The organism is Flavihumibacter stibioxidans (assembly GCF_014332695.1).
Classification (GTDB): domain Bacteria; phylum Bacteroidota; class Bacteroidia; order Chitinophagales; family Chitinophagaceae; genus Flavihumibacter; species Flavihumibacter stibioxidans.
This window is the reverse complement of the sequence record NZ_MBUA01000031.1, coordinates 1-57671: the sequence shown is the minus strand read 5'-3', so window position 1 is coordinate 57671 and position 57671 is coordinate 1. Positions and strand designations below refer to the sequence as shown.

At 46.8% G+C, this 57671-nt stretch carries 58 protein-coding genes (1 of these 58 running past the window's edge); 22 read left to right on the top strand and 36 right to left on the bottom strand.

Annotated features, from left to right (window positions below; genetic code table 11):
• The 7 genes from cysM to BC349_RS19245 all read left to right on the top strand — a co-directional run.
• A protein-coding gene (gene cysM / locus BC349_RS19275; protein WP_187258432.1) for a cysteine synthase CysM crosses the window boundary here: on the top strand, window positions 1-219 show its 3' portion. Its footprint begins 678 nt before the window's first position; the window shows 219 of its 897 coding nt (coding positions 679-897); its start codon lies off the left edge, out of view; the stop codon is at window positions 217-219.
• 19 nt (window positions 220-238) lie between these two features.
• Window positions 239-1030 (top strand): DUF2452 domain-containing protein, encoded by a 792-nt coding sequence (locus tag BC349_RS19270; protein WP_187258431.1) that lies wholly within the window; start codon window positions 239-241, stop codon window positions 1028-1030.
• 34 nt (window positions 1031-1064) lie between these two features.
• Window positions 1065-1463: an SET domain-containing protein gene (locus BC349_RS19265; protein ID WP_187258430.1), complete on the top strand. Its 399-nt coding sequence runs from the start codon at window positions 1065-1067 to the stop codon at window positions 1461-1463.
• 153 nt (window positions 1464-1616) lie between these two features.
• Window positions 1617-2588 carry a PhoH family protein gene (locus tag BC349_RS19260; protein WP_187258429.1) on the top strand — a complete coding sequence of 324 codons (972 nt, stop codon included), beginning with the start codon at window positions 1617-1619 and terminating at the stop codon, window positions 2586-2588.
• A gap of 68 nt (window positions 2589-2656) precedes the next feature.
• Window positions 2657-3064 (top strand): hypothetical protein, encoded by a 408-nt coding sequence (locus BC349_RS19255; protein WP_187258428.1) that lies wholly within the window; start codon window positions 2657-2659, stop codon window positions 3062-3064.
• 16 nt (window positions 3065-3080) lie between these two features.
• Window positions 3081-3623 carry an inorganic diphosphatase gene (locus BC349_RS19250; protein ID WP_187258427.1) on the top strand — a complete coding sequence of 181 codons (543 nt, stop codon included), beginning with the start codon at window positions 3081-3083 and terminating at the stop codon, window positions 3621-3623.
• Window positions 3624-4043, top strand: coding sequence for a TSUP family transporter (locus tag BC349_RS19245; RefSeq protein ID WP_187258426.1), 420 nt, complete (start codon window positions 3624-3626; stop codon window positions 4041-4043).
• On the opposite strand, the gene BC349_RS19240 is transcribed toward BC349_RS19245, so the two are convergent.
• Window positions 4040-4804: a C40 family peptidase gene (locus tag BC349_RS19240; RefSeq protein ID WP_187258425.1), complete on the bottom strand. Its 765-nt coding sequence runs from the start codon at window positions 4802-4804 to the stop codon at window positions 4040-4042. The genes BC349_RS19245 and BC349_RS19240 overlap by 4 nt on opposite strands.
• A 61-nt stretch (window positions 4805-4865) precedes the next feature.
• Between BC349_RS19240 and BC349_RS19235 the strand changes: the two genes are divergently transcribed.
• Together BC349_RS19235 and BC349_RS19230 are read left to right on the top strand one after the other, a co-directional pair.
• Window positions 4866-5447 (top strand): RNA polymerase sigma factor, encoded by a 582-nt coding sequence (locus tag BC349_RS19235; RefSeq protein ID WP_187258424.1) that lies wholly within the window; start codon window positions 4866-4868, stop codon window positions 5445-5447.
• A complete protein-coding gene (locus BC349_RS19230) occupies window positions 5444-5806 on the top strand; it encodes an anti-sigma factor (RefSeq protein WP_187258423.1) in 363 nt (120 codons plus the stop codon). The genes BC349_RS19235 and BC349_RS19230 overlap by 4 nt, the downstream gene beginning before the upstream one ends.
• Here the strand turns inward: BC349_RS19230 and BC349_RS19225 are convergent, their stop codons facing one another.
• The 10 genes from BC349_RS19225 to clpB form a co-directional block, all read right to left on the bottom strand.
• On the bottom strand, window positions 5807-6286 hold the full coding sequence (locus tag BC349_RS19225; protein WP_187258422.1) for a nucleoside deaminase: 480 nt from the start codon (window positions 6284-6286) through the stop codon (window positions 5807-5809).
• Between the two features lie 5 nt (window positions 6287-6291).
• Window positions 6292-7350 carry a hypothetical protein gene (locus BC349_RS19220; RefSeq protein ID WP_187258421.1) on the bottom strand — a complete coding sequence of 353 codons (1059 nt, stop codon included), beginning with the start codon at window positions 7348-7350 and terminating at the stop codon, window positions 6292-6294.
• Window positions 7351-7493: 143 nt separating this feature from the next.
• Window positions 7494-7856, bottom strand: a complete 363-nt coding sequence (locus tag BC349_RS19215; protein ID WP_187258420.1) for a hypothetical protein — start codon at window positions 7854-7856, stop codon at window positions 7494-7496.
• An 81-nt stretch (window positions 7857-7937) separates the two neighbouring features.
• Window positions 7938-8294, bottom strand: a complete 357-nt coding sequence (queD, locus tag BC349_RS19210) for a 6-carboxytetrahydropterin synthase QueD (protein ID WP_187258419.1) — start codon at window positions 8292-8294, stop codon at window positions 7938-7940.
• A 55-nt stretch (window positions 8295-8349) separates the two neighbouring features.
• A complete protein-coding gene (locus BC349_RS19205; RefSeq protein WP_187258418.1) occupies window positions 8350-9042 on the bottom strand; it encodes a hypothetical protein in 693 nt (230 codons plus the stop codon).
• 47 nt (window positions 9043-9089) lie between these two features.
• Window positions 9090-9638, bottom strand: coding sequence for a DsbA family protein (locus tag BC349_RS19200; RefSeq protein WP_187258417.1), 549 nt, complete (start codon window positions 9636-9638; stop codon window positions 9090-9092).
• A 58-nt stretch (window positions 9639-9696) separates the two neighbouring features.
• Window positions 9697-9855 (bottom strand): YdeI/OmpD-associated family protein, encoded by a 159-nt coding sequence (locus tag BC349_RS20080; protein WP_246457076.1) that lies wholly within the window; start codon window positions 9853-9855, stop codon window positions 9697-9699.
• Window positions 9783-10079 carry a DUF1905 domain-containing protein gene (locus BC349_RS19195; RefSeq protein WP_246457071.1) on the bottom strand — a complete coding sequence of 99 codons (297 nt, stop codon included), beginning with the start codon at window positions 10077-10079 and terminating at the stop codon, window positions 9783-9785. The genes BC349_RS20080 and BC349_RS19195 overlap by 73 nt, the downstream gene beginning before the upstream one ends.
• A gap of 23 nt (window positions 10080-10102) precedes the next feature.
• Window positions 10103-10864, bottom strand: coding sequence for an SOS response-associated peptidase (locus BC349_RS19190; RefSeq protein ID WP_187258416.1), 762 nt, complete (start codon window positions 10862-10864; stop codon window positions 10103-10105).
• 12 nt (window positions 10865-10876) lie between these two features.
• Entirely contained in the window at window positions 10877-13477 is a 2601-nt protein-coding gene (gene clpB / locus BC349_RS19185) for an ATP-dependent chaperone ClpB (RefSeq protein ID WP_187258415.1), read from the bottom strand.
• Between the two features lie 208 nt (window positions 13478-13685).
• Between clpB and BC349_RS19180 the strand changes: the two genes are divergently transcribed.
• Complete coding sequence (locus BC349_RS19180; protein WP_187258414.1) at window positions 13686-14735, top strand: serine hydrolase domain-containing protein; 1050 nt, start codon at window positions 13686-13688, stop codon at window positions 14733-14735.
• A 2-nt stretch (window positions 14736-14737) separates the two neighbouring features.
• Here the strand turns inward: BC349_RS19180 and BC349_RS19175 are convergent, their stop codons facing one another.
• Window positions 14738-16645, bottom strand: a complete 1908-nt coding sequence (locus tag BC349_RS19175; protein ID WP_187258413.1) for a DUF3857 domain-containing transglutaminase family protein — start codon at window positions 16643-16645, stop codon at window positions 14738-14740.
• Complete coding sequence (locus BC349_RS19170; protein ID WP_187258412.1) at window positions 16642-18666, bottom strand: transglutaminase domain-containing protein; 2025 nt, start codon at window positions 18664-18666, stop codon at window positions 16642-16644. Before BC349_RS19170 ends, BC349_RS19175 begins: the two co-directional genes overlap by 4 nt.
• Window positions 18667-18701: 35 nt before the next feature.
• Between BC349_RS19170 and queG the strand changes: the two genes are divergently transcribed.
• Complete coding sequence (queG, locus tag BC349_RS19165) at window positions 18702-19649, top strand: tRNA epoxyqueuosine(34) reductase QueG (RefSeq protein WP_222840234.1); 948 nt, start codon at window positions 18702-18704, stop codon at window positions 19647-19649.
• Here queG and BC349_RS19160 read toward each other — a convergent pair.
• The 8 genes from BC349_RS19160 to sppA form a co-directional block, all read right to left on the bottom strand.
• The gene (locus tag BC349_RS19160) at window positions 19646-20167 is read right to left on the bottom strand and encodes a hypothetical protein (protein WP_187258411.1); all 522 of its coding nucleotides are present in this window, start codon (window positions 20165-20167) and stop codon (window positions 19646-19648) included. The two genes, queG and BC349_RS19160, sit on opposite strands and share 4 nt — an antisense overlap.
• Window positions 20168-20169: 2 nt before the next feature.
• Window positions 20170-21414: an LVIVD repeat-containing protein gene (locus BC349_RS19155; RefSeq protein ID WP_187258410.1), complete on the bottom strand. Its 1245-nt coding sequence runs from the start codon at window positions 21412-21414 to the stop codon at window positions 20170-20172.
• Between the two features lie 60 nt (window positions 21415-21474).
• The gene (locus tag BC349_RS19150; RefSeq protein ID WP_187258409.1) at window positions 21475-22944 is read right to left on the bottom strand and encodes an outer membrane beta-barrel protein; all 1470 of its coding nucleotides are present in this window, start codon (window positions 22942-22944) and stop codon (window positions 21475-21477) included.
• The gene (locus tag BC349_RS19145) at window positions 22931-23503 is read right to left on the bottom strand and encodes an RNA polymerase sigma factor (protein ID WP_187258408.1); all 573 of its coding nucleotides are present in this window, start codon (window positions 23501-23503) and stop codon (window positions 22931-22933) included. Before BC349_RS19145 ends, BC349_RS19150 begins: the two co-directional genes overlap by 14 nt.
• A gap of 232 nt (window positions 23504-23735) precedes the next feature.
• Window positions 23736-24227 carry a DUF2911 domain-containing protein gene (locus tag BC349_RS19140; protein WP_187258407.1) on the bottom strand — a complete coding sequence of 164 codons (492 nt, stop codon included), beginning with the start codon at window positions 24225-24227 and terminating at the stop codon, window positions 23736-23738.
• Window positions 24228-24249: 22 nt separating this feature from the next.
• Window positions 24250-24705: an SRPBCC family protein gene (locus BC349_RS19135; RefSeq protein ID WP_187258406.1), complete on the bottom strand. Its 456-nt coding sequence runs from the start codon at window positions 24703-24705 to the stop codon at window positions 24250-24252.
• Window positions 24706-24717: 12 nt separating this feature from the next.
• Window positions 24718-25803 carry an ABC transporter permease gene (locus tag BC349_RS19130; RefSeq protein ID WP_246457069.1) on the bottom strand — a complete coding sequence of 362 codons (1086 nt, stop codon included), beginning with the start codon at window positions 25801-25803 and terminating at the stop codon, window positions 24718-24720.
• 42 nt (window positions 25804-25845) lie between these two features.
• The gene (sppA, locus tag BC349_RS19125; RefSeq protein WP_187258404.1) at window positions 25846-27603 is read right to left on the bottom strand and encodes a signal peptide peptidase SppA; all 1758 of its coding nucleotides are present in this window, start codon (window positions 27601-27603) and stop codon (window positions 25846-25848) included.
• Window positions 27604-27660: 57 nt separating this feature from the next.
• Here sppA and folK point away from each other — a divergent pair, with 57 nt between their 5' ends.
• From folK to BC349_RS19110, 3 genes are read left to right on the top strand one after another with little or no spacing between them, the layout of a single operon-like run.
• Window positions 27661-28146 (top strand): 2-amino-4-hydroxy-6-hydroxymethyldihydropteridine diphosphokinase, encoded by a 486-nt coding sequence (gene folK / locus BC349_RS19120; RefSeq protein ID WP_187258403.1) that lies wholly within the window; start codon window positions 27661-27663, stop codon window positions 28144-28146.
• A complete protein-coding gene (locus tag BC349_RS19115; RefSeq protein ID WP_187258402.1) occupies window positions 28143-28775 on the top strand; it encodes a deoxynucleoside kinase in 633 nt (210 codons plus the stop codon). Before folK ends, BC349_RS19115 begins: the two co-directional genes overlap by 4 nt.
• 9 nt (window positions 28776-28784) lie before the next feature.
• Window positions 28785-30041: an MFS transporter gene (locus BC349_RS19110; protein ID WP_187258401.1), complete on the top strand. Its 1257-nt coding sequence runs from the start codon at window positions 28785-28787 to the stop codon at window positions 30039-30041.
• On the opposite strand, the gene BC349_RS19105 is transcribed toward BC349_RS19110, so the two are convergent.
• Together BC349_RS19105 and BC349_RS19100 are read right to left on the bottom strand one after the other, a co-directional pair.
• Complete coding sequence (locus tag BC349_RS19105; RefSeq protein WP_187258400.1) at window positions 30038-32269, bottom strand: monovalent cation:proton antiporter family protein; 2232 nt, start codon at window positions 32267-32269, stop codon at window positions 30038-30040. The genes BC349_RS19110 and BC349_RS19105 overlap by 4 nt on opposite strands.
• Before the next feature lie 38 nt (window positions 32270-32307).
• Entirely contained in the window at window positions 32308-32778 is a 471-nt protein-coding gene (locus BC349_RS19100; RefSeq protein WP_246457068.1) for a YkgJ family cysteine cluster protein, read from the bottom strand.
• Window positions 32779-32983: 205 nt separating this feature from the next.
• Between BC349_RS19100 and gcvP the strand changes: the two genes are divergently transcribed.
• Window positions 32984-35860, top strand: a complete 2877-nt coding sequence (gcvP, locus tag BC349_RS19095; RefSeq protein ID WP_187258398.1) for an aminomethyl-transferring glycine dehydrogenase — start codon at window positions 32984-32986, stop codon at window positions 35858-35860.
• Window positions 35861-35865: 5 nt separating this feature from the next.
• Here the strand turns inward: gcvP and BC349_RS19090 are convergent, their stop codons facing one another.
• Window positions 35866-36753 carry a polysaccharide deacetylase family protein gene (locus tag BC349_RS19090; protein WP_187258397.1) on the bottom strand — a complete coding sequence of 296 codons (888 nt, stop codon included), beginning with the start codon at window positions 36751-36753 and terminating at the stop codon, window positions 35866-35868.
• A gap of 114 nt (window positions 36754-36867) precedes the next feature.
• Here BC349_RS19090 and BC349_RS19085 point away from each other — a divergent pair, with 114 nt between their 5' ends.
• A complete protein-coding gene (locus tag BC349_RS19085; protein ID WP_187258396.1) occupies window positions 36868-37518 on the top strand; it encodes a J domain-containing protein in 651 nt (216 codons plus the stop codon).
• A 9-nt stretch (window positions 37519-37527) separates the two neighbouring features.
• Window positions 37528-38661, top strand: coding sequence for a lactonase family protein (locus BC349_RS19080; RefSeq protein WP_187258395.1), 1134 nt, complete (start codon window positions 37528-37530; stop codon window positions 38659-38661).
• A 14-nt stretch (window positions 38662-38675) separates the two neighbouring features.
• Here BC349_RS19080 and BC349_RS19075 read toward each other — a convergent pair whose 3' ends face one another.
• Together BC349_RS19075 and BC349_RS19070 are read right to left on the bottom strand one after the other, a co-directional pair.
• Complete coding sequence (locus BC349_RS19075; protein ID WP_187258394.1) at window positions 38676-40076, bottom strand: serine hydrolase domain-containing protein; 1401 nt, start codon at window positions 40074-40076, stop codon at window positions 38676-38678.
• Window positions 40077-40083: 7 nt separating this feature from the next.
• Window positions 40084-41121 carry a DUF4421 domain-containing protein gene (locus tag BC349_RS19070; RefSeq protein ID WP_187258393.1) on the bottom strand — a complete coding sequence of 346 codons (1038 nt, stop codon included), beginning with the start codon at window positions 41119-41121 and terminating at the stop codon, window positions 40084-40086.
• Window positions 41122-41196: 75 nt separating this feature from the next.
• Here BC349_RS19070 and BC349_RS19065 point away from each other — a divergent pair, with 75 nt between their 5' ends.
• A complete protein-coding gene (locus BC349_RS19065) occupies window positions 41197-43092 on the top strand; it encodes an ABC-F family ATP-binding cassette domain-containing protein (RefSeq protein ID WP_187258392.1) in 1896 nt (631 codons plus the stop codon).
• Here BC349_RS19065 and BC349_RS19060 read toward each other — a convergent pair whose 3' ends face one another.
• Window positions 43093-44313 carry an MFS transporter gene (locus BC349_RS19060; RefSeq protein WP_187258391.1) on the bottom strand — a complete coding sequence of 407 codons (1221 nt, stop codon included), beginning with the start codon at window positions 44311-44313 and terminating at the stop codon, window positions 43093-43095.
• A 61-nt stretch (window positions 44314-44374) separates the two neighbouring features.
• Entirely contained in the window at window positions 44375-45121 is a 747-nt protein-coding gene (locus tag BC349_RS19055; protein WP_187258390.1) for a DUF4197 domain-containing protein, read from the bottom strand.
• Window positions 45122-45247: 126 nt separating this feature from the next.
• Here BC349_RS19055 and bamJ point away from each other — a divergent pair, with 126 nt between their 5' ends.
• Window positions 45248-45973 (top strand): BamJ family beta-barrel-assembly machinery protein, encoded by a 726-nt coding sequence (gene bamJ, locus BC349_RS19050; RefSeq protein WP_187258389.1) that lies wholly within the window; start codon window positions 45248-45250, stop codon window positions 45971-45973.
• Window positions 45974-46024: 51 nt separating this feature from the next.
• Here bamJ and BC349_RS19045 read toward each other — a convergent pair whose 3' ends face one another.
• From BC349_RS19045 to BC349_RS19030, 4 genes are all read right to left on the bottom strand, one after another.
• On the bottom strand, window positions 46025-46405 hold the full coding sequence (locus BC349_RS19045) for a PKD domain-containing protein (RefSeq protein WP_187258388.1): 381 nt from the start codon (window positions 46403-46405) through the stop codon (window positions 46025-46027).
• 63 nt (window positions 46406-46468) lie between these two features.
• Window positions 46469-47479, bottom strand: a complete 1011-nt coding sequence (locus BC349_RS19040) for a potassium channel family protein (protein ID WP_187258387.1) — start codon at window positions 47477-47479, stop codon at window positions 46469-46471.
• Window positions 47480-47489: 10 nt separating this feature from the next.
• Complete coding sequence (glgP, locus tag BC349_RS19035) at window positions 47490-49151, bottom strand: alpha-glucan family phosphorylase (RefSeq protein ID WP_187258386.1); 1662 nt, start codon at window positions 49149-49151, stop codon at window positions 47490-47492.
• Between the two features lie 69 nt (window positions 49152-49220).
• Window positions 49221-50192: a hypothetical protein gene (locus BC349_RS19030; protein ID WP_187258385.1), complete on the bottom strand. Its 972-nt coding sequence runs from the start codon at window positions 50190-50192 to the stop codon at window positions 49221-49223.
• Window positions 50193-50296: 104 nt separating this feature from the next.
• Here BC349_RS19030 and BC349_RS19025 point away from each other — a divergent pair, with 104 nt between their 5' ends.
• Window positions 50297-50971, top strand: coding sequence for a metal-dependent transcriptional regulator (locus tag BC349_RS19025; RefSeq protein ID WP_187258384.1), 675 nt, complete (start codon window positions 50297-50299; stop codon window positions 50969-50971).
• Window positions 50949-52832 (top strand): Nramp family divalent metal transporter, encoded by a 1884-nt coding sequence (locus tag BC349_RS19020; RefSeq protein ID WP_187258383.1) that lies wholly within the window; start codon window positions 50949-50951, stop codon window positions 52830-52832. Before BC349_RS19025 ends, BC349_RS19020 begins: the two co-directional genes overlap by 23 nt.
• 18 nt (window positions 52833-52850) lie before the next feature.
• Here the strand turns inward: BC349_RS19020 and BC349_RS19015 are convergent, their stop codons facing one another.
• Together BC349_RS19015 and BC349_RS19010 are read right to left on the bottom strand one after the other, a co-directional pair.
• The gene (locus BC349_RS19015; protein ID WP_187258382.1) at window positions 52851-53459 is read right to left on the bottom strand and encodes a Crp/Fnr family transcriptional regulator; all 609 of its coding nucleotides are present in this window, start codon (window positions 53457-53459) and stop codon (window positions 52851-52853) included.
• Window positions 53460-53464: 5 nt separating this feature from the next.
• On the bottom strand, window positions 53465-53965 hold the full coding sequence (locus BC349_RS19010; RefSeq protein ID WP_187258381.1) for a Crp/Fnr family transcriptional regulator: 501 nt from the start codon (window positions 53963-53965) through the stop codon (window positions 53465-53467).
• A 200-nt stretch (window positions 53966-54165) separates the two neighbouring features.
• On the opposite strand from BC349_RS19010, the gene BC349_RS19005 reads away from it, so the two are divergent.
• Window positions 54166-55401 carry an isocitrate dehydrogenase (NADP(+)) gene (locus tag BC349_RS19005; protein ID WP_187258380.1) on the top strand — a complete coding sequence of 412 codons (1236 nt, stop codon included), beginning with the start codon at window positions 54166-54168 and terminating at the stop codon, window positions 55399-55401.
• A gap of 39 nt (window positions 55402-55440) precedes the next feature.
• Here the strand turns inward: BC349_RS19005 and BC349_RS19000 are convergent, their stop codons facing one another.
• A complete protein-coding gene (locus BC349_RS19000; RefSeq protein ID WP_187258379.1) occupies window positions 55441-55701 on the bottom strand; it encodes a hypothetical protein in 261 nt (86 codons plus the stop codon).
• Between the two features lie 22 nt (window positions 55702-55723).
• On the bottom strand, window positions 55724-57671 hold a 1948-nt coding region (locus BC349_RS18995), incomplete at its 5' end, for a beta strand repeat-containing protein (protein ID WP_187258378.1).

Below are 57671 nucleotides of genomic sequence, written 5' to 3'. Positions count from 1 at the left end.
GATCGCATCATGGATGTTGCAGAAAAAGACGCCCGGATAATGGCCAACCGGCTGGCAAGGGAAGAAGCCATTTTTAGTGGGATGAGCAGTGGAGGTGCCGTACATGCAGCGGTGGAATTGTCCCGCGAACTAAACAGCGGTATTATTGTTTGTATTATCTGTGATCGTGGGGACAGGTACCTGTCTTCAGACTTATTTGATAAACAATTAACTGTTTAAGGTCCCTCTTTTCATCCCTATGGTGCAAGCATATAACTTCCTCGCTTCCTGGCAGCTTTTTCCGGAGAAATGTAACTATGAAAAAGGGATGCCGCCCAGGTCGGGCAATTACCGGATCGAAAGCATCAAACAGCAGCAGGAACTGTCTGTCCAGATCAACTGGGTTACGCTCGACAATGAAGCATTCTTTTCGCAATATGAAATCAGGCCGGACGGGCAACTACATCCATTTGCAGACAAAATATTTGCCGACAGCATAAAGGGTGAAATCATCAATGCCTCAACTATGGAAATAAGTTTCCTGAAGGAGGACGATGTTATCCTTAAGGTGAAGAAGGAGATACTCGGAAATGGTTACCTGAAAATCAGCCAGGAAGGAATTGATGCAGAAGGCATTCCCTTCCGCAATATTGATATTTATCACAAACAACTCAGCGTATTACCCTATGCATCTTCTGTGGGCAGTGTAGCGGTTAAACCAACGGAAGAAGGTGTGATCAAACACAAGGCATTGCAGGCGATGGAGGAACAAACCAATATGCACCTTGACCAGATCAGGCAGCAGATTGAATTGCTGGCAAGGCAGGCGCAGGAGATCAGAAAACGAAAGGAACTATCCATGATCATCTACAATGCAAAACTCAATTTCCAACCTGTTATTGGTCACCGGTACTATCTCTACGAGAAGCAGGATGATTCACATATTTTATCAATGGTAAGTCCGAAAGAATGGGGCGGCAACGGACCCTTTAAACAACTAATTGCCGCTGTACAGTTGTTGGCCGACCATACCTGGGTCGAAATCCAATAAGTTCATATCACCACCCATTACCCCTTACTCCGGCATGAATTACAAACTCTCAGTTAAACGCAGCCAGATCGATGGCAAGGGATGCTTCACGCATGAATTCATCGGAGCCCGTAAAAAGATTGGAAACCTGGGTGGTGAAATCATCAGTGTACGGGAAGCACGCAGAAGGGTTAAACAGCAAAAACGGGTGGCAATGGTTGAGTTCGGAGATGGCCGCGCACTGGATGCAGGCATCCGTTCCAATGAATTACGTTTTGTAAACCATTCCTGCCAACCGAATACTTTTATGCGGTGCTGTTATGGAAAAGTGGAATTTTATTCTCTTAGAAATATCAGCAAGGGCGAAGAACTCACCTGTGATTATGGAGAAACACACCATGACGGAAAGCTTGCCTGCAGGTGTGGCGCACCCAATTGCAAAGGCAAATTGTAGGCGGGAAACATTAACAATATCCACAACTTGTGCATAAGTAACTTTGCAACGTATATAGGTGCAGGATTATATTTGATAAGAGCCTATAAGAAGCCGGCGATGCGATGATCGCCTGTCCAGTTGATATTATTGTGAACATTAAATTGCAGCGCATTGACAGAAAAAATCATCAACCTTGAAACCGTTAATCCCATTGAATTTTTTGGTGTAAACAACGGAAAATTAGATATCCTAAAGAAAAAATTCCCCCTCCTGAAAATTCTTTCCAGAGGAACCCAGATCAAATTAAGCGGCGCTCCTGAACAGGTCGATACGGCCAAAGAGAAAATAGACCTGATTGTTCAATACCTGGAGCGGAATGGCCATATGAGTGAAAATTATTTTGAACAGATACTGGGTGGCGATGATGCAGAAACAGTAGATAATTTTGTGGAGCGTAACCCGAACGACATCCTGGTTTTCGGTCCGAATGGAAAAACAGTAAGAGCGAGGACTGCCAATCAAAAAAGAATGGTGGTGGGCGCCGACAAAAATGATATCCTTTTCGCCATTGGACCCGCAGGTACCGGAAAAACCTATACCGCAGTGGCGCTGGCAGTGCGGGCTTTAAAAAACAAGATCGTTAAAAAGATCATCCTTACCCGGCCGGCTGTTGAAGCAGGCGAAAGCCTTGGTTTCCTGCCTGGTGATCTCAAGGAAAAAATCGACCCTTACTTACGCCCATTATATGACGCACTGGATGACATGATCCCGGCCGACAAACTCGGGTATTACATGAGCAACAGGACCATTGAAATTGCCCCCCTCGCCTACATGCGCGGACGCACACTGGACAATGCCTTTATCATTCTTGATGAAGCCCAGAATGCCACTGACCTGCAGCTCAAAATGTTCCTCACGCGGATTGGCGCCAACGCCAAAGCCATCATTACGGGTGACCTGACCCAGGTTGACCTCCCAAAAAATCAAAAGAGCGGGCTGGAAAAAGCCGTCAGGATCCTGAAGAATGTGGATGGCATTTCCCATATCGCCCTCGATGAGGAGGATGTGGTAAGGCACCGCCTGGTAAAAGCCATTATCCGGGCTTATGACCGCGAAAAGGAAAGGGAACAGCAGATACCCTGAGAATTTATTGACCAGAAAGGTACAGGCGCCGGGTATTCCCTGACGCCTTTTTGTTTAAGTTTGCATCCATGAAACTAAACCTGCCTGTCCTTACCAGCCTGAGTGCCATCTTTACCCTCCTTGCCTGCAGCAATGAGAGCGGGTTCAAGCCCGCAGAAGATGCACAGGATGCCGGAAGGGAATTCATCCGGGCATCCCTGGATGGAAATATGAAAAAAGCTGAATTCTATATGCTCCGGGACTCTGTGAACCAGATGATCTTTGACAAATGGAAAACAGATTTCTACAACAAACTTTCTGCTGAAGAAAGGAACAAATATCAGAACGCCAATATTCTTCCACTTAATATTGAAAACCTGAATGACTCAACGGTTAATTACACATACTCCAACACTTATAAAAACAGGGATACCACTACGGTCAGGATCGTTCGACGTAATGGCAGCTGGCTGGTTGACCTGACAGACATTCACTAAACTACAATCCTTATATATGTTAACTGTATCACACCCATGGCATGGCGTTCCAACCGGCGAACATGCTCCACGCATCGTAACTGCCGTTATTGAAATCCCCCAGGGTTCCCGGGCAAAATATGAGATCGATAAGGAAAGCGGATTGCTGAAGCTTGACCGGATCATTTATTCTTCTTTCTATTATCCCTGCAACTATGGCTTTATTCCGAAAACTTATGGTGATGACAAGGATCCGCTTGACATCCTGGTAATCACTTCCCAGCCGGTGCAGGCAATGTGCCTCATGGAAGCGAAAGTGATCGGTGTAATGCGCATGATCGACAGCGGTGACGCAGACGATAAGATCATAGCAGTTGCAGCCAATGACCCAAGCGTTAATTACTATAACAATATTGAAGAGCTGCCCAAGCATTTCTTTGACGAGCTCAGGCACTTCTTTGAAGAATACAAAAAACTGGAGAACAAAACTGTTGTGGTGGAAGAATTCCAGGATAAGGCTACTGCACTGAAGATCATCCAGAACGGAGTTGATTTTTACAAGGAAACATTCCAGAAATAAATGGCGGCCACAGAAATCATCACCATTGTTATCCTGGGAGTTGCGGCAGGTATCCTGAGTGGCCTTGTAGGCATCGGCGGAGGAATCATCCTGGTGCCGGCACTGATCTACTTCCTGCACTATTCCCAGCACCAGGCACAGGGAACATCACTGGGAGTACTCACCCTGCCGGTAGTGGTTCTGGGCTTTTATCAGTATTACAGGTATTGCCAGACAGCCGGCACGCCGATCGACATCAAAGTCATCGGCCTGCTGGCTGCCGGCTTTATACTGGGCGGATTCTTCGGTGGTAAAATAGCGGTCAGGATTGATACGGATACAATGAAAAAGATCTTCGCAGTGATCCTGTTTTACACTGCGTTTAAACTGTTACACTGGGACACCCAGATCATTCGCTGGGCAAAACAGCTCTTCAGTTAAAAATAACGCCTGATCACCCGAAGGTGATGGGTTCTTTTCTTCTGGTCGCGGCTGATAATCCCCTGGTGATCGATATCGTCAATGCGGACTTTCCCGGAAGAGTGAATGATCTCCTGATCGTTCAGCAGGATCCCAACATGGGTGATCCTTCCATCGGGTTCATCAAAAAATGCCAGGTCGCCGCAGCGGGCTTCCTGCAAAAATCCAACAGAATGCCCTTCACCTGCCTGCAGGTAAGCATCCCTTAACAGGTGAATGCCCAACTGGCGGTAAACCATCTGGGCAAACCCGCTGCAATCAATCCCGGCAACTGTTCTGCCTCCCCACAAATAGGAAGTGTTCAGGTATTGCATGGCAACCGGAATAATCAATTCCGCCGGATTTGCCACCGGCCGCACCTGGTGCGTTAATCCATCAAAACACAAACTGAAAGCCCCGGCATGAATCTCTCCATCATACACCGGGGTGCCCATGAAAATATTCATCGGCTGTCCGTTTACGTTAGAAATGCCAAAACTTCCGTTGAAATATCCTTTAATTTCGGGAACAGGTGACGCCAGCGGAGCCAGTTGTATCTTCTGGCACCAGCCCTCATATCCATCATGCAATGACCTTATCTGCAGCCATTCGCCCCTGACTTCATCCAATACCTGTACCTGTTCGCCCAACAGCAACTGGCTCGTCATTTCACTCCGGTGATCAGCGGCTTCCCTTACCGCGCATACTGCCACAATTGGTATATAAATGTTTTCTGTTTCCATTTCAATTACAAATTATGGAAATAAGCTTGATCGGCATCTTACAAAAAAATGATAAATTGACATGGTGAATCCCGACAGGCACAACCATATCAGCGAACAGGAATTACTCAACAGGTTTTACCTCGACAGGAATAAAGAATGGCTTGGCATTCTTCTTCAACGATATACATTACTCTTACTGGGTGTTTGCATGAAATACCTGAAGAATGAAGAAGCTGCGCGGGATGCCGTTCAGCAGATATTCCTGAAAGCCATAACCGAACTGGAAAAATACCCGGTTGAGTATTTTAAGTCCTGGCTATACATGATTGCAAAAAACCATTGCCTCATGCAGTTCCGCGACCGGAACCGGCAACCAATGGAACTAACGGAAAGGCTTATCCTGCGGGAAGATTCCGACCGCCTGCAGGATATCCGGGAAAAGGACCGGCTGCTTGACTGGATGCACGAAGGACTGCAAAGCCTGAATAAGGAGCAGCAGCAATGTGTAACTTTATTCTACCTGGAAAAGAAAAGCTACCACCAGGTTGCTGAATTGACCGGCTTTAACCTGCAACAGGTGAAAAGCTTTATCCAGAATGGAAAACGCAACCTGAAACTGATCATTCAACGAAGGTTGCAACAAAATGAAATTGACAAATGAATAAGGACCTGTTACATATACTGGCCCATAGCAACAAGGATATAGACAACCAGCTGCTAATGGATTATATCAGCGGCAGGTTATCAGATGCCGACCAGCATGCTGTGGAAGAATGGCTGCAGGAAAACGAATTCGCATCTGATGCCCTGGAAGGTTTACAGGAATTTGGCAACAAGGAACAACTAAAAGAATTTGTAGCCCAGCTGAATAAGGATCTGAAATCATTCCTGCAGCAAAAAAGACAGCGCAGGGAGAAAAGACGTTTAAAGGACAGTCCACTCCCCTATATCACCATCATGATCATACTGGCTTTTATGGTTCTTGCCTATATTGTTATTAAACTTCTTGCGAAGAACTGATCAGTACCTAGTCTTATCCTCCTTCATTTTCCATTCCTGGAAAACTTCACCGGCTGCTGGTGTAAGGCAATGTACAAACGGGATTTTCCGGTCGGGGTATTCAAGTTCAAGCTCCTCATAAATAAAGGAATCATCGAAACCGGCATCCGCAGCATCGGAACGATTGGCAGCAAAAAACACGCGGTCAGGCCGCGCCCAGTAAATGGCTCCCATACACATTGGACAGGGTTCACAGGAGGCATAGATTTCACAGCCGGTTAATTGGAAATCATCCAGAATCTGGCAGGCTTCGCGGATGGCTACGATTTCTGCATGCGCGGTCGGATCGTTTTTGGAGAGCACCTTATTGTGGGTGGCCACCAAAACCTCCCCGTCTTTCACAATCACACAACCAAAAGGTCCGCCATGGCCCTGCTCCATGCCAATTCTCGATTGCTCAATGGCAAGTCTCATAAAGCCCGACTGTTTCTCTGTCAACATGCTGCTTACTGGTATTGAATGTAAACGGGCATGGGTTTCACTTTAACCAGTTCCTCTGGTGTCAGCAACCGCGATGGAGTTTCCTTCAGATCGTTTTTATAGAATATTTTAAATCCGGTAAATTCAATGGGTTCCTTGTAAATGAATTGTCTATACGTATTCATTTTTCTTGCAGGAGCACCCCAACCGTCCATATGCATTACAATCTGGACTTCCGGGCGGGTTTTGATTTGCTTATAATTGGTTACCATTGGACGGGTAAAACGATGCACCACCAAAACCTTGGCTGGCAGGTTGTTCTTCTTTACAAGGTCCGCCAGGTATTCAGAAGCATAGTTGATATCAGCGGCATCAAAAGTACCAATCACTTTGCCGGGAGCCTGCCCGCCTTTCATGGAAAACTCGGGGTCAATTCCCAAATGAACATTCGGCATGGCCAGGTATTTTTCCAGCTGGGGTATTTCTTCCTGGAGGGTACTGAGTCCTACCTGTATATCAAGAAACACAATAGCATCAACCTGCTTAGCCATATTCAGCACGGAATCAATCTGGTGGAAAGGCATGCGAAGACGGTATTTCCCTCCCTTACCCGGACTCCCCTGTGCGGTCACAGCAATATAATGGAGGGCCGGCTGAACGGGCAGGTTCGGATCAGCAGCTTCCCAACGTTTAACCTCCTCTTTCAGTTTATCCAGCATTTGGGTTGGAGGCAGTTCCCCGAGGATTCCCATCCGGGTACTATAGAGATTACCATAATAGGCAATGATTCTTTTAAACGGCAGGATGGCACCGGCAACCGGGTAATCCGTTTTTACAGGCCACAAACCGGTTGTATCGCCATTGGTGATATGACTTAATTTCTCATCAAAACCAACGGAATCTGCAAGTGGTGCAGCAGCAGGCGCTGCCGGCCGGGCATTTACCTCACCTGTCTTTCCCGAACTATCGGCCAGTGCCAATTTGCTTTCGGAGGCATTTGCCTTGGAATAAACAGTATCACAGGCAATGGCTGAGAATACCAGCGGAAATGCCAGAAGGCTTGTCAATAGACTATTAGATTTCATAAATTTCATTTAATCACAGGATTGGAACAGAATCCAAATCAACGCAACTATCACTCCAAAAAACGAACTTATTTAAAAAAAGTTGTAAAGGGTGGCTGACATCAAAAAAATAATGTCGGCCACCCTTTAAATTATTTGTGTCATTATGCCTGTGCAGGCGGGTTATCGTCCCCGTCAAATTTATCTTTAATTTTCGCCCACCAGCCACTGGCCTTGCCCTTCAGTTCCTCCCATTTTTCCCTGGCCTCATCGTCCCAGGTATCGATTTCGGCCTTAAGTTCTTCAATCTTTCCGCCGGCCTTGATCTTCAGGTCATGGATCTTTTCATCGCTGAAACCTGTTTTAGCCTGGAATTGTTTCCACAGTTCCTCTGCCTTGTCCTCCACTTTATCCCAGGTTTCCTCAATCTTTTCACCCGCATTTTCCGCAGCCCTGGAAGCAGCATCCTTCAAATCCGCAATCTTATCCCCGGATGGATTCTTCAGGTTTTCTCCATTTGTACTCATAGCATAAATTTTAATGATTAGGTTAATTCTTAGTCATGAAAATTACGCAATTTCTGAGTAGAACCGGTGGTTAAGTTTCTATTAATCCCCGCTGTAAATTACCCCCGAACTGGGTGTTTCATGCAGTTCTACTTTTACCAGAAGTGGCAGGAAGGGCTTGATATTATCCCAGATATACACTGCGATCCTCTCGCAGGTTGGATTGGTAAGTCCTTCAATATTATTCAGGCATTTATGGTCGAGCCTTTCCACCACAGGTTTAACAACCTGCTTGAGTTCGGCAAAATCCATCACCCAACCCAATACCGGATCCAGCGGACCCTCCAGCCAAACTTTGAGTCGATAAGTATGCCCATGCATTTCCTTGCATTTATGTCCCACCGGAACATTTGGCAGAAAATGGGCGGAATCAAACGTAAATTCCTTGAATAACAGCATATTCGGTAAAATAAGAGCGCAAAGTTACTGAATTGCACTGTTTTTTTACCGCGGATTATTTATTCAGCTGATTGGCCATTTCAACCAGGTCTCCTTCCTTCCTGGGATTGAATCCCTTATTGGCACCCATATAGGCAGAGAGTTTATCTGAAAAAACCGGAGCCTGCTCCTGGAGTTCTTTTTTGTTTTTCGGCAACTTAATGATCTTGTTATTGAGTGGATTAAAGAGGTATATCCCCTCCTGGCTTTTGAAAGATTTTTTCACCGTGCCGATGCTGACCATTTCCTCTCCCACTACTTTTTCGAGGTATTTCAATACCTGTATGGACGGACCATCCGCCACCACCTGGTAATAAAACTTTTCGGAAAGATTATCCACTTCGGGGTAACCATTGCGGAATTGAAAGCGTTTCTGCTGACCAGTCACCTGACCAGTAAAAACGACCTCCTTTACCGGATCGCCGAAGTCCAGTACCTGGTTGTCCTGTTTAAACTGCGGTTTGTTGCCATATAAGTCAAAATTCAGGACAACCCCTTCAGCTTTCCCACCGTTTTTAAATATAACGGTACCTAATACCCAGGTTTCACTCAGGTATTGAGACCCTTCGACATCTTCATTTTTACCGATGATTCCGACACCATCACGATTGGTGGCCCTTAAAACAGGGGTGCCGGAAACTCTGACCTGGCTGAATGCGGCGCCGGCAGTACTTAAAAGAATAGTTGATAGGATGAGTGTTTTTTTCATCTGACCAAGATAACAGATTATTCTATTCCCCAAAAACCACTCTTACATCAGGCACGTTTCTTCTTTAACGGCACCAATTCCTGGAGAGCTTTAGACAATGATGGCACTGTGATCCGGCCATTGTATAACTGGCTGTTGATGAAAACCGCCGGCACATCACGCACCCCTTTTTCAACCCCTTCCAGCAGGTCAGCCCTTACAGTCCAGCCATATACTGAATCCACCAGTTTGGGAATAAAATTTTTATCCTTCAAACCTGCCTCCCTGGCATATTCCTTCAGGCTGATGGATCCGAGGCGCTTGCGGTGGGCAAAGAGCAACCGATGCATTTCCCAGAAACAGCCTTCCTGCACGGCAGCCACCGCAGCTTCTGCCGCCTTGTGGGCATTCTGGTGAATTTTGGTAAGCGGGAAATGGCGGAACTGGAAGCGGATGCTTCCATCAAATTGTTTCAACAGATGGTCAATTACTTCCTGCGCTTTGGCACAGGCTTCACTTTCATAATCCCCATACATTACCATGCTGATTTCAGCATGGGCATCCCCCATCCATACGGTACGTGGTTCAATGATTTCGATCTTGTTCGGATTCGACATAATGGCTCCTTTAATTTATTGCAGCAGGTTTGGCCATTTGGTTGTATAACAAAGATTGTCAGGGTCTGGCGGAGGTTGCACCAGCCCGGATCATTTCACTGTAGCTCCATTTTTTTACCATGGCATTAACAGTCCGGGCAATCCTTATGTCCCGGGTAGATTCTGTTTTAGCCACTTCGATCCATTTACTAAAATAACGCTGGTGGGATGGCTGCAGGCTGTTGAAGAACTCCAGTGCAGCCGGATCATCCTGCAGGCACTCCAGCAGGGCGGGATAAAATCACCACCACCAATAGGTATCAATGCAATGGAGTTAATTTCAATTTCATCAAGCCTGCCCTTTACCCGGAAGGACTTTTTATTGCCCGGTTTAATTTTTGCTGCCAGTTCGGGCGAAACATATATATATAGGTCCACCCGGTTTTGTCCCCCTGCTGCCATAGCGCTGAATAATAGCTTCGAATCTAACCATCGGAAACCAGCTTTAATTCCGGGAGACCCTCATAGCGAAAGGGCTCAACAGGGTCAGGTGCCGTCCGGAAGTCCTTTTTTATGGTGATAGCCGTCATTGCTGCCGGATCATATTGGTAGTGAACCAGTTCGGTCAGCCTTTCCTTTGAAAGGCCAGGCTGGATCCATTCCATTGCCAGTTTGTCGGGCAGCACCAGGGGCATTCTTTTCTTTTTGTTATGAACCTGTGCCATCAGGGCGTTGGCGGCAGTGGTAACCAGGGCAAAGCCGGTCAGGTATTCACCGGTTTCCTGGTCGGTCCAGTTTTGCCAGATACCCGCCATATAAAACACCGGTCTTCCGGGGAGATATACCAGGTAAGGAATGGCGAGTTCTTTTTTGGCACCGGCCGGCTTCCAATGCCTCCATTCATAAAAACCACTGGATGGTACCAGGCACCTGCGATGCAGGGCTGCATCCTTGTATAATCGCGAATCCAACAGGTTCTCTCCAATGGCATTCAGGGTAGTATATTTCTGTCGGCCGGCCTCTACTTCTTTCATCGTCCTGCTCCAGGGCGCAATGAACTCCCAGTGGGCCATCAGGGGTTCCGGACGGGAGTGGCGATCTGACCAGATGATAATCGGCCAGTCGCCATATTCGAATCCGCTTTGCATGGGATGTGCACTGGTCATACCATCGGGTAAAACGATCTGCCAATCACCCAGTTCGAAAGCATGACTGACCGGCACGATTAGCCTGTTGTAGTAACACATACCCGAATTTACTTATTCATTCCTGAATACAACCACTCCATCAAACACATCCACCAGCACCGGCCTGTTTTTATCGATATCACCCATGAGCAGCCGCTTACTGAGTTGGTTAACAATTTCCTTCTGGATCAGTCGCTTCAATGGCCTTGCTCCAAATACGGGGTCAAATCCATGTTCTGCGAGGAAGTCAACAGCATAATCACTGAATTCCAGCACGATCCCGTTCTTACCAACCAGTTGTTTCAACTGGCTCAGTTGGATCTTTATAATATTGCGGATATCATTGCGCATCAGGGGCTGGAACATGATGATCTCATCCACCCGGTTTAAAAACTCAGGACGGATAGTCTGCCTGAGCAAATCCATCACTTCCCTTTTTGTTTTATCCACGATTTCATCCTTATTCGCTTCGGTAACGTCCTCAAAATTGCCCTGGATGATATGACTGCCGATATTGCTGGTCATGATGATGATGGTGTTTTTAAAGTCAACCACCCGGCCCTTGTTATCTGTAAGCCGGCCATCGTCCAGCACCTGCAGCATCACATTCCATACATCGGGGTGGGCTTTTTCAATTTCATCCAGCAGCACCACACTATAAGGTTTACGCCTGACAGACTCGGTCAGTTGGCCGCCTTCATCATAACCGACATAACCCGGAGGTGCTCCCACCAGTCTTGAAACCGTATGCTTCTCCTGGTATTCACTCATGTCGATACGGGTCATGAGGTGTTCGTCATCGAAGAGGTATCCGGCCAATGCCTTGGCAAGTTCTGTTTTACCGACCCCGGTGGTACCCAGGAAAATAAATGACCCGATGGGCTTGCGGGGATCGCTCAATCCAGCCCTGCTCCTGCGAATGGCATCGGCTACCGCCGTGATGGCTTCTTCCTGTCCGACCACTCTTTCATGCAGATGATCCTCCAGGTGGAGGAGTTTTTCTTTTTCGCTCTGCAGCATTTTAGCCACCGGAATACCGGTTGCCTTGGCCACAGATTCCGCAATATCCTCGGCATCCACTTCCTCTTTCATGAGACGGCTGCTCTGGGCGCCGTAGGCTTCCAGTTCGGCGGTCATGTCTGCAATGATCTTTTCCTGCTCCTGTACCTTTCCATACCGGATTTCAGCTACCCTGCCATATTCGCCATTGCGTTCGGCCCTTTCAGCTTCCAGCTTCAGTTCTTCTATGGTTGCTTTGGCTGTCTGCACTTTTTCCACCAGGTCTTTCTCCTGCTGCCACCTGGCTTTCAGGGTATCGCGTTCCACACTCAGGTTACTGATCTCAATATTCAGCGCCCTCAGTTTATCTTCATCATTCTCGCGTTTGATGGCTTCCCTTTCGATTTCAAGCTGCCTGATCTGGCGTTCCAGTTTATCCAGTTCTTCCGGCATGGAATTCATTTCCAGGCGCAGCTTGGCGGCACTTTCATCTATCAGGTCAATGGCTTTGTCGGGAAGGAAACGATCGGTGATATAGCGGTGTGACAATTCCACGGCAGCGATAATGGCTTCATCCTTGATTCTTACATGGTGGTGGGTTTCATAGCGGTCTTTGATGCCACGCAGGATTGAGATCGCATCTTCCACGGAAGGTTCATCGATCATCACTTTCTGGAAGCGGCGTTCCAGTGCCTTGTCTTTTTCGAAATATTTCTGGTATTCATTCAGGGTGGTGGCGCCAATGGCACGCAGTTCGCCCCTTGCCAGGGCCGGTTTCAGGATATTGGCGGCATCCATGGCTCCTTCACCGCCACCGGCACCGATCAGGGTATGGATCTCATCGATGAAGAGAATAATCTCCCCTTCGCTTTTGGCCACTTCGTTTACCACTCCTTTCAACCTTTCTTCGAACTCACCTTTGTATTTGGCACCTGCAATCAACTGGCCCATGTCCAGCGCAAAAATGATTTTGCTTTTCAGGTTTTCAGGCACATCACCATTTACGATTCGCATGGCAAGTCCCTCTGCAATGGCTGTTTTACCAACCCCTGGTTCACCTACCAGGATGGGGTTGTTCTTACTCCTGCGTGACAGGATATGCAGCGTCCGGCGAATCTCCTCATCACGACCGATCACCGGATCGAGTTTACCATTACGTGCCAGTTCGTTCAGGTTCTTGGCGTACTTGTTCAGTGTATTGAACTGGGTTTCCTGGGTTTGGGAGGTGATGGTTTCTCCTTTCCGAAGTTCCTTGATGGCCGCAATCAGTCCTTTTTCTGTGAGACCGGCGTCTTTCAGTAATTTTGCTGCAGCATCATTACCCTGCTGGATAGCCAGTAAAAGATGTTCCGGGGTTACGAATTCATCCCCGAATGATTTCAGCACAGCGCCGGCGCGCAGAACAACATTATTGGCATCGCGGCTGATAGACTGGGCTGGCTCTCCTCCCTGCACCTGTGGCAGCTTACTTAAGAGTTGTTCCAACTGGGTGTCAAGTTGCTGCAGGTTTACTGAATTTTTTTTCAATAAAAATTTTACGGGTGATTCCTGCTGGTCGAGCAATGCTTTTAATATGTGTTCCGTTTCAATATTGGCATTCTGGCCATTGAAAGCAATCTGCTGGGACTGCTGTATGATTTCGGCAGCCTTTACGGTAAAATTGTTCAGGTTCATATTTTGTTCATTTCTAAGGTTCCATTACAATCCGCAAACCCCAATCCAAGCTTGTTTTTCGGCAACTATGTCAGTAGAAATTAAAAAAAACTGACTCATCTGCAGTTCCAGACCCTTATTTCGGAAAAAATTACAGGCTGCAACATTTCGGGTGCTTTTTAACGTTATCGGAACAGTTCCATGATTTAATTTTATTTAAACATCTCCCATGCGAAATCTGTTGCAAACAGCCTTTCTGGCTGCCGGTCTGTCTTTTATTGTTCCGTTGAGCGCACAGGTAAAACCTGGCAAGGGTCCAGATATTCCAGCACTTACGGAAGGACTACAGAAATATGCCAAAGACCTGGGGAATGATTTTGTGGTAATTGTACAAAAAGACGGCAAGGATGTTTACAGGAAGGAGTTCGGCGAATTGAAAGCCACCATGCAGGAGCCTATTGGTGCGGCCAGTCAATGGTTAACGGCAGCGCTGGTGATGACTTTCGTGGAGGAGGGAAAGCTTTCTTTGGATGATAAACTGGGCGATTACCTCCCGATTTACCAAAGTTACAGCAAGGGATATATCACCTTACGTCAATGCTTATCCCACACTACCACCATAGAAACTGACCCTCCGGTTTTTCGTACTGCCCTCAAGAAGAAGAAATTTGACACACTGGAAGATGAAGTGAACAGTTTTGCGAAGGACCGCAATATGAAGGGCAAACAGGGCACCCAGTTCTATTATGGCAATATCGGACCAAATATAGCAGGCAGGGTGCTTGAAGTGATTGCTAAAAAGCCTTTTGACCGGCTGATGCGCGATCGCCTGGGAAAAGCACTTGGCTTGAGGCGGACAAATTTCATGAGTGACGGCATCTATTCAGAGAGCCCATCTGCCGGCGGCAAGTCTTCTGCAGACGACTACATAAAATTTCTCTCGATGCTGCTTAATAAGGGAATGTACAATGGCAAACAGGTATTGAGTGAAAATTCTGTCAATGAGATATTGAAAATGCAAACCGCGAATGCTCAAATCGTATATGCTTCTCCGTTATCACAGGGAAATGCATACGGACTTGGCTGCTGGCTGCAGGAAAAAGATGAACAGGGAAATGGGATACTTGTGAATTGTCCGGGTATTAGTGGTACCTGGCCCTGGATCCATAAGGGAAAGGGATATGCTGCCATCGTTTTCACAAAGGGGGAATCACCCGACCAGAAACGGATGATTTTTGAAGAGATCCGGGAATTGATTGAACAGCATATCCCACAATAACATTATTCAGATTTTACCAATACCAACCTGGCCCTGTCTGCCTTGTACATCTGGTCATAGAAACGCACCAGGTCATTAAATGATTTTGCCGGAAACCTTCCCTGGTTTAGTTTAAGTCGCCTTGTATAGCGTATAATGTTACCATTTAATTCGGCTGCCGACTGGTACCTTCCAAAATCTGTCTGAAGATCAAGTGGTTTGGGAAAGGATTCAGCCCGGTACCCCGCCGGCACTTCAATTGTCACCGTATCAGATTCTATTCTGGTTTCCTGCAGGTCAATGTCATAGAACCTGGCTGTATCAATAGCAAGTTTACTATTCCATTTATTGAGCAGGTTGGGAATAATAAATAATCTTTTACCGGAGATCTGGGCATAGTTAGCTGCGGTTAGGCTAATCCTTTCTTCGATAACCGGAAGCTTATTTTGCAACTCTTTATAACTAAAATCCTTGATTTCATAATGTGGCAGGTCAAGGTTTTTATCCAGGTATTTTTGTTGTTCCTCCCTGGATTGTGCATGAATCCTTCCATGAAGATCATCGCTGCATTCTGCCTGGTAATTATTCATCACATCCATTTCGAGATTTCCGGATGCATCCAATCGTGCCATTATATTTGAATGGAAGAGATTATCGGATTGTCTGTAACGGGGTGTTCTCACCAACTTCCCCCCATCTTCAGTAATCAGTAACGCGTTTCTGTTCCCGGTAAACTTTCCCATATAACCGGATGGAACTGTCTGGCTGGTACATTCCAGCCAGATGGTATCATTCTTCAGGGGAACGGCACAAACAACATGATTAAAAACCTGTGCGGGAAAATCGGCTGGAATATCCCTTTCATATTCACCACCCCTGATCAATGTATAATAGGCTTTGATTCCGGCCTCCTTCAGCAGCGCAACCATATAATTGGATAGCGCCTTACAATCTCCATAGCCTTTGGACGAGACCATTTCTGCCGGAAATGGACGCCATCCACCAATGCCAAGCTGAATGCCGACATAATGTGTTTTTTCCTGCATATACCTATAGATGGCAGTCACCTTCTCTTCATCAAAATTCAGTCCACGGACTATCTCTGCAACTTTTTGTTTATCTGATTCGGGAAGAACATCCATTCCTTTATTCAAATGGTACTGAAATTTCCCCAGCTCTTTCCAACTGCTCATATCGCCCCTGAAATCGTCGATCCTGAAACTTGTAGGGGCGAAACTTACATAAGGTGCAATTTCATGGATAGGTGGTGATGCATATTCTGCAGGTGCGGCAGGCACCTGCATCACTTCCCATTTTTCTAACCTCTTATTCCTTAGTGTTGACTGAATTGATTTAGAAGGATAGTTGTATGTTTTAACCCTGTACTGATAATCTATATCTGAAATCAGGGTAAAACTGCTTTTTTCAACGGATACTCCCCGTGAAGGCACTGGTGACCAGTTGGGAAGAAACATGGTCTGTGATTCAGTCCTGGTGGATTGGTATTCGACCGTATACGGATATTCCCGATGAAAGAAATTATGGTATTTAACACGGTTATCATCCACCATGGTCATTTGTGAACTGACTGGTTCATCCTTGATTTCGGACTTTTTCAGTGTCCTTATTTTATTCCCCGCTGCATCATACAAAGTGCCTTCGATTCTATCCACACTGTTCAATTTGGAATAATGCTCAGTCCAGTAGGCGTGATTGTCTCCTGCCTCATTCAGAATGGTTATCACATAATGCTCCCTGATGGTAACCTTATTAATGGAATGTATTTCAACTTCATGTTCCCTCAGCCTGATAACTGCATTGGCATATTTCACCAAGGGTTTGGGAATGGAAGAAACCGGGTAATCTGCGGCATAACTCCGCAGTGCCATCATAAGTAATAAGGCAGAAAAAATATAATTCCGGCTAATCATGGGTTGGCTATTTTCTTGAGTACGATCTGTTCTGCCTGTTTTTTTATTACAAATCCAAAAAATTCCCTGAGTGAATCATAATCTTCCGGATTAAAACTGGCTTTTGCCAAAGACACTCTTGTACGCAGTTTAATTCGGCTTGCATCAGCATTTATGATATACTCAAAACTGCCATCACTTTCATTCAACGACACTTTTACTGATTTTGGAAGTTCATCTACTTTATATCCTTCGGGGATTTCAAAATTGAGCAGGTAGGTTTCATCAATACGGTATGGCATTTCCACCGGGTACATCCGGCTGGTTGATTTGAACGGGTTTTCCCGGGAGAATGGCACGAGTACAGGATCGAGGTATATGATATCTTCACCCTCCCGACCAATTGCCAGATCATAATATACCTTAATAGGTAGGTCCAGTTTTTTTAAGGAGTCAATATGGGTACGGGTTATGCTGTAATCGGTTCCATAACTTGTTTTGATTTGTTCGAAATAAGCATTTTCACTCTTTTCCCGGATATATTCACGCCGGCTTTGGGATTCATAATAACCAAAATTGGTCTGGATGCCGCCCTTTAAGCTATCCTTATCAACAATCACAGTAGCCATTGTCACTTTCCTTTCCAATAAAGAATCTGCTAACAGGTATATAGGAACGGGATCTTTCATCAGCACCCGCGCATGACCGTTATAGCAACGAATATCTAGTTTGTCAAAACCAAGATCTGGAGAACTGGCATCCAGCAAAAATTCAGATTCAGCTATTAATGCAGCACAAATAACATAGTTGAAACGGTCCATTAACGGGTATATCTGGTGGGTCTGACCCTGTGACCTGGTACTCAGGATTACAGGATAAGCTTCAATATTCTGGCTTTTTAACATTGCTATCAGCAGCAGGTTAAGGTCGGCAACATTACCACTCTTCGTTTTAATAAGGTTTTTCAAACCGGTGGAGGTATACATGCTTCCCCTGCTGGTGCAGGTATAATTGTCCCTTACGTAGGCATAGATACGCCTGGCTTTTTCAACAGGGTCTGTTATTCCTGCCAGTACCGGCACCAGCAATTCCTCTACATATCCTTCTGCTTTTTTCAACTGATCCCCAAAGTTTTGGTGGCTCATCAGATTTTCTGTCACTTTTGGCCAGTCCTCCAGGATGGGTATTGGATTAGAATTAGGATACCGGATCGAAGACAGTTGGAATTCAATTTTGCTGCGGTAATTTTCGAGACTTGTGGTGAAGCTCTCTTCCTTTAGGGATGGTATGTTTTTTATGACCCACCGCTTTTGCATGGCACTGCCGTTGAGGGTAAAGTCATTTTGTTTTAGCCCCATGGTTCCGGCGTCCCCACCCCTGATTTTGTAGGCACGTGGCACTTCTTTCTTGGTTGAGATATGATAGGGAAGAAATCCCTGGCTCAGGTAAACATAATCATAGTATTCCGGCACTTCAATCTCATACTCACTCCAAAGGCAGGGATAATCACCCTGGAACACCCAGGGGCGGAATTCGAACAGGAAATCTGATTCAATTCTATAGCTGAGTTCAAATATGGAGCCCTCTTTGAGCGCGGGCATGGAAAATTTCTTTATATGATAGTTACGCGACTGCTTTTCAGTAAAAACCTGGTTGTTTTCGAGTTTTGTCTCGGTTATCTTACCTGCATCAAGGTTGTAGGTGGTGCCCTTTATGCTCTTCACTTCCTCCTTGGAATCATTGGTTTTTGAAAAATAAACCGGTATCAAAAATTTTCCCGCATCCACACCGTTTTTATCAAGAATCTTAACACGAATCCTGCGCTCGAATTCATACCCAAAGCCACCATTGAAATTGGGAACAATGCGTGAAACACCCACATCCCCGAGAACAAGTGCATGAGCCCCGGTATCAAAAGCAGGCACACCCTGGGTAAAATCGGCGGGACTTAATTTTCCGAATTTAAAAGGCAGCTTATCTTGTGCTATGGAAGCAAGGGAAAAAAACAGAAAAGTACACAGGAAAAGGCGGTTAATTTTCATGGAATGTGTGTTTAAAATTTCGAAAAATATAAATTTTGACTGAGATTCAAAACTTATCCGAAAGAATAAAAAGTCTGGCTGCAGAATTGGGATTTTTTCACTGTGGCATTGCAAAAGCAAAAAGGCTGGATGAAGATGCTGTGCGTCTTGAAAACTGGTTGAATAAAAACTACCATGGCAGCATGTCTTATATGGCCAACCATTTTGACCTTCGTGTGGATCCGATGAAACTGGTGCCCGGCGCAAAATCTGTAATTACATTGCTGATGAATTATTATCCGGATACGCGTCAGCAAAATGATGTACCACAGATCTCGAAATATGCCTATGGAAGTGACTACCATGAGGTAATCAGAACGAAATTGAATGAATTGTTATTCCGGGTTCGCGAAATTGCAGGAAATGTAAACGGACGGGGTTTTGTGGATTCTGCACCCGTACTCGAACGGGCCTGGGCAAGGGAAAGCGGCCTGGGCTGGATAGGCAAGAACGGAAACCTGATCCATAAAGGAGCCGGATCCTTTTTTTTCATTGCAACCCTGATTACTGACCTTGACCTGCAACATGACACAGCTTTTGCAGGCGATTATTGCGGAACCTGCCGGAAATGCATAGACGCTTGTCCGACCGATGCCATTCTTGAAAATAAAACGATTAACGGAAGCCAGTGTATTTCCTACTTCACCATTGAATTGAAGGAAATGCTGATACCAGGAAATATGCAGGGAAAGTTTGGCGACTGGCTGTTTGGTTGTGATGTATGCCAGGACGTATGCCCCTGGAACCGCTTCTCCAAACCGCATAGTGAAGCAGCATTTAAACCCATACCGGGCCTGCTCAATATGAGTTCAGGTGACTGGGAAGCGCTGGGCGAGGAACAATTCAGAAAACTTTTCCGCTATTCGCCCCTGAAACGTTCCAAATACCAGGGCATTTTGAGGAACCTGCGGTTCATTCAGACCACTGGTCCGTCATCACCTTAAAACATCCATCCCATCCGGAATGACAGACTGGTAAACTGGTAATTATAGCGTTCCCCGGCTTCCATGCAGGGAGGAACAAGACAAGGCATTGTTACCCATCTTTTTTCAATTAGCTGCTTATAACTGTAACCCACATCCATCAGAAAAGCGGACCTTAATTTTTGCAGCTTCACCTTCCAGCCTATACCGGTGCGACCATAGACCCCGGGCCTGAATGCACTAAAATTGCCGCCGCCGTCGATCCCCGCCATAAAAGCATGCCTTCGGCCACCCCATTCCCTTTTGAGTGAAAGGTACAATGGGAAGGATTCTATCCTGTACCGGTCCCAGCCCAATCCTACACCGGCAGTCCATTGCTTAAATGCAATGCCGTTTACCGTGTGAAATTCAAACGCAGGTGAAGACTCCCCGGCAACGATTCCGGCATAATTACAGGACCTGAAAACAGCATTTTTCTGCGAAAAAGCACTGAAACCCACCAGGAGCAGCCCGATAATAAAACTGATCATTTTCATCATACTCAGTTTGTTTTAATTGTACTGAGCTGACTGAGTTTCCCATCTGCGGCTATGCGGAACTGGTAGAGTCCATCCCCGGCAACCAGTAACAGCAGGTCCTGGTTAACAATTACATCAAATGCGTCCGGAACGTTGATCTTCTGATTTAATGTGATGTCCAGTTTATTGGCTGCATTCAGCACTTTTAATCCGTCACGCCCGTCGCACAGGTAAATATAGTCTCCTTTAATGCCGAGTCCGTGCGGATTTGTCATCGGATAGGTTTTCACCAGGCTGGGTGCTGTCAGGCTGGTTACATCTACGATGTCAAGCTGGTTTTGATTACCAGTGCAGGCATTACCTGTCCGAAGGGTTACATAGGCGTATTTGTCATCAGCCACCACAGGATCACAGGCACGTGCATGCGAAAATCCACCAATGAATACAGGGTCTGCCTGGTTGCTGATATCAGTTATAAACATACCGGTTGAGGACCCGATGAATAATTTATCGCGGAAGGGATAAATGGTTTCAATACCCCATCCCATTTGTTTGGAGTTGATGATTACGGGATCATATTCGGTTGATATAGAGATCGTTGAAAGTTCCCACTCGCTTACAGTATAGAGATATTCATTTACGATAGCAAACCTGGCCATTGATCCGCCCTGTCCGGTGCTTGATTTTGAACCGCCGCTTTCCGCATTTGCAGTGAAACAGTTTATGCATCCGAAGCCCGGCATGCCCCAGATATCAGTACTGGCATCCACAATCGTATCCCGGGAAATCCAGTCAACAATTACCATGGAAGTATCTACATAGTATCCTGCAACGTACTGTCGGTCAGGGAAAACATTGACCAATCTCTTCTTTAGCTGGGGTTGCATCGGGTTACTGATGTCAATGGCCAGCATATCATTGAACAGATCGGCATACAAGGTATTACCCTTCACTGCTAAATCCTGTGAACCGGGCAGTTCAATAAATGCTTTCAGGTTTGGAGAAGCCGGATTGGTATTATCAATGATATGAATACCCCTGCCCGGTTCATTTAAAAATATCCATTTACCATACCAGTAAATTTTCCCGGTTTCTGATATCGTTCTTGGTGTCGAAGCTTTGATATTGGCCAGTACTGATGCTTTGGATGCATAAACCGGTGACTGAATCGTATACTGACGTGTTACTTTATCCCGAATGCAACCCGTCAGCCACACTAAAAAAAACAAGGCATATAAAGCCTTCCGATGGTTAAGATGCAGCTTCATAATACAGTAGTTTGAACATTTGACCCGAAACAGCAAACCACCGTTGCATGTCAATATCTATTAATTATTCAGGTGCAGCCTGGCTCCAAGCCCTGTATAAAGCAGGTGTTTTCCATTCGCAGATTTATCGGGCGTATTTAAGTGGTATTGAACAAAAGGCCCTGCTGAAATCTGCCATTTACCAGGGGCCTGAAACCGGTAATAAACGCCCGTCTGAACGGCGGCCATCCATTTATTAACCATGGATTTATCTTTATAATAAACCCCAACCGTTTCATTATACTGCAGCGCATCAGTTCCCAGGAGATAACCGACAGTCATACCGGAGTTCCAATAGAGCTTTTTCTTGCCGCCGGGATTCCAGGAAAACTCCAGCGGGATTTGCAGGTAATGGTAAGCGTTATGATACACAGATCCCTGGTTACCTGATCCTGCGTAGGCGTTTCGCGCCGTAAATGACTGAAGTCTCTCGTTCAGCAGCGCGGCCGCAGAATCAATCGGCTGGCCAATCCTGATCCTGTTAGACTGATAGGCATATTGTATACCGAAACCCAGACTGGTTTTCTTACCCATCTCGCGGTGTAAGCCAAAACCAACATGAAACGCAGGACCCGCTTGAACATCAGAAGGAGATCGTTGCATGCCGGCAGCTGTACTCATGGGAGGAAGTGCTATCGTTGACTGAAATGCATTTGCTGCCCCCGTCCTGCTACTCTCGAACACACCTTCCCGCAGTGAACTGATACCACCACCAGCCATAATACTGGTTTGCCAATCTTTATGTGGAGTTGGTGTAGGCCGGGCAACCAGCAGGCTGTCTGCCAGTTTCCTGTTCCCTTCTTTTGAAGCAGAACCATTTATAACAATATCCGGTTCAGAAACATTAAGGGGAGCAATAATAGCGGGCAAGATTTCCCTTGATGCGGGATCAGACATTTCAGATCCGGTTTCATTCCCTGCAATTAATTCCTGTTTATAGCCAGTTGTTTTGGGGTGATAGTCACCAGGTGTTTTTACTCCGGCAGTAAGTTTATCAGCAGCGTGAGGTCCTTTGGGCAATTGCGTGATGTCGTTTCCGGACTTGCTTTTTGCAGTTATCTGAGGTATAAACTGTGGAGATGATTGTCTTTTTTTAGTTTTACCGGATGTTGCTTCTGATGCAGTAGGAACGGCGGCAGATTCAGGATTTCCCACCAGCCCCGATTCACCTGCCTGAATACCCGATTTCAACATAGCATCTGGTGCATTTTTCTCTCCGGCAGGGATTTCAGGTTTTGTATTACCTGCCGGTTTATCAGCATAGGATACATAACCTTTTCTGTTTTCCTGACCAGGGCCAGGTGGCGAAAACAACCAGAATGAAAGCGCTCCGGCAACAATTGCTGCAGACAGGAAAAACCAGGCCAGTCCCCGCTTCCGGCGACGTTCCCGGATTTGAATCGCTACCTTTTCCCAGACTTCCGGGGAAGGTTGCAGGCGTAACTGATTAGCCTTTTCCTGGATGGATTTTTCAAAATCACGACCGGACATATTGCGAAATTTTTATTGATTCGGATTCTTTTTGCAACCAGGTCATCAGCAGGCTGCGGGCACGTGCATACTGGGATCGGGAAGTTCCTTCATGTATTCCAAGCATGGCACTGATCTCAACATGGGTGTATCCTTCAATGGCATGAAGGTTGAAAATTGCCTGGTAACCCGGTGGCAACTGCCTTACCAGGTCTGCCAATTGTTTGGCATTCAGGGTCACTTCAGGATTATCGGGCGAAACAGGATGCATAAAACCCTGCTGTTCCGGGCTGAAGGAAAGATCATACTGATACCGGCTGTTTTTCTTAAGGAAATTGATTGCTGTAGTAACCATGATCCTCCTGATCCAGGCCCCCAGGTCGCCATCTCCCCGAAATTGGCCCAGGTAGTTGAATACCTTTATGAATCCTTCCTGTAATACATCCTCTGCATCGGCCATGGATTTGGTGTAACGGTAACATACGCCCAACATCTGCGCAGCAAAATGCTCATACAACGCTTTTTGCGCCGATGCTCTCCCTTTCAGGCAGTCTTTCACCAGTTGGTGTTCATTGGTCATACCTTCTTAATAAGCTGACAAAATTAGAAGGGCAACCGTTGCACGGAAGTTAAAAGAAGCCACTGCGGGTATTCCAGTGGTCTGACGGTTATAAGGGCGGATGGCTGGTTTACGCGACCATACACAACAATCCAAAGAATTGGTTATCAAAGCAAAAATTAAATATCCGGCGCCTTTTGCAGAAAAAAAGGCCGCCTTCTGGGGCGACCTTTCCTAAAAAAAATCATTCCGATCAGGATGCCGGCACAGCTACCTGTGTCTTATCCCACTCCATGATCATTTGTCCGCCTGAAAAACGGATGGTAAACATTTCAACCACGGCATCCAGATTTTTTACAGGAACTTTTACCTGTAACACATCTTTTGATTTGTGCTTTTCATATTCATAAGCCCCCCATTGCTTTAACTGGCTGTTCAGGATGATGGTCCATTCAGTTTGAGTTGGGATTACAAACAGGGTGTAAGTGCCGGCTTTTACAGGCTGACCACCAAAACTTCCATCAGCCTTAAAAGTAATTTCGGTTGCTTCATCCGCACCTGCACGCCAAACTTTTCCATAAGGTTCCAGTCCGCCAAAAATATCCCGTCCTTTCTTGGAGGGGCGGCCATAGGTGACACTGATATTACCCTCTGAAACTGTTTCATGCGGGCTTTTTCTCTGTTGCTGGGCACAAGCCGGCAGCACAAAACTGATGGCAATCAAGGCCATTAAAAATGATTTCATATAGCTGGTTTTATATTTAAAGTTAAGGATTCGCCTCTACAACCCGTTTTAATGTAGCCAGACTTTCCTCCATAACCGGTCCCGTTTGTTTGTCGTAGGTGATGCCGGCAATTTTCTCCCATGGATACCAGCCAAGATCAAAATCGAAATACCACTGAACGGTCAGTGTTCCGGTCCTGGTTTCATAGATGGCCAGTGCGCTGGTGAATTTCCTGTCGCCGGAAAGCCAGAGGCTGGTGACCAGGCTGTCCGAAACTTTCAATTCTTCTATGCGGAAGCGGCGGGACGTATCCATCAGGTATTTGTTCCATTGCGACCATTTGGAGGTATCCTGTATATATGGCAACAAAGCTGGTTTTTCAGCCTTTATATCGATGGCTCTGGAAATCCTGATATCAGAAGGTATAAACAGTGTGAAGGCCATTAACAAAAGAAAGAAAAACACCCCGCTGATGATGGCTAATTTGATGATGCGCATGATAACTGATAATTACTCCCAACGAAAAATTTTGATGGCTGCAAGATACACGATGATTCCCCAAATAATCAGCACACCTATTTGCGGCCAGCAGTCCAGCAGGCCGGCCCCTTCAAATGAAATCTTTCGCATGGCATCATTGAAATAGGTAAGTGGCAGTATCCTGCAAAGGGGCTGCAGCCAGGATGGGAATGCTTCTATGGAGAAGAATGTACCGGCAAGTAAAAACTGCGGCAGGGTAACAATATTTGCCAGTGGCGGAATACTGCTTTCATTTTTTGCAAGCCCGCTGACGATAAATCCGAAACCCATAAATACCAGCAGAGCAATAAAGCTCAACACCATTATTTCCGCAAAGGTCTGCCAGCCATTCACCAGGGTAAAATCAAATGCAAAATAACCCATGCCAATTATGACGACAGCGGTAATTAACTGGAATATCACCCGGCTGAGTCCTTCTCCCAGTATTATTGCCGCTTTGCTTACCGGTGTTGCGAAAAATCTTTTTATAACGAGTTGCTGCCGCAGGTTGAAGAAGAGAAATGCCACCCCAAAAACCCCGGCACTTAACATGGAAAACCCAAGCTGCCCGGGTAAAATAAAATCAATGGTCCTGTATTTTCTCACCTGCCTTATAACCGGTTCTACCGTACCAGTGGTTTTGATCCCTTGAAACCTGTTGCGGTCAATGCGTGTAAGGGTATTTTCCAGCAAGGGCAGGAAAGTTGCGAACTTATCAGCACTGGCGGTGGTGGCATGAAAATAAACCTGGTAATCGCTTTTTGAGGCAGCATCCCCAACTTTCCTGATATCAATTACCCCGGTAATCCTTCCCTTCACCAGGTCGGATTCAAGGCTGGCGCTGTCCTGATATTTTACAATACGTATATTATTAAGCTGCTTAAGACTGTCCAGAACGGGATTGGCGGTATCACAGCCTTTTGTCAGTGCAATCCTGTACACAGGGCCGCTGCTGTTGCCGATAAACCCGAATACCAGGATGAATACCAGTGGAAAAAAAATACTGAATATAACTGCCGAGGGACTGCGTAAAATTGCCTTCAGGCTGGCCCTGGCAATGGCCCATATTGCAGTCATCTGGCTATAGGGTTCAGGCATAAATTAATCCGTAAAAAATTATCAATGAAAGATTAACCGGAAGGGCAATTTAGTTTGTGCTTCACCGATAGATGATTTTACCTGTTGCCATTCCTGGTATAAACGGAAGATGTCTTCGCCCATTTCTTTCCTGGCAGCCTCCACTCCTACAGTGTGTTTATAAGCACCTGTAAGTCTTTCCAGCAGGTTTAGTTTTTCGGGATATTCACGAACCCGGTATTCCTTTATTCGTGCAAGTTTTGCTGCAGCTTCCAGGGCATCTGCCATTCCGCCTATACGATCCACCAATCCGAGCCCGATAGCCCTTTGGCCGGCCCAAATTCTTCCCTGACCCACACTATCAACGGCTGTCACAGCCATCTTGCGGCCCTCAGCCACCCTAGTAAGAAAGGTCAGGTATATACTGTCTACCCCTGCCTGGAAAAACCTTCGTTCAGTTTCGGTAAGAGGTTCGGTAATGGAAGGGGAATTGGAATAGGGACCGGTTCCCACACCGTCAAAAGTTATCCCGAGTTTGTTTCCGAGAAAACCTTTCATATTGGGTATGATGGAAAACACCCCAATGGAACCGGTAATGGTATTGGGAAGGGCAAAGATGCTGTCGGCATTGCAGGCCATATAATACCCTCCGGACGCAGCCACATCACCAAAACTTACCACAACGGGTTTGTCTTTTTTGGCCAGTTCAATTTCACGCCACATATTTTCACTGGCCATTGCACTACCCCCGCCTGAGTTGATCCGGATTACAATGGCTTTGGTTTTATCATCCAGCCTGGCTTTGCGGATATACCGGCGGAACCTGTCGCCGCCAATATTATTTTCATCTCCATCCCCATCAACGATATTACCTTCCGCATATAGCAACGCAATCCTGTCTGTTCCTGTGCCGGATTGGTAATTAACTGCCTGGGAATAGGTGGCCATGGAAACAAATGAAATCCTGTCGATGGTTTTGGCACCGGATTTCCTGCGTATTTCCTCTTTTACTTCATCCTCGTATTTAACTCCGTCCAGCAAACCCGCCTTTACCCCGTCCATGGCCATGCGAAGGGAATTGCTGTCTGCCATCTGCCTCAGCCTGGCTGAATCGAGTTTCCTTGCGGCGGCAGTTTCACCTAAAAAATGACGATAGAGGTCTTCCAATATTTCGCGGCTCTGGATTTTATTGGGTTCTGTCATCTGCTCTTCCCGGAAGGGTTCTGTTGCGCTTTTGAATTTTCCCGCATAGAAAATCTGTGGTTCTATTTCAAGTCTGTCTAGCGCTTTTTTGAAAAAAACATATTGCAGTCCAAACCCACGCCAGTCAAGCCCACCTTTCGGATGAACATATATTTTATCCGCCAAACTCGCTACATGATAAGCCTGTTGCGGAATCACTTCTCCATAGGCGATGATGAATTTTCCTGCCTGTTTGAATTTTTTCAGCGCATTACGTAATTCTTCATTGGTGGCAAATCCGTTGGCATTGGAACCCACTTTCAGGTAAAGGCCATCCACCTGGTCATCTCCGCCTGCGTGGGTAATCAATCTCACCATATCAAAAACTCCCGGGTATGCATAGGGCTCATCGCCGGAAAGCGGTCCCAATGGATTTTCCCTGGCATTTTCGCCAATCTGTTTACCAAGATCAAGGTATAAAACCGAGTGGGATTCAAGGGTAACTTCTTCCTTTGACGCCAGTGCACCGGCAATGCCAAACAGGAGGAATATTGCCAGCAAACTGAAAACAAACAAAGCCAGCAGCGCTGCAAAAAAGTATTTGAAGAATTGTGCCATATTATCGTCAGGTTAATAAACTGATTAGGATATTTGAGCCCGTAAAGTACAGAATCTATGCAAACTGCCTACCTGCTGATTGGGGGTAATCTTGGAAACCGGTTGAAAAATCTTAAACAGGCTGTTGAGCTTATTGAAGCCGGCGCGGGAAAAATAAAGGAGCTTTCTTCGGTGTACGAAACCGCCGCCTGGGGTAAAACCGACCAACCCTCCTTTCTTAACCAGGTGGTGGTTTTGCAGACCAGCATGCCTGCTCCTGACCTCATGACAGCTTTATTGGCCATTGAAGAAAAAATGGGAAGAAAAAGACTTGACCGCTATGGTCCGAGAATAATAGATATTGATATATTATTATATGGCAGGGAAGTCCACCAGTCAGGCCACCTGAAAGTACCGCATCCCGAACTTCAGAACAGACGTTTCGCTTTAGTGCCCTTGGCAGAACTGGCGGGGGATCTGGTACATCCGGTTTTGCATAAATCCATTTCAAACCTGCTGGAAGATTGTAAAGACGAACTGGCTGTTAAAAAAGTTTCGCTATGAATTACCATTTTATCACCATTGAAGGCAATATCGGGGCAGGCAAAACAACCCTGGCACATCTATTATCCAAACATTATAATGCCCGCCTGGTGCTGGAGGCATTTGCAGACAACCCTTTCCTGCAGAAGTTTTATGAAAACCCCAACCAGTTTGCCTTTCCGCTGGAACTTTTTTTCATGGCAGAGCGGTACAAACAGCTGAAGGAACTGATCCATACCAAGGATCTTTTCCACAACGTAACCATTTCAGATTACCTTTTTACCAAATGCCTGCTTTTTGCAAAGGTAAACCTGCCGGAAGAAGAATTCAGGCTATACCAACGACTCTTTGACATCATACATCAGCAATTGATACAACCGGATATCCTGATCTACCTGCATGCCCCAGTCCAGAAACTGCAGGTCAATATCCGGAAACGGAACAGGCCATATGAACAGGCTATACCGGATGATTATCTCTTTAATATCCAGGAGACCTACACGCATTATATCAGGCAGCATAATATTAAAACATTGTTTGTCGATGCAGGCAATGCAGATTTCCTGGGTAATGAAAAACATGTTCAGGTGATCCTCGATGCACTGGAAAAAGATTATGAAAATGGCCAGCATTATATTGCACTACCCTAACCTATACCCATGACCGAAGTCCATTCTGCCCGACAATTTCAAAACGATCCGCTGGCCAGTATGAGACTGCCTGAATTCAGGTTCCTGATGGGCGGGCGTTTTTTGTTCATCATGGCATTGAGAATGATGGCCACACTGGTGGGCTGGTGGTTGTATGAACTAACCAATGATCCGCTGGCAATGGGTTTGGTGGGATTGGCGGAAGCGGTTCCGGCAATTTCCCTGGCACTGTATTCGGGCCATGTCATTGACCTGTCAGACAAAAGAAAACTGCTGCTGCGCGGGGTTTTCCTGTACCTGAGCTGTGCAAGTATTTTATTGTTGCTGTCTTATTCTTACCAGCACGGATCCACGAAGGTCATGGTGGTTTCGGGCATTTATTCGGTCATATTTTTCACAGGCATCATCAGGTCGTTTACCGGACCATCCTTTTCAGCAATTCTTGCGCAGGTCGTACCACGTCCTTTGCTGGCCAACGCCACTACCTGGAGCCAGGGAACCTGGCTAACCGCTTCGGTAACCGGCCATGCAATGGCAGGATTCCTGATCGCGGCATTTTATACAACAGGAACACTGGTGGTAATTTGCAGCCTGATAGTCCTGGGATGGTTGATGCTCCTTAAATTACTACCCAAACCGCCTGCAGCCCAGGCCGGGCAGCAAAAGACATGGGAAAGTGTTCAGGAAGGTCTGCGTTTTGTTATCCGGACAAAAGAAGTACTGGGCGCTCTGACCCTTGACCTTTTTGCCGTTCTTTTCGGCGGTGCGGTGGCAATGGTACCGGTATTTGCAAAAGACATCCTGAAAGTGGGGCCAATCGGTTTCGGCTGGCTTAATGCTGCAGCAGATATCGGGGCTATCTGTGTGGTATTGCTGCTCACTTTGTTCCCAATGAAAAAAGCCCAGGGTAAAAAACTCTTTTTCGCTGTTGGCGGATTCGGATTATGCATCATCGTATTTGCCATTTCCGAAACCTTCTGGATTTCTTTTGTGGCACTGTTGCTGAGTGGTATCCTTGACGGGGTAAGTGTGGTGGTGCGCGGAACCATCCTGCAATTAAAGACGCCGGATGAAATGAGGGGCCGGGTGATGAGTGTGAACAGCATGTTCATCAACAGCAGCAATGAAATCGGTCAATTTGAAAGTGGCGTGGCAGCCAAACTGATGGGGCTTGTACCATCAGTGGTCTTTGGCGGTTGTATGACCATACTGATCGTAACCACTACCTGGTTCAAAGCACCGTCCCTCCGGAAAATGGAATATTAAGCCTTGGCTGTCAATTCCAGTATCTTGTTCCGTTCACCCACGATCCACACAATATCATCCCATTCAAAAACCATGGTTGAATCGGGATTCAGAATTCTTTCTCCATTTCTTTCAATACCAACGACCAGCCCGTTGGTCATTTCCCTGACGCCCGAGTGGCGGATGGTTTTCCCTTTCAGCAGGTTGTGTTCATCCACCTTTATTTTCATCAGCCTGATATCTTCTTCGGCCTCTTCCAGTTTGATGGGAACAGCAGGTTCCACTATCTGGCGAAACTGCTGCAGTTGCTGGTCGGTTCCGATCACTGCCAATTTATCAAAGGGGAAAACGAGTTCATCGCGATTGGGAGTTGTAATCATTTTAGCCCCTCTTTCAATGGAAGCCACATTGATACCGAACCTTTCGCGCCAGGCGAGGGTTTGGAGACTTTTTCCCACACAGGCGGCTTCGGGGCGGATGACAAAATGCGCCAGGTGGGCATCCCAGGGAGTCAGCGTACTTTTCGCACCGGTATTTTGCATCAGTTCGCGATGATGCAGGTTCGTCATAAACCTCTTTTCAATACGGGCATAAAATGCCTGCAACTTGCGGGAAAAAATCACCAGCACAACAGCCAGGGTGATGACCGAACCGAAAAAGGCTACATTAACCGGAAACAACTGGTTCAGCAGGAGGAACAGGTAAAGTACTGCAAGCAGGTTCCGGATGACCTCCACCAACACCAGCGGACCATGGTTCAGCTGGCTGTTCAGCCAAAGGCTGGTGTAGCTCCCCCGATGCAATTTTTTGATGGTCAGTGCCCATATAAAAGGAGCCGAAATTATCAGGGTAACTATCACCGTAAGTATGTGTGAAAACAATTCGTTTCCAAGGTGTTTTACCAGCCACGGGTCAAGGAAACGAACTGCCAGGAACATTACCGCCAATATCACCACCGAGTTAAGGGCGATGGCAATAAAATAGCCCCTGAATACAACTTTCCAATCGGCCTCAGCCGGTAACTGCTGTGCACTGCTGCTGTAACGATTCAGGCGGTTCCTCCACTTCTGTGGAAGTTTTTCATCAATCAGGAGGTAGATTGGTTGGGAAGCCCTGATCATAAATGGTGTGGTAAAGGTGGTGATGACCGACACTCCAACGGCAATAGGGTAAAGAAAATCTTCTGTAACACCCAGGGATACCCCCAGTGTGGCAATGATGAATGAAAATTCCCCTATCTGTGACATACTCATGCCTGCCTGGAGACTCTGTTTCAGGGGTTGTCCTGATATGAATGAACCGATGGTAACGAAGATGGTTTTCCCCAGCATAACTGCGATGGTTATCAGCAATACCGGCCATTTATATTTCCACAGCAGTACCGGGTCAATCAACATACCGACCGATACAAAGAAGATGGCGCCAAAAAGATTCTTAACAGGCTGCATCTGGTGTTCGATTGTTTCCGCCTGTGAGGTTTCAGCCAATACCGAGCCCATGATAAAAGCACCCAGTGCAGCAGAAAATCCCATTTGAGTTGCCAGCAAAACCATGGCAAGGCAAAGTCCAAGTGCAATGATCAGTAATGTTTCCTCATTCAGCCATTTCCCCACCCAACGGAAAAAACTTGGCAGGATCAGAATGCCACTCAGGAACCAAAGACTCAGGAAAAAGAGCAGCTTTACCACTTCGATCAGCAGGGCAACACCGGAAAACTGCTGACTTACAGCCACGGTGGACAGCAAAACCATCAGCAATACCGCCACGATATCTTCTATTACCAGCATGCCCATAACCAGGCCAGCGAAACTGGTGGCTTTCATGCCCTGCTCATCAAAGGCCCTGATGATAATGGTGGTGGAGGAGATGGCAATAATTCCGCCGAGAAATATGCTGTTCATTTGTGACCAGCCCAGCATGGTACCGGTTATATAACCCAGCAACAACATACTGCTGATTTCAAATATTCCTGCGATGGATGCTGATCCGCCAACACGCATCAGTTTTTTAAAACTGAATTCGAGCCCCAGGCTGAAAAGAAGAATGACAACACCAATATCCGCCCAGATCTTGATGTTTTCAGGGTCGCCAACTGTGGGAAAGAAACTGAAATGGGGGCCTACCAGTAATCCGGCTATCACATAACCAAGTACAAGGGGTTGCTTTAACCGCCGGAAGATTAGCGTGGTGATCGCAGCAGCCCCCAGGATCAGGGCAAGGTCCTTCATCAATAACGGTAGGTGCGCCATATGCGCAAATATCGGGTTTGACTTTGATTTTAATCTTCCTACCTGATGGTGGTAATCAGTTTTTCCAGCACATAATAAACTGCCGGACAGAAACTGCTGTTTTTTAGTGTAAGCGGAATTCGCTTAAGGATCACATCCTCATCGGTATAGGGAAACCTTTCGCAGTCAGATGGCCTGTCCTCGTAGATGGAACAATAATTATCAGCCCCCAGAAAAGGACAGGGCGTGGTCCGCACAACATAATCACCTTCTTCATCCAGCCGCAGATAGGTCTCAATAAAAACGCTTTCCTTCATCCGAAGAGCTTTGCTGATCCGTTTGATATCGGTGGTTTTGAACCTGGGGGAATAATTTTTGCAGCAGGCAGCACAGTCAAGGCAATTGATCTTTTCAAAAGCCTCTTCATGGAGGTGCGGAAGCGCTTTCAGCACTTTGTTTTTATTGGCCGATTGCAGAAAATTCCTGTATTGTTTCTGCCTTTCAGCTGATTTCTTTTGCCAATTTTGCATCAAATCCGACATGCCGCAAAGAAACGACAAAATTCCACCCGACGGGTATTTACCGATCCGGACAGCCGGCCAGGAAACCAGTTACGGGCAGACAGAAAACCTGGCAGCCGGACAAACGATTGCCTGAACGATTCAACAAACAGCTGTTAGTCTGCCGGCCAATTTGTACCTTTGCGCATCCGTAAACAGGTCAATCACACATTTTATGAATTTATTCCAGTCGCAGTCGAATGAATTTTTAGCCCGTCACATCGGCACCCTGTCAACCACCAATGAATTATTAGCTGCCACAGGGTCTTCTACCCTGGAGGAACTGATCGGCAAAACCGTTCCGGCCAATATTCGCAAGTCAGGCGCCCTTTCCGTTCCGGATGCTGTCAGCGAGGCACAATTACTGAAGGAACTGAAAGAAATTTCTTTACAAAACAAAGTATTCCGCAGTTTTATCGGCCAGGGGTATTATGATACCCTCACACCCAGTGTCATCCTGCGGAACATTTTTGAAAACCCGGGATGGTATACACAATATACTCCCTACCAGGCTGAAATCTCGCAAGGCCGCCTGGAAAGCCTGCTGAATTATCAGACAATGGTGAGTGACCTTACCGGATTACCCCTTGCCAATGCCTCCCTGCTGGATGAAGCCACTGCTGCAGCAGAAGCCATGAACATGTTCTTCCACCAGGTGAATAAAACTGACCTGATCAGCCAGCCCAGGTTTTTTGTCGACAACGATGTGTTCACCCAAACAAAAGACCTGTTGATCACCCGTGCCACCCCAATCGGAATTGAGGTTGTTTTCGGTGATTACAGAACTGCCGTTATAGATAACACCTATTTCGGGGCATTGGTACAATATCCAAATGACAAGGGAAGCATTGAAGATTACCGAACCTTTATTAACAGCATTCATGCTGTTGGTGGTTATATCGCCATGGCTACAGACCTGCTGGCCCTTACACTGCTCACTTCTCCCGGCGAACTGGGAGCAGATGTAGCATTGGGTTCGGCCCAGCGATTTGGGGTGCCTCTCGGATATGGTGGCCCGCATGCCGCATTCTTCAGTGCCAAAGACGAATTCAAAAGGGCTTTACCCGGCCGGATCATCGGGGTGAGTGTAGACGCATCCAACAACCGTGCCCTTCGCATGGCCCTTCAAACCCGCGAACAACATATCAAGCGCGAAAAAGCCACTTCCAATATCTGCACCGCACAGGCCCTGCTGGCCAATATGGCCGCCATGTATGCTGTTTACCATGGACCGGACGGGTTGAAGGCAATTGCCAAAAGGGTTACCTTACTAACCAGGTCACTCGCTGCAGAATTATCATCTCTCGGATTTACCATCCTTAATAACAGCTATTTTGATACCTTAACCATTGAGGTAAAAGATGCGGAAGAACTCCGTACACATGCCCTGGCCAACCAGATGAACTTCCATTACAAGGGCGGGAATATCGTAGGGATATCCCTTGATGAAACAACTACCCAGTCAGATATCCTGGATATTATCGGGGTGTTTGCAGCCAGCATCGGACAATTCACCGCTGTGGTGAACATTAACCATGAAGCATCACTGGAAAACATACCAACCGCTCTTACCCGCACTTCTGAATTCATGACACATCCTGTTTTCAATAGTCACAGGAGTGAAAGCCAGATGATGCGTTATATCAAATCCCTGGAAAACAAGGATCTCTCCCTGAACACTTCCATGATTTCCCTGGGAAGCTGTACCATGAAACTTAACGCAGCAACAGAAATGATGCCGCTTAGCTGGAGCCATTTCAGCAGGATACATCCCTTTGTTCCGGTTGACCAGGCCGCAGGTTACCAAAAAATCATAAAGGACCTGTCTGACTTCCTCTGTAATATTACCGGTTTCGATGCCTGCAGCATGCAGCCGAACAGCGGTGCACAGGGCGAGTACGCCGGATTACTGACCATCCGTAACTTCCACCTTGCTAACGGTGATGCCCACAGGAATGTGATACTCATTCCAATTTCCGCTCATGGCACCAATCCGGCCTCTGCTGTTATGGCCGGCATGAAAGTGGTTGTGGTGAAAGCTTTGGAAAACGGTTATATCGATGTGGCCGACTTCAGGGCAAAAGCTGAACAATACAGTGCCAACCTTGCAGGCACCATGATCACCTACCCCAGTACCTACGGTATTTTTGAGGAAAGTGTAAAAGAAATCTGTGAGATCGTTCACCAGCATGGCGGCCAGGTCTATATGGATGGTGCGAATATGAATGCCCAGGTGGGACTTACATCGCCCGGTCTGATCGGTGCCGATGTTTGTCACCTCAACCTGCATAAAACATTTGCTATTCCGCATGGTGGTGGTGGTCCCGGAATGGGGCCCATCTGTGTAAAGTCGCATCTTGCCCCCCACCTCCCCGGGCATTGGATTACAAGGGGCGACAAAGTTTCCAACGGAGCTGTTTCTGCTGCCCCTTACGGATCCGCTTCCATCCTCCTGATCAGTTATGCCTATTGCAGGATGCTGGGTGCTGAGGGTTTAAAGAAAGCCACCGAATATGCCATCCTGAATGCCAATTACATGAAGGCAAGACTTGAACAGTCTTTCCCGATCCTGTACACCGGCCATAACGGGACATGCGCCCACGAATTCATCGTTGATCTTCGCCCCTTCAAAACCTCTGCAGGTGTTGAAGCGGAAGATGTGGCCAAGCGTTTGATGGATTACGGATTCCATGCACCCACCCTCAGTTTCCCTGTTCCGGGAACCATCATGATCGAACCAACAGAAAGTGAGGACAAGGCCGAACTGGACAGGTTCTGTGATGCATTGCTGTCCATCCGCAAGGAGATTGCAGCAATCGAAAACGGCCAGGCCGATAAATCAAATAATATCCTGAAACATGCACCCCATACACAGTTTGTTGTGACCGCCGATGAGTGGACAAGACCTTACAGCAGGCAGCAGGCTGCTTATCCCCTCGAGTATGTAAAAGCAAACAAATTCTGGCCGAGTATCAGCAGGGTGAATAATACCGTGGGAGACCGTAACCTGATCTGCACCTGTGAGCCGGTAAGTTCTTACGCGGAAGAGTGATGAGCTTATTTTCCGCCATCAAAAGAAGATGACATCCTTTTTATCAGCTGCGGACCACTCCAGTCGCCGGTTACAATAATCCGACGGATGGTATGCAGGGGGGATGACTGATCCCTGGGGGTTGATAGCTGGAAAGCAGCAATCATCCCCCGGGATTTAAGTTCCGGAACGGCGGCTTCATTCCATAACCCGAATGGATATGCGAAGAATTGTATGGGTCTGCCGGTGATTTTTTCTAGTTGTAATTTGGGTTTCTCCACCTGGGTTACCCAGTCATCGCCTGCATATTTCTTTACATTATGATGGTCCCAGGTATGCAAACCAATGGAATGTCCTTTTTCGGCCAATTCCCTGATTTGCCCGCCGGTCATAAAATTGGGCCGGTTCACAGATACCGTCATGATAAAAAATGCGGCCTTGAAATTCAGTGGATCCAGTATTTCTGCAGTTATAGGGAACTGTTCATCACAGCCATCATCAAAACTGATGATCACAGGTTTTTGCGGCAAAGGCTCACCAGCAACCAGGTAACGGTACAACTGTTCCGGCAGAATAGTTGTATAACCACTGTCGGAGAGCGCTTTCATCTGTTCCCTGAAAGCTGCAACCGGAACGATGTAATCGCGGGCGGATTTGGAGTCAGCAGGCCGGTAATCTCTCACCTGGTGATAACAAAGTATGGGAACCTGTGGCCGGGACATTATAATTTCCGCTTCCGGAACTGCCAGTTTTTCGAGTGGAACAGGGAAGGAACCTGCTTCTTTTTTTTCCTCTTTCCCAGCCTTTGCAGCCATCACGATATTGGCTGTTGCCTGAGGCTGTCCTGAATCACATGAAACCAGGAAACCTGCCATCAAGGTGGAACACAAAGCCACCACACACTGTTTAAACATTCTGTAGTTTTAAATGGATATCAGATCAATGCTCATTACTAAAAACGGACCAATTTCATATTTCTTATTCAAAGTGACAAAATACCACCCACAGATTATCTTCGTAATTCAGCTATGCCCGTAAAGGATTATTATGAAATATTGGAAATCTCGCCGGATTCTACGGATGCAGCCATAAAAAAGGCATTCCGGAAACTGGCAATGCGGTACCACCCCGACAAAAATATCGGCAATCCTTTTGCCACCCAGCATTTCCGCGAAATCCAGGAAGCATACGAAGTCCTGTCCAACCCCATCAAACGCAGCGAATACCACCAGAAAAGAAGGCAGGTCGCCGGAAATACCAACCGGTTCTCCACCCCCATCACTGTAACCCCTGAGTTACTACTGCAGGAAACCTTGAAAATCCGGCGGGAAGTAGCCAAAATGGATATGTTCCGGATGGACCACCAGGCATTGAACCGAACCCTGGAACAATTGCTGAATGACAAACACCTGGAAGTTTTGGCAAAAGCCGGCCAGCCGGTTATTAATACAAAACTGGTGATGGCAGTATTATCCTGCCTGCAGCCAATGCCCTTTAGTTATATCCCTCCTTTCGCTCAAAAGCTGGTCCGCATTGCCGGTGCAGACAATGAACTAATACTTCGTATTCATGAAACAGTAAAAGATAAAAGAAACCAATATCTCTGGGATAAGTACAAGGGATTCGTGATGATTTTAATAGCTTTAGCCTTAAGTTACATCATTTATAAAATTGCATAACCCCCAGGCATGATTAAGAAACTGCTACTATCCTTTATTATCATTGCAGGTACACAGGCGTTAAAGGCACAACAATATTTCCTGTTTACGGGAACCTATACCACAGGCACCAGTGAAGGAATTTATGTGTATAAATTTGATGCGGCCACCGGAAAAATAAGCCCCGCAGATACAGCAAAGGGAGTTCAGCAACCCTCCTATCTCAGTTTGTCGGCAGACGGCAATTTTCTGTATGCTGTAAATGAAAGCGGAGGGAAAGAACCCGGACAAATCAGCGCATTCTCATTCGACAAGGCCAGCGGGCGGCTGACCTTCCTCAATAAGCGCCCGTCTTTTGGCGACTATCCATGCTATATAACAGTATCCAATAACCGAAAATGGGTAATTGCAGCCAATTATGGCGGAGGCAATTTTGTAGCCTATGCAGTCAATGCGGATGGTAGCCTGTCGGATAATTACCAGGTAATACAACACGAGGGTAATGGTCCCAACAAGGCCCGCCAGGATGCCCCTCATGTACACTCAACCATCTTGAGTCCGGACCAGCGTCATTTGCTGGTTTCAGACCTTGGCACCGATAAAGTGATTGCCTACCGCTTTAATGAGAACGCTGTAACAAACCCGCTTAATCCTGTTCCTGCTCATATTGCCATGGTGCCGGGAGGAAGCGGCCCCAGGCACCTCGAATTTCATCCCAATGGGAAATGGGTTTACCTGATGGAGGAACTATCCGGCCAGGTCAGCGCCTGGAAATACCATAAAGGGAAAATGAGGCCTATCCAACGCGCGGAAGCACATCCGGAAGGATATACAGGTGACCGTGGCAGTGCTGACATACACCTCAGTCCCGACGGGAAACACCTGTATGCGTCAAACCGATACCAGGCCAACAACCTGGCAATTTTCCGGGTCAATAAAAAAACAGGCATGCTCACACCGGCGGGATTTCAGGATGTAATCGGCAACAAGCCCAGGAACTTTGTTATTGAACCAACCGGCAGGTATATACTGGTTGCCAATCAGGAAAGCAATGATTTCAGGGTTTTCCGGCGAAATGAAACAACCGGATTACTTACACCCACAGAAACCGTGGTTACAGTCGGTAACCCGGTTTGCCTGAAACTGTTAAGGATACAGGACTAAGAGGTTGTCTTTGCTCAGGGGAATGCCGCCAGCACCCGGGTCATAAAACCTTCCGTATCGAACCAATTGCTCCCCGCAGTCTGCCCCAACCTTACCACTACAAGTTTCCTGGAAGGAAAGATCATTACCATCTGGCTTTCATGTCCGCTCAGATAGATCATATCGGCAGGCAAAGCCGGGAAGGTACGGTTGCCGGATCCTGCGGGTTTACCTGCGTTTAACCAGAACTGGTAGCCATATTCCCCTTTGGGTGCCACCGAAACTGGTGTGGAACTTTGTTGTACCCAGCCTTCCGGCAGTATCCTTTCATTGTCCCAGTAGCCATCCCGGGCATATAGCAGACCAAACCTTGCCCAGTCGCGGGCAGTGGCAAACATATAGGAGGAGCCGACAAAATTCCCCGCAGCATCGGGTTCCATCACGGCGCTGTACATACCGGTTTTATGAAACAGGGCTTCAGCAGGAAATGCCTGGTAGGCATCCTCCCCAACTGTTCGCCTGATAATACCGGAAATAATATTGGTATTCCCGCTGCTGTAATAAAATACGGAACCCGGTTTGTCTTTAAGAGCATGTTCAGCAGTATATCCACCCATATCGGCTTTCCTGAACAGCATATTGGTAGCATCGGTAGCTTTGGAATAGTTTTCCTCAAACGCAAGGCCTGAAGTCTGTTGAAGCAGGTTTTCTAGTGTAATTTGTTCACGGCCATCCTTAACTGATCTCCATGCTGGAACCGGCGCCGGAGCTTTCACATCCAGTTTTCCCTGTTTTACAAGAATCCCAACGAGGGCACCGGTTACGCTTTTGGCCATGGACCAGCTTAAGAGCCGGGTATGACGGTCAAAGCCGGGTGCATACTTTTCCTCCACCAGTTGTCCATCATAAAGAACCACTACCGCCCTTGTCCGCCATTTTTTTTCCTGGTCCTGTTCCGTAAAGGCATATTGCACGGCATCGCGCAAACGCTGCCGGTCAATACCAGCCGGAAAACTGTCTGGCAACAGATCACCCATCGGCCAGGCAACAGTATCCGGATTAATGGCCGGAACCCTTGCCAGTTTAACAGGCTGTTTCCGCACTTCCTCTTCACTCAGTTCGTTGAGCAGCGTACACCCCAATCCGGTCCTGAAAATCGCTTTTTGTTTTGCCATTCCAAAAACGGTAGCGGTTACTGAACTGTCTTCTCTGTTTAAGCTAACACCAGCCAGACTTAAAGGGTAATTCCCCAGTTCTTCCCCTTCAACGGAAGCAACTGTCCGGCCACTCAGGTAAACACAGGAACAAACCATTTTGGCACTGTATCCACTAATGATCGGGAAGGCCTGCCAGGCGTATCGCACACCATAGGCAAGAACGGCAACCAGGATAAATAACAGGGAATATTTAAAAATGGAACCGGTGCTTTTTTTCATACAATCTTTATTTAGGATCCAGCCATTTAATTTTTCGTTTCAGTTTGGGACCGGGCAAAAACCTTTTTACCAGGGTAAGCCGATAGTTCCCCGTATTGAACTGGTAATCCTGCCTGGAACTGGCACCTCTCACGGAAATACTGTTGCCCACTACGGAAATATTCATATTCCAAACCCTGCTGTTATATCCCATTACACCCCGGTAAATAAAATTGGGACTGATACTGATCTTGTCACTGGTTCCTTTTTCAGAGAATTCACGCGACAGGCCAATATTGGCATTAAAAGTTGCTGCGCCCGTCAGGAAAAAGTGCCTGGCTGCCACTAACGTATATGCGTAACCGGCACCCGGGCCCAGCTCAACGAACCTGATCCTGCGAATATCCCGCTGGCTGTAGGAAACACTTAGCAGTGAAGGTACGATGGCGCTGTCGGCGGAAATCGAGCCGGCATAAATTTCACCTCCAACCAGCCAGGTGCCTGCAGATTTTTTCTGCCATTCACTTTGCAGCATGGCTGCCCTGTATGAAAACCGGTCTCCATTCCTCAGGTTATAAACAGCCAGGCCAAACAGTGAAATCCCCAGGTCGGGACGAACATAGAAGCTACGGGTATCATTATTACCCAGCCCCTTGGGAAAAAGAAAATAGCCTTTGTAAAACTGTCCGAATACATCTATCGACCAGTTTCGTGTATACACATGACTTTGCAGATCAAGCCATTTGGTAGTCCCTTTATCTTTATCCCGGTTCAAAAAGGGAAATCCATAAGCCAGGTTGATGGTTAATGACCGGTAGGTTGCTCCCACCCCCATATTAAGCGTGGTATTGGGCCGGTAACGCAGGTCAGCAATTTTCCTGTTGCCTTCCAGTATGATGGATGTGTATTTCTGGGAGAAATAATATCGTCCAGTCAGGTAGGGATCAAAGGTTTCGATGTAGTTGCTGTCGGCTTTTTCAGCCCTTGCCACCCATTTTCTTTCCTGTACGTAGCCGGTCAATGGCATCAGGGCCATCAGGCACAACAAGCATTTAGAAAGCATCATATGACGAATTAAGGCCATGCACGAAAGAGCAAATTTGCAGGAATTATATGTAAAACCCCGACTTATCTTTGCAGTATGCATTATGTTTCTGTAGAAAGTTTAGGTAAGAGTTATGGTATCAAGCCGTTGTTTTCAAATATTTCCTTTCACATTGAAGAAGGCGATAAAATCGCCCTGGTTGCCAGGAATGGTTCAGGCAAGTCAACCCTGCTGAAAATCCTTGCTGGTAAGGAAGTGCCGGATTCCGGAAAAGTATGGATTAATAAAGATGTAACAGTGGCCCTTTTTGACCAGGAGCCTGAATTCATAGATTACTGGTCGGTGCTGAATAATATCTTTCACCACGATCACCCCATACTGAATGCCATCAAGGCATTTGAAGCTGCCAACGAATCAGAGGACCCGGTGGCGCTGAATGCGGCCATCGTCAGGATGGACGAAACGGGAGGCTGGGATTTTGACTCGAAAGTAAAACAGATTCTGGGCAAGCTGGATATCCACAACCTGTCACAGGCTGCGGGAACATTATCGGGCGGGCAAAGAAAACGGGTTGCATTGGCAAGGACCCTTATTGATATAGGGTTTGAACATAAGCACACCTTATTGATCATGGATGAACCCACCAACCACCTCGATGTACAGACCGTAGAGTGGCTGGAACATTATCTCAACCAGGAAAAAGTTACCCTGCTGCTGGTAACCCATGATCGTTATTTCCTGGATGCCGTTTGTGAGGAAGTATGGGAACTGGATGGTGATGACCTCTACATTTATAAGGGGAATTACGAACAGTTCATGGAAAGAAAAGCCGCCAGGATTGAACAACAGGCTTCCAGCATAGACAAAGCCAGGAACCTGTACCGGAAGGAACTGGAATGGATGCGCAAGCAACCCAAGGCCCGCACCACCAAATCAAAAAGCCGGATCGATAGTTTTTACGAGGTGGAAGCAAAGGCCAAACAAAGGCTGGAGGATCAGCAACTGCAACTCCAGATGAAGATGAACAGGCTGGGTGGCAAGGTGATCGAACTAAAAAAACTACACAAACAGTATGGAGAAAAGACCATCCTGAAAGGGTTTGATTATACCTTTAAAAAAGGTGACAGGATCGGTATCGTGGGAAAGAATGGCGCTGGAAAATCTACATTCCTCAATATTCTGCAGGGAATCGACCAGCCGGATAGCGGCAAGGTTAATATTGGCGATACAATTGTATTTGGTTATTATTCCCAGCAGGGATTGCAATGGAAGGAAGACATGCGGGTGATTGAATATGTCAAAACTTTTGCAGAAAGTTTTCCCCTGGCTGATGGTGGAAGCCTGAGTGCCGCACAATTCCTGCAATTATTTCTGTTCAACCCCGATCAGCAATACAGTTATATCAGCAAACTTAGTGGTGGTGAAAAGAAGCGGCTTTTATTGCTGACCATCTTATTCAGGAATCCCAATTTCCTGATCCTGGATGAACCTACCAATGACCTTGACCTCCCGACACTTGCCGTCCTGGAAAACTTCCTGTCAGAATTTCAGGGTTGCCTGCTGATTGTTTCGCACGACCGTTATTTCATGGATCGGCTGGTAGATCACCTATTTGTATTTGAAGGGGAAGGGAATATCCGTGATTTCCCCGGAAACTACAGCCAGTTCAGGATCTGGCAAAAAGAACAGGAGGAACTGGAAGAACTGAAATCACAGGCGCCCCCGATTATCCAGGCCGAAAAAGAAACTGCAACCACAGCATCCCCGGCCGGCAAAAAGAAACTCTCCTTTAAAGAGAAGAGGGAGTTTGAACTGCTGGAAGAAGCAATAGCAGCCCTGGAAAGGGAAAAAACCGTATTGGGTGAAAAACTTGCAGCGGGGCAATTGGAGTACAGTGAACTGCAACAGATTTCTGAACGGATCGGAAAAGTATCCCAGGAACTGGAAGAAAAGGAAATGCGATGGCTGGAACTAAGTGAATTGGCGGGCTGATCAGCTGCGATGAAAGCCCACCCTGTTTTTTAGTTGCCAGAAAATGATGGCAACCAGAAAACACAGCCCCCCGATCACGAACCAGGTAAAGCGGAAACCGGAATGTTCCGCGAGTTGCGCAGACAGCATCGGGCCAAGGGTCTGCGCTGCTGACCATGCCATGGTATACAGTGCCGCATATTGTCCACGATTGTGGTCACTGCTTCTGGCAATCCAGAAACTATTCATAAACGGCATGGAGAGGATTTCCCCGAAAGTAATCAGGGTAATCAGCAAAATTGCCACAGCGGGTCCAATCGGCCCCAATCCCAGTAACAGGTAAAACAAAGCAACCATCGCCACGCCGCCCGCAATATAGGCCACCTGGCTTCTTCTGCCCTCCAGCCGGTGGATGATTACCATTTCTACCAATACAATGATCAAACCATTTATTGCCATCAGCATCCCGATAAACGGTTCTGAAAAATGAAGTACCTGCTTAAAATAAACGGACACATTGGTAAAGAGCTGGAAAAAACAGGCAGCAAACAATGTAACCAGCACTACAAACAACAGGTAGGTTCTGTCCTTGTAGGCAGAATCTTTTCCCCCCTCATGTGCCACTTTTTTCCGGCTTACGGTAGCACCTGCTGCCGCCAAACCCAGGAATTTCCACATCAGGATGGCTGCAAAAAAATTGGTAAACCCATCCAGCCAGAACAACCACTGGTAGCTGAATTTTGCAATTATGCCCCCGAAGGCACTGCCTACGGCCCATCCCAGGTTTACTGCAAGCCGGTTGAGCGAATAAGAACGGGTCCTGTTTTCAGGTGTGCTGTAGTAAGCAATGGCTGTTGAGTTGGCAGGACGGAAGGCTTCATTGACGAAACTTAACAGGAAAGTAAAAATACATATGGATGGAAGGCTCTTCATTTGTCCAAGGATCCAGAAGAGCACTGCCCCGCCCAGTAAGGCCATCATCTGGACCTTGTAAAAACCAATTCTGTCGGTAAGCCTTCCACCGAAATATGCGCCGGCAAAGGCCCCGGCACCAAAACACCCAAACACAAATCCGGCTTCGCCTATGGAATACCCCATTTCCGGACTGGTCATGTACAGCGTCAGAAACGGCACCACCATAGTTCCGCTCCGGTTGATCAGCATGATCAGTGATAGCAGCCAGGTTTCGCGGGATAACCCGGAGTAGGCATTTCGATATGCGGAGATGGTTTTGGCGATCATTACGGGCCGCAAATTAACCCCTAAAGCCTATTGATTCAAACCGTTCAACAAAACGGGCTTCCTATGATCCGCCAAAAACCTTTTTCAGGATATCATTAACCCTGGCAGCGGGATTGGTACGGATCTTTTTTTCTTCATCTGCCACATAATAGAAAATGCCATCGATCGCCTTGCCGGTAACAAAGGAAGAAAGGTCGGGATTCACCGGCCGCAGGGTGAATTTGTTATAAGCATCGAAAACATCTTTCCAGTATTTGGTGGCGCCGGTCTTTTGCAGGGATGACTCAATAACGGGTTTGAAAGCAGCGATCAATTGGGGAGAAGTTGATGACCGGAGATATCCGGTGGCTGCGGTATCAGCCCCCTTTAAAATTCCCATTGCATCCTGCACGGTCATCTTTTTAACCGCATCAACAAAAATGGGGGCAGCTGACTTGGAGGCATCTTCTGCAGCCCTGTTGATGCTTAAGATGGCATCATCCACCAGTTTGCCCATACCAAGCTGCCTTAGCTTCTGTTCCACTTTAACGGCTTCCGGAGGCAACAGTACTTTAACTGCAGCATCCCTGAAAAATCCATCAGCGGCAGACAGTTTACCGGTACTGTTATTGGTACCTACCACAAGAGCCTCCTTAAGTCCGGAGATGATCTCATCCGTACTCAGGGAACTTCCGCCGGTTTTGTCTTTGACTTTACCGAGCAGTCCGCCGGCTTTTTTGAGTAGTCCATCGCCACTGCTGTCTTTTGATTGGGCAAAACCAACAGTAATGATAAATAATGCAGCCGCAGAAAGGAAAAGTTTTCGCATAGGGAGTATTTAGATGTAAACGATAAGGGCAAATTAATAGTATCCCTGAAAAGCAGGGAACTTATTCTGTTAAAAAATAAACAACCCTCTTAAATTGTATTAATTTCGATCCCACAAAAATAATCTATGCGAAAAACCCTTTTCACATCCGGCCTGGTTTTAGCCGCTGTCATTTCAATGGCACAGGCAAAAAAAACCACCGCCAAACCTGTTGCAAAACCAATATCCAAACCGACACCACCCGCACCTCTTATGAAAAATGCAACTGACTCTGTCAGTTATGCCATTGGTATGAGCCTGGCTTCTTTTTATAAAGAACAGGGAATTACGAATGTTAATCCAAGCCTGGTTACCAGGGCGTTGAACGATGCCATGAAAGGTCAAAAAACATTGCTCACCGAAGAACAAATGAATATGAGTATTTCAAATTATCTCCAGCAACTTAAAAAAGAAAAAGCTGCTGCTGCAAAAAAGGCCGGCGAAGAATTCCTGGCTGCAAACAAGACCAAACCTGGTGTGGTAACACTTCCGAGCGGTTTACAATACCTCGTGGTAACTGAAGGAACAGGCCCCAAGCCTGCGCTTACCGATAAGGTTAAGTGCCATTACCATGGAACACTGATAGACGGAACCGTATTTGACAGTTCGGTTGACCGGGGACAGCCGATTGATTTTCCTGTTAATGGTGTGATCCGTGGATGGGTTGAAGCATTGCAATTGATGCCTGCAGGAAGCAAGTGGAAATTGTTCATCCCTTCAGACCTGGCATATGGTGACAACCAGGCGGGTGCTAAAATCGCCCCGGGATCTACCCTGATATTTGATGTAGAGCTGATTGAAATAGTTAAGTAAGTCAAAAATGAGTAGTGAGTATAATCTATAAACTCACTACTCATTTTTTTGCTAATCTTTTATGGTCATCTTGATTTCGTCAGTAGCCATACTACCCTTGTCATCTGTTACACTCAGGCGGAAAACATATTCTCCCTTTGTAACTCCATTGATGGCAGTAATGGCGGCCTGGGGATTCACTATGGTTACAGCGGGTCCGCTAACCTGATTCCACTGGTACCTGGAAATGATTCCATCCAGTTCACGGGAAGAAGTTCCATCCAGTTGAACGAATTCCTTCGCCGAATATTTAAGGTCTTCACCGGCATTCGCCTGGGGTGGAAGATTATTTACAGTATTGGCTGATTTTTCCTGTTTTACGCCCTTTACCGGGTCATTTAACTGGAAAGCGAGCGTGGAAAGAACCGAAGCGATCAGAATAATTGATTTCATAGCACGGATTTTTTATATTTCCTTAACGCAGGAAAATATCCATTATTATGCCAGAAATCGATTTTAACCGGTGATATTTCCCTTCATCTGTTCAATCTGCTGCCTTGTGCCCAGTACAAATACTTTTGCGCCGATAGTAATCAGGGTGTCTGCGGGTGGATTTATCATAAATTTACCATCTGCTTTTTTTATACCAATACAGGTGACGCCGGTTTTATTCCAATGCATCACTTCTCTCAGGCTTTTATCGCGAATGATCTCCGGCAGTTGCAAATAATCTACCGACTCAATATGAATGGCTTCCCCTTCTTCCCCGCTGATATAGTCAATAAATTCTATCACATCAGGTTTGGAGACCAGGGTTGCCATATGGGTACCACCAATTTTGTCCGGCATAATGACATGGTTGGCACCGGCTTTTTTAAGTTTGGGGGCAGCGGTGCTATCTGAAGCCCTGCTGATGATCCTGATATGGCTGTTCAGTGACCTTGCGGACAAGACGATGTACACATTATCAGCATCTGCGGGAAGGCTTGATATAAGCGCATGTGCCCTTTCTATTCCGGCTTGTTTCAAAAGGTCGTCGTTGGTGGCATCGCCGGCCAGGTATAACAGGTTGGGGTGCTCCCTGATGAATTGCTCAATCAGTTCCTCTTTTTTTTCTATCACCACAAACTGCTTGTTATGGAACCCCAGGGTCTGGGCAGCCTGTTGCCCGTTCCTGCCGAACCCGCAGATGATTACATGATCCTTCAGTTTTTCAATGGCCTTCATGGTTTTACGATTTTTGAAATACTTATTGATTTCTCCATTGATGATATACTGAATGATCCGTGTAATGGCCCATGCCAGGGAAACCCAGCTCAGGATCAGCATGCTGATGGTGAAAAGTCTGCCTTGATCTGTCAGGGGCCTTACTTCGGTAAAACCAGCCGTTGTAATGGTAATTACCGTCATGTACAATGCCTCCACAAACCTGAAATCCTCCACCAGCATATATCCGATGACCCCGATTGAGGCCACCAGAAACAGCAGGACGAAAGGCTGCAGCAATTCCCAGGCTTTGCTTTGCATCTGTCAAAAGCTATTCTGCATTATACAGCAGGTCATAATATTCATGTGCCATCCGGTTACTTTCAAACTGGTAACGAACATCGCGCATACCATTTTTCACCACCTGGCGCCAGGTATCACGATTGCTGTAATACAATGGCAAAATCTGGTCTTCCAGGATCCTGTAAAGCATTTTCAGGTCATACTCATCCTGCTCCTGTGTGTTCATATTGGCATAATCACCTTTAGCAATCACAAAGCCATTATTACCATGGTTTACAAACTCAGGTATCCATCCGTCATCAGTACTGAAATTAGCTGCACCATTCATTGCGGCAGTCATGCCACTTGTTCCGGATGCTTCACGGGGTACCCTCGGATTGTTCAGCCAGAGGTCGCCTGCCTGTTTCATTCTCTTGGAAAGGGCCAACTCATAACCTACCAGCACGGCCATGTTCCGGTAATTCCGGCTCAGGTGTACCAGGTGGTTGAAATCGTTGATGGCAGGATAGTCCATCGGGTATGGCTTCCCAGCCCAGATGATCTGTACCGGAAAATTTTTACTTTCCATCAGTGCCGTGAACCTTGCGATATCACGGGTAATCAGGTCTGCTCTTTTATAGCCGGCAAAACGACGGGCCCAGACGATGGTAAAAACATTCGGGTCAAATACCTTTCCTGTCTGGTCGGCCACAATTTCAAAAGCTCTTTTCTTGAGATAACGTTTACGGTCATCCCACAAATAATCATTGCCTTCTTCCATAAACCGGTACAATTGCTTATCGGCCCAATAATGCCAGTTCTGGGCGTTGGTAATGGAAAGAATTGGACATATTCCACTGTATTTCTCCCACATGGCGCGTGAAACATGGCCATGCAACTGGGAAACACCATTGGCTATCCTGGCGAAACGCAGGGCCACCAGCGAATGGTTAAACTGGTCATCGTGAATGCCGGTCAATGTCCTGACCTCATCCACGCTAAGTCCGCAGAAATAACTCATCTTATGGCAGAGATAGATATCATGTTTTTCATTACCTGCTTCCTCCGGTGTGTGGGTGGTGAAAACAAGCCTTTTTTTCACTTCATTGAGGTTATTACCAAACTTGCGGTAGAGGTAAAAACTTGCACTGATTCCATGTGCTTCATTGAGATGGTATACATCGGGCATAAAACCGATTTCATCCATCAATTTTGCACCACCTACACCCAGCAGAATGAACTGTGCTACTTTGGTAGCCACATTCGCATCATATAAGCGATGCGTGATGGTCTGGGAAACATAATCGTTCTCCGGCAGGTCGGTGCTCAGCAGAAATAATGGTGCGGACTTGAATGTTTCCGGGTTCAGGTACAATACTTTCACCCAAACCGGGTGATCGTGTATGGAAATCTGGAACTTGATACCCGTATCCTCCAGGAAACTGTATTGCTTTTCCATCCAGGTCACCTGCAGGGTCTGGTCCTGGTTGCGCGCCTGGTCATAATAACCATATTTCCACAAGATGCCGATGCCTACAAGATTCTGACGAAGTTCATATGCACTCCGCAGGTGTGAACCGGATAAAAAACCCAGGCCACCGCTATATATTTTTAACGGCTGATGAACCGCAAATTCCATTGAGAAATATGCTACCTTTTTAGAATAACTGTCTTCACCCTGGTACGGAACTTTATAATTTCTAAAACTCATATGGAACGATTTCTATTTCTAATGTGTAGATTTTACGCAATTTAGAATATTATTTAACAACACGCCTCATCACTTCTTTTTCCTTCCGGAGGATGTCGTCTTTTTCTTCCGGGTATAGGATCCTTCGAAAAAACATTTAATGTCGCGGTAAGAGCCGCAACCTTCCACCTCCTTCATTCGGACAGTATTTCCGGAAAAAGTGAAGTCTATCACACAGGGTCCATTCCCCTCGGTAAACCTGGCCGAATTGGCACCGGTTAACCTGGCCTCTCCTTTCAGTTCACCCCTGCAATCTCCGCCATCCTTTTCAAAATGTATGAAGAAATACAGGGAGCCGCTGCTTTTGCCGTTTCTGAAAGAAACGATATTTCTGGCACCCTGAAGGTAATCTCCTGCAAGTTTATGTGTGGAGGAAAGGGTATCGATCGGGTTGATAATCTTTTTCGTTGCCGTTTCCTGGTCGTTGGACTCCGTCAGTATCAACGTAAATACACCTGCGGTATTATACACATAAACTTTTTTACTGTAGGTAACCTGTCCATCTCCGGCAGTTTTTTGCCTCAGGGTGGTGATGGTATATTTACTGTCAAAATTGGCCACTGAATGATCATTCGGTTTCGGGGTGCCGTTTACCTGTACAGCAGGCATGGAGGTTACAAATTTCTCTTCATTAAACACCAATATATACCCGGCCCTTCGCGCGCCCTGTTCCGCTTTTATAAACAAATAGGTCTCCCCGTCTTTTACAACCGATTTACCAAGGGGAAACAGCCTGGGTTTTCCAGTTTTTCCAAAAACAGGCCTCAATACACTATCAGGTACAAACTGGGAAAATATTCTGTTGCCGATACGCAATGAATCCGGCGATTTACGCAACAGACCGGTATCGGCCAGTTGGTAGGGCAGTTTCAGATCAGGAAAGAACTCAATAAAATCAGACACTTCCACCTTTTCGGTATCGAGCATCTGCTTCTTTTTTTCTTTGCAGCCAAACAATGAAAACAACAATAAAACCAGAATGGCCCGATAGTTCAGGTACATAGGAGATCATTTCCGTGAGGAGCTAAAATAATCCTTTTCAAATTCCGGACATTTTTTGTTTGTTCAATTTTTTTTAGATTTGTCTAAACTAATATTTAGTCGAATTGAAATATTCAAGCAGTAAGGAAAATTATATCAAGGCAATTTTCCACCTCCAGCAGGAAGAAGAAGTGGTGAGTACAAATTCCCTGGCCAGGGCGCTTTCCACCAAACCGGCATCTGTGACCGACATGCTGAAAAAGCTAAAGACGCAGAAATTGCTTCAATACCAGCCATACAAGGGGGTTAAACTGACGGGGGAGGGTAAAAAGCTGGCCCTGCTGATTATCCGCAAACACCGTCTCTGGGAACTTTTCCTGGTAGAGAAGCTTGGTTTCGGATGGGAGGAGGTACATGAAATAGCCGAAGAACTGGAACATATCAGCAGTAAGAAACTGATTGACCGCCTTGATCAGTTCCTGGGGAACCCAAAAACCGACCCACACGGCGACCCGATTCCCGATAGTCTGGGCAGGATGCCGGAAATACAGCAGACCTGCCTGCTGGACCTGCCGCTGAATATACCGGCAGATATTATCAGCGTCAGCAATCAGTCCACCAGCATGCTTGATTTGTTGAAGCACAACAAAATCGGGATTGGCACCAGGCTGGAAGTGATCAAACGTTTTGATTTTGACCGGTCGTTGGAAATCAGGATCCCGATGATGCCGGATTTGACCATCAGTGAACAATTAGCAGCCAATTTATTTGTAGCCTATGTTGCAGCAGCAAAAAGATGACCTCTCCCTCAGCGAAGTCCATGGCACGGTAGACACTACCGGTCAGAAAGGCTTCTGGAAAAAGGTTTTGTCATTCCTGGGGCCGGCATACCTGGTAAGTGTGGGATATATGGACCCCGGAAACTGGGCCACTGACCTGCAGGGTGGCAGCCAGTTCGGTTATTCATTGCTGTGGGTACTGCTGATGAGCAACCTGATGGCCCTCCTGCTTCAAAGCCTTTCGGCAAGGCTTGGAATTGTTAGGGGGCGCGATCTTGCGCAGGCTAACAGGGAAGCCTACCCGCCTGTAATTAATTTTTTGCTGTATATACTGGCTGAAATTGCCATTGCCGCTACAGACCTTGCCGAGGTACTGGGAATGGCCATCGGTCTGCACCTCCTTACTGGTATACCAATTGCCGGAGGGGTTGCCATTACGGTACTTGATACCTTCCTGCTGCTGTATCTCCAGAAACTCGGCATACGGAAAATGGAGCTATTCATCATCGGGCTCATTTCCATCATCAGCATCTCCTTCCTGGTGGAAATACTGATGGTAAAACCCTACCTGCCTGAAGTGGCAACCGGACTCATACCATCCCTCCCTAATGATACCGCATTATATATAGCCATCGGGATCATCGGTGCCACAGTAATGCCACATAACCTTTACCTCCATTCTGCGCTTGTACAAACCCGTAAGATCAGGGATGATGATGACGCCAAAAGAAAGGCAATCAGAATGAATATATTCGATAGTGCAATTGCCCTGAACCTTGCATTTTTTGTCAATGCTGCTATCCTGGTTCTGGCTGCCACAGCCTTCTATAAGACCGGGATGACAGGTGTGGCAAAAATTGAAGACGCCCATCACCTGCTGGAAAACCTGCTGGGAAGTAAACTGGCCCCTGCCCTGTTTGCGATTGCCCTGATTGCAGCCGGACAAAGCTCCACCATTACCGGAACCCTGGCCGGACAGATTGTGATGGAAGGCTATCTCAGGCTGAGAATCAACCCATGGTTGCGAAGAATCCTGACCCGCCTGCTTGCCATCGTTCCCGCCTTGTTTGTCATCTATTATTTTGGGGAGGATGAAGTAGACGCCATGCTGGTACTAAGCCAGGTGGTACTAAGCCTGCAACTGGGATTTGCCATCATTCCGCTGATACATTTTGTAAGCGACCGGGAAAAGATGGGCAATTTCACCATTGGTCCGGTTACAAAAGTCCTGGCCAGCCTGATAGCCGCCATCCTCGTTTATCTCAACCTCCGGATGGTGATCGGGGAAGCCGCCAGGTATATTGGTCAAAGCGGCAGTTATGTGATAGATGGTCTCATCATAGCAGGTTTATTGATCCTTGTCCTCCTGCTTGGAATTGTCACTTTTTTCCCATTCTGGGGAAAGAAAAAACAGTCTGTACCGGTAGCCATCCATGAAAATATGCGTTCACTTGACCTTGAAAAGATCAACCCCTGCCAACGAGTGGCAGTTTCCCTTGAATTCAGCCAGCACGACAGCAAACTAATCACCTATGCGCTTTCACAAATTCAAAAAGGCTGCACCATCATACTGATCCATGTGGTGGAAAGTGTTACCGCCCGCCTTTACGGAAGTGCGAGTGAAGACATGGAAACCAGGCAGGACGAAATGCAGCTGCAGGCCTATGTACAGCAGCTTGAAGCGCTTGGGTATAAGGCTGTAGCCAGACTTGGTCACCAGGAAAGAAGTGCTGAAATAGTCAGGTTAACAAAAGAAGAAAACGCTGAACTCCTGGTTATGGGGGCCCATGGCCATAGCGGAATGGAAGACATACTCTATGGCGACACCATCAACAAGGTTCGCCATGAACTTCGCATACCTGTTCTGGTGGTTAATGTGTAAAGCCGGCAAAAGGGTATTTCATTTCCGTGTACGTAACAAATGTTTCAGCCTGCTGAAAGTTTCCGGCTTGATGTTCAGGAAGGAAGCGATGTATTTCTGGGGAACCCGTTGCAACATGTCGGGATTGCTGTGCATGTATTGCAAAAACCTCTCCCTTGCATTAAGCCGCACGTGCGAAAGATCGCGCAATTCCTTACGGATGTACATTTCTCCGATTATTATCCTGGCGAGTTTATTCAGCTCAGGCATTTCAACATACAGTTTTTCCAGATCGTCTTTGTGAAGGGAAAGAAATACGCAGGGCTCAATGGCTTCAACGATACATTCGGATGGCTTGCCTGTATGAAAGGAAAGTTCGGAATGTATAAAATGATTTTCGGTTGACAACTGCAGGGTTATTTCCTTCTTTCCTGCCAGAATGTATTTACGGGCCACTCCTTTTATAATATAGTTAAAGAAGTGATCCACCTCCCCGGATTTCACCACTGCGGTCCTCCTGTCAAAATGCCGGACAGTAAAATACCCCGACAGTTTTAGAAACTGCTCAGGACTCATACCTGTATATCCGTTTATATACAGGTATAATGCCTGAAGGGATGATTCATATTTTTTAAACTCCTGGGGCATCTTTATCAGGTATTTTCGGAAGCCTCTGCCATCAGTTTTTTATAACGGCTTAATGTTTCTGGTTTTATGTTCAGCATTGAGGCGATGTATTTTTGCGGCACCCGGTGCAGGAGGCCTGGCTTTTCAGCCAGCAGTTGAATAAACCTTTCCTTGGGACTTCTCACCATCCTTATAATATCCCAGCGTTCCTTATACAGCATCCATTCCAGTGATATCAGCCTTCCCATTTTTTCGAAATTGGCACTGAAATCATACATGGTTTCAAGTGATGATTTGGTAAAAAAGGCCAGTGTGCAGGGCTCCAGGGTTTCAATCACAAATTCCGAAGGAACCCCCGACAGAAAGGACACGCTGGAAGAAACCAGGTCTCCCTCCATGCTGATTTGTACGGTCACCTCCTCCTGGTCACGGTAGAAAAACTTCCTCACCAATCCCTTTTGAATAAAATAGACATGTTGTTCCATATCTCCAACCTTTGTCAATACCTGCTTTGGGGAACATGTCATTACCTGTAAATGTTGCATGAACAACTTTTCCTCCTCCCTGGTAAGTGAGACAAACCTTGAAACATATGAATAGAGATTTGGTGTCATCGTTGACATAATTAATGCAAATCTACTACAAAGCTGTATTTGACATTTTTATCATTTGTTATTTTACTCATTTACCTTAGGTTTGCAGACTTGCATCAATAAATCAGGCAACTATGAGTACAAAAATCAAAGTAGCCAATCCGGTGGTAGAACTGGATGGCGATGAGATGACACGAATCATCTGGCAATTCATTAAGGACAAACTTATCCTTCCCTACCTGGAACTGGACATCAAATATTATGACCTTGGCATAGAACACCGCGATGCCACCAATGACCAGGTAACCATCGACGCAGCCAATGCTATCAAACAATACGGCGTTGGCATCAAGTGTGCTACCATCACTCCCGATGAAGCCCGCGTAAAGGAATTCAACCTGAAGCAAATGTGGAAAAGTCCGAATGGTACTATCCGCAATATTCTTGATGGAACCGTTTTCCGCGAGCCAATTGTTATCAATAATATCCCCCGCCTGGTAACAAACTGGACGGCCCCGATCATAGTTGGCCGTCATGCATTTGGCGATCAGTATCGTGCAACCGACACCGTTATTAAAGGCAAAGGAAAACTCACTATGACCTTCACCCCGGAAGATGGTGGTGAACCCCAGACTTTTGAGGTGTACAATTTCAAGGGCGATGGTGTGGCCATGAGCATGTACAATACCGACGAAAGCATCATGGGTTTTGCCCGCAGTTGCTTTAATATGGCGCTCAGTAAAAAATGGCCCCTTTACCTGTCCACAAAGAATACCATTCTTAAGAAATACGATGGCCGGTTCAAGGATATATTCCAGGACATCTATGAAAACGAGTTCAAGGCAGCATTTGAAGCGGCAGGTATTGTGTACGAGCACCGCCTGATCGATGACATGGTTGCCAGTGCGTTGAAATGGAATGGCAATTTTGTTTGGGCCTGCAAGAATTATGATGGTGACGTGCAGAGTGATACCGTGGCACAGGGATTTGGTTCCCTTGGTTTAATGACCTCTGTACTGATCACACCCGATGGTAAAACCATGGAATCAGAAGCAGCACACGGAACTGTTACCCGCCACTACCGTGACCACCAGGCTGGCAAGCCTACCTCAACCAACCCGATCGCATCCATCTTTGCGTGGACCAGGGGTCTTGCTTTCCGCGGAAAGCTGGATGGCAACCAGGCATTGATCGATTTCTCCAATGCACTGGAAGCTGTATGTATAGAAACTGTGGAGAGTGGAAAAATGACCAAAGACCTCGCAGTATGTGTGCATGGAAACAAAGTGAAACTAGGCGAACATTACCTCAATACCCAGGAATTCCTTGACGCCATCGATGAAAACCTGAAAAAGAAAATGGGCCTCTAAAGAAAAAAGGTGTCTGAAAATTTCAGACACCTTTTTTTATTATTGTTTGGGACCGCTGGCCGGTTGGGCATTGGGTGTTTGGGCCCTCTGTCGCTCTGCCTGCTGCATCCGTTCTTCGTTTTGCCTGGCCTGAGCCCTCAGTTGCTGAATCTTCTGATCCATAATAAACTTATCCTGTTTTGGATTGCGGTTACTGGGCAGGTTTGATTTCGCGACCGGCCTGCCGGATTGGGCCTGCATTTGCTGCGAAGCTGCCAGCACCAGCATTATAACCATCAGTGATTTTCCAATATTTTTCATGATATCAAATTTTACAGGTTGATTATTTTACGCTAACAAGTACATTGATTTTACCTACACCATTTCCATTGAAATCCTGCAGGGCTTTTCCAAGCACCTGGCCAACCTTCACCTTATCAGGATCCGCTTTCATGGCCACGCCGGAAATGGATGAAGTTACCAGCATGTCTCCTCTTTTAATAGCACCGCCTTCCAGGCATACTTTTGTGGGAATCACACCAATCACACCCATGGGAACACCATAATCAAGTGTATTATTAACAGCTTCCTCCTCGGTTAACAACACTCCAGGCCTGGTTGCGTAAACGCCTGCCACAAGTGTTGAATAAGGCCCTGAAGACTTTACCACTTTACGATCCGAGTCTGTTGAAATCTCCAGGACGTCGCCCGCTTCATACGTATTTACTGAACCCTCCACATTAAAAAACTCTGCCACATCGGCTCCGTTAATCTGGGTTCCGCCATTAAAATAGCCACGTCCGGCTTTATCGATTCTCGCCACATTGGTATTGCCGATCTGGAATTTTGCCAGGTCACCGTTTCCGGCCACACCCAGGCGGGCAATCAGGGCCGTACCGTTCTGTCCAACATAGCCGAAACCGTCATCTGTATTGGCTTCTGCCAATACTCCTATACCATCCTGTGACATACCTCTGACACCTGCATATGTACCCCAGTTCGTACCGTTCACGGCAGCGGCTGAAGATCCGAAACCGACACCGGTAATTGCTTCACCAATACCCCAGTTAACACCGTACACACCGGTTTTATCATCCGCAGCGGTAGCACCATATACGCCATGACCTTTCACCGATGATGCAACCAATCCGTTGTATTGTTCATTGGACACATAAACGGCATCATTTGTATTGGTACCATTTGTTATATCAAAGAAAGCTGCCATACCATTGGTGCTGGTTCCATATATACCCGCACCATCGGTGCTCGTACCCGAAACCCCATAAAAGGTACCTGACCTGCCTGCCACACCTGTACCATCGGGTGCGGTACCCAGAATTGCTGTACCATAGTTTCCTGCATGGGAACCAAAAACAGCATAAGCGTTTCCGGAAGTTGAATTTACCGTGCCGTGTAATGCCGCCGCATTTAAACCTGGCGTAACTGCAGTCAGACGACCTGCAATACCAATAGCATTTACCCCGGCAGAGCTGTTCACCCCAGCAATGGCAGATCCGAAATCCGTGTTGGTCAGACCAAACATATCAGATGAGCTGGCAGCACTCGCAGTGAATGGGAAAGTCAAGCCGCCACCTCCTGCATTATCTGCAGCGGGCGCCCAGTTGGTTCCATTATATTTCAATACCTGTCCGCTTGTTGGTGCGGTAACAGCTAAGGAAACGCCGTTTATTTTGCTGACAACCGGGTTCGGATAAGTTCCGGACAGGTCTCCGCCGGCAGCACCGCCCGGAGGCAGGGACGCAGGGATCACACCCGGTGCCAGTTTTGCTGCAGTAATAGATGCATCCGCCACTTTGGAAGTGGTGATGGCGGCATCAGCAACCTTAGCGGTTGTTATTGCATTCGCAGCAATTTTATTAGCAAGGATTGCATTGTCAGCCACTTTGGTGGAACCAACAGAAGCATCTGCCAGTTTGGTTGATGTAATAGCTGCATCCGCCACTTTAGCTGTGGTTACCGCATTGGCGGCAACAGTCGGATTGGGATAAGTACCGGTGAGGTCGCCACCCGCTGTTCCGCTCACAGGCAAAGATGTGGGAATCACACCAGGAGCCAGTTTCGCGGCGGTGATGGAACCGTCTGCAACTTTAGGTGTTGTGATGGCCGCATCAGCAACTTTAGCAGTAGTTACCGCATTGGCGGCAACAGTCGGATTGGGATAAGTACCAGTGAGGTCGCCACCCGCTGTTCCGCTCACAGGCAAAGAGGTGGGAATCACACCAGGAGCCAGTTTCGCGGCGGTGATGGAACCGTCTGCAACTTTAGGTGTT

Coding starts and splice junctions, on each gene's coding strand:
- BC349_RS19270 (WP_187258431.1), top strand. CDS start 239: ATGGTGCAAGCATATAACTTCCTCGCTTCCTGGCAGCTTTTTCCGGAG.
- BC349_RS19265 (WP_187258430.1), top strand. CDS start 1,065: ATGAATTACAAACTCTCAGTTAAACGCAGCCAGATCGATGGCAAGGGA.
- BC349_RS19255 (WP_187258428.1), top strand. CDS start 2,657: ATGAAACTAAACCTGCCTGTCCTTACCAGCCTGAGTGCCATCTTTACC.
- BC349_RS19250 (WP_187258427.1), top strand. CDS start 3,081: ATGTTAACTGTATCACACCCATGGCATGGCGTTCCAACCGGCGAACAT.
- BC349_RS19245 (WP_187258426.1), top strand. CDS start 3,624: ATGGCGGCCACAGAAATCATCACCATTGTTATCCTGGGAGTTGCGGCA.
- BC349_RS19240 (WP_187258425.1), bottom strand. CDS start 4,804: ATGGAAACAGAAAACATTTATATACCAATTGTGGCAGTATGCGCGGTA.
- BC349_RS19235 (WP_187258424.1), top strand. CDS start 4,866: ATGGTGAATCCCGACAGGCACAACCATATCAGCGAACAGGAATTACTC.
- BC349_RS19230 (WP_187258423.1), top strand. CDS start 5,444: ATGAATAAGGACCTGTTACATATACTGGCCCATAGCAACAAGGATATA.
- BC349_RS19225 (WP_187258422.1), bottom strand. CDS start 6,286: ATGTTGACAGAGAAACAGTCGGGCTTTATGAGACTTGCCATTGAGCAA.
- BC349_RS19220 (WP_187258421.1), bottom strand. CDS start 7,350: ATGAAATCTAATAGTCTATTGACAAGCCTTCTGGCATTTCCGCTGGTA.
- BC349_RS19215 (WP_187258420.1), bottom strand. CDS start 7,856: ATGAGTACAAATGGAGAAAACCTGAAGAATCCATCCGGGGATAAGATT.
- queD (WP_187258419.1), bottom strand. CDS start 8,294: ATGCTGTTATTCAAGGAATTTACGTTTGATTCCGCCCATTTTCTGCCA.
- BC349_RS19205 (WP_187258418.1), bottom strand. CDS start 9,042: ATGAAAAAAACACTCATCCTATCAACTATTCTTTTAAGTACTGCCGGC.
- BC349_RS19200 (WP_187258417.1), bottom strand. CDS start 9,638: ATGTCGAATCCGAACAAGATCGAAATCATTGAACCACGTACCGTATGG.
- BC349_RS19195 (WP_246457071.1), bottom strand. CDS start 10,079: ATGGCAGCAGGGGGACAAAACCGGGTGGACCTATATATATATGTTTCG.
- BC349_RS19190 (WP_187258416.1), bottom strand. CDS start 10,864: ATGTGTTACTACAACAGGCTAATCGTGCCGGTCAGTCATGCTTTCGAA.
- clpB (WP_187258415.1), bottom strand. CDS start 13,477: ATGAACCTGAACAATTTTACCGTAAAGGCTGCCGAAATCATACAGCAG.
- BC349_RS19180 (WP_187258414.1), top strand. CDS start 13,686: ATGCGAAATCTGTTGCAAACAGCCTTTCTGGCTGCCGGTCTGTCTTTT.
- BC349_RS19175 (WP_187258413.1), bottom strand. CDS start 16,645: ATGATTAGCCGGAATTATATTTTTTCTGCCTTATTACTTATGATGGCA.
- BC349_RS19170 (WP_187258412.1), bottom strand. CDS start 18,666: ATGAAAATTAACCGCCTTTTCCTGTGTACTTTTCTGTTTTTTTCCCTT.
- BC349_RS19160 (WP_187258411.1), bottom strand. CDS start 20,167: ATGATGAAAATGATCAGTTTTATTATCGGGCTGCTCCTGGTGGGTTTC.
- BC349_RS19155 (WP_187258410.1), bottom strand. CDS start 21,414: ATGAAGCTGCATCTTAACCATCGGAAGGCTTTATATGCCTTGTTTTTT.
- BC349_RS19150 (WP_187258409.1), bottom strand. CDS start 22,944: ATGTCCGGTCGTGATTTTGAAAAATCCATCCAGGAAAAGGCTAATCAG.
- BC349_RS19145 (WP_187258408.1), bottom strand. CDS start 23,503: ATGACCAATGAACACCAACTGGTGAAAGACTGCCTGAAAGGGAGAGCA.
- BC349_RS19140 (WP_187258407.1), bottom strand. CDS start 24,227: ATGAAATCATTTTTAATGGCCTTGATTGCCATCAGTTTTGTGCTGCCG.
- BC349_RS19135 (WP_187258406.1), bottom strand. CDS start 24,705: ATGCGCATCATCAAATTAGCCATCATCAGCGGGGTGTTTTTCTTTCTT.
- BC349_RS19130 (WP_246457069.1), bottom strand. CDS start 25,803: ATGACTGCAATATGGGCCATTGCCAGGGCCAGCCTGAAGGCAATTTTA.
- sppA (WP_187258404.1), bottom strand. CDS start 27,603: ATGGCACAATTCTTCAAATACTTTTTTGCAGCGCTGCTGGCTTTGTTT.
- folK (WP_187258403.1), top strand. CDS start 27,661: ATGCAAACTGCCTACCTGCTGATTGGGGGTAATCTTGGAAACCGGTTG.
- BC349_RS19115 (WP_187258402.1), top strand. CDS start 28,143: ATGAATTACCATTTTATCACCATTGAAGGCAATATCGGGGCAGGCAAA.
- BC349_RS19110 (WP_187258401.1), top strand. CDS start 28,785: ATGACCGAAGTCCATTCTGCCCGACAATTTCAAAACGATCCGCTGGCC.
- BC349_RS19105 (WP_187258400.1), bottom strand. CDS start 32,269: ATGGCGCACCTACCGTTATTGATGAAGGACCTTGCCCTGATCCTGGGG.
- BC349_RS19100 (WP_246457068.1), bottom strand. CDS start 32,778: ATGCAAAATTGGCAAAAGAAATCAGCTGAAAGGCAGAAACAATACAGG.
- gcvP (WP_187258398.1), top strand. CDS start 32,984: ATGAATTTATTCCAGTCGCAGTCGAATGAATTTTTAGCCCGTCACATC.
- BC349_RS19090 (WP_187258397.1), bottom strand. CDS start 36,753: ATGTTTAAACAGTGTGTGGTGGCTTTGTGTTCCACCTTGATGGCAGGT.
- BC349_RS19085 (WP_187258396.1), top strand. CDS start 36,868: ATGCCCGTAAAGGATTATTATGAAATATTGGAAATCTCGCCGGATTCT.
- BC349_RS19080 (WP_187258395.1), top strand. CDS start 37,528: ATGATTAAGAAACTGCTACTATCCTTTATTATCATTGCAGGTACACAG.
- BC349_RS19075 (WP_187258394.1), bottom strand. CDS start 40,076: ATGAAAAAAAGCACCGGTTCCATTTTTAAATATTCCCTGTTATTTATC.
- BC349_RS19070 (WP_187258393.1), bottom strand. CDS start 41,121: ATGATGCTTTCTAAATGCTTGTTGTGCCTGATGGCCCTGATGCCATTG.
- BC349_RS19065 (WP_187258392.1), top strand. CDS start 41,197: ATGCATTATGTTTCTGTAGAAAGTTTAGGTAAGAGTTATGGTATCAAG.
- BC349_RS19060 (WP_187258391.1), bottom strand. CDS start 44,313: ATGATCGCCAAAACCATCTCCGCATATCGAAATGCCTACTCCGGGTTA.
- BC349_RS19055 (WP_187258390.1), bottom strand. CDS start 45,121: ATGCGAAAACTTTTCCTTTCTGCGGCTGCATTATTTATCATTACTGTT.
- bamJ (WP_187258389.1), top strand. CDS start 45,248: ATGCGAAAAACCCTTTTCACATCCGGCCTGGTTTTAGCCGCTGTCATT.
- BC349_RS19045 (WP_187258388.1), bottom strand. CDS start 46,405: ATGAAATCAATTATTCTGATCGCTTCGGTTCTTTCCACGCTCGCTTTC.
- BC349_RS19040 (WP_187258387.1), bottom strand. CDS start 47,479: ATGCAAAGCAAAGCCTGGGAATTGCTGCAGCCTTTCGTCCTGCTGTTT.
- glgP (WP_187258386.1), bottom strand. CDS start 49,151: ATGAGTTTTAGAAATTATAAAGTTCCGTACCAGGGTGAAGACAGTTAT.
- BC349_RS19030 (WP_187258385.1), bottom strand. CDS start 50,192: ATGTACCTGAACTATCGGGCCATTCTGGTTTTATTGTTGTTTTCATTG.
- BC349_RS19020 (WP_187258383.1), top strand. CDS start 50,949: ATGTTGCAGCAGCAAAAAGATGACCTCTCCCTCAGCGAAGTCCATGGC.
- BC349_RS19015 (WP_187258382.1), bottom strand. CDS start 53,459: ATGCCCCAGGAGTTTAAAAAATATGAATCATCCCTTCAGGCATTATAC.
- BC349_RS19010 (WP_187258381.1), bottom strand. CDS start 53,965: ATGACATGTTCCCCAAAGCAGGTATTGACAAAGGTTGGAGATATGGAA.
- BC349_RS19005 (WP_187258380.1), top strand. CDS start 54,166: ATGAGTACAAAAATCAAAGTAGCCAATCCGGTGGTAGAACTGGATGGC.
- BC349_RS19000 (WP_187258379.1), bottom strand. CDS start 55,701: ATGAAAAATATTGGAAAATCACTGATGGTTATAATGCTGGTGCTGGCA.